The 55985-nt window shown below is 72.0% G+C and carries 47 protein-coding genes, 2 pseudogenes and 1 riboswitch (2 of these 50 cut by a window edge); of the genes and pseudogenes, 24 read left to right on the top strand and 25 right to left on the bottom strand.

Going from position 1 to position 55985, the window contains the following annotated elements:
- A protein-coding gene (locus IEJ02_RS13225; protein WP_191065016.1) for a flavin monoamine oxidase family protein crosses the window boundary here: on the bottom strand, window positions 1-1437 show its 5' portion. The gene continues 600 nt to the left of window position 1, outside the view; only the first 1437 of its 2037 coding nucleotides appear in the window; it begins with the start codon at window positions 1435-1437; the stop codon falls past the left edge of the window.
- A 679-nt stretch (window positions 1438-2116) separates the two neighbouring features.
- Here IEJ02_RS13225 and IEJ02_RS13230 point away from each other — a divergent pair.
- Both IEJ02_RS13230 and IEJ02_RS13235 read left to right on the top strand, forming a co-directional pair.
- Complete coding sequence (locus IEJ02_RS13230) at window positions 2117-3322, top strand: MFS transporter (protein WP_191065017.1); 1206 nt, start codon at window positions 2117-2119, stop codon at window positions 3320-3322.
- Between the two features lie 53 nt (window positions 3323-3375).
- Complete coding sequence (locus tag IEJ02_RS13235) at window positions 3376-3801, top strand: GlcG/HbpS family heme-binding protein (RefSeq protein ID WP_191065018.1); 426 nt, start codon at window positions 3376-3378, stop codon at window positions 3799-3801.
- Window positions 3802-3870: 69 nt separating this feature from the next.
- Here IEJ02_RS13235 and IEJ02_RS13240 read toward each other — a convergent pair whose 3' ends face one another.
- The 3 genes from IEJ02_RS13240 to IEJ02_RS13250 all read right to left on the bottom strand — a co-directional run bounded on the left by IEJ02_RS13240 (window position 3871) and on the right by IEJ02_RS13250 (window position 9314).
- Window positions 3871-4377 carry a hypothetical protein gene (locus IEJ02_RS13240; RefSeq protein WP_191065019.1) on the bottom strand — a complete coding sequence of 169 codons (507 nt, stop codon included), beginning with the start codon at window positions 4375-4377 and terminating at the stop codon, window positions 3871-3873.
- Window positions 4378-4506: 129 nt separating this feature from the next.
- Complete coding sequence (locus IEJ02_RS13245; RefSeq protein WP_191065020.1) at window positions 4507-5646, bottom strand: acyl-CoA dehydrogenase family protein; 1140 nt, start codon at window positions 5644-5646, stop codon at window positions 4507-4509.
- Between the two features lie 92 nt (window positions 5647-5738).
- On the bottom strand, window positions 5739-9314 hold the full coding sequence (locus tag IEJ02_RS13250; RefSeq protein ID WP_191065021.1) for an indolepyruvate ferredoxin oxidoreductase family protein: 3576 nt from the start codon (window positions 9312-9314) through the stop codon (window positions 5739-5741).
- Window positions 9315-9507: 193 nt separating this feature from the next.
- On the opposite strand from IEJ02_RS13250, the gene IEJ02_RS13255 reads away from it, so the two are divergent.
- On the top strand, window positions 9508-9948 hold the full coding sequence (locus IEJ02_RS13255) for an Lrp/AsnC family transcriptional regulator (RefSeq protein ID WP_191065022.1): 441 nt from the start codon (window positions 9508-9510) through the stop codon (window positions 9946-9948).
- Between the two features lie 126 nt (window positions 9949-10074).
- Here IEJ02_RS13255 and IEJ02_RS13260 read toward each other — a convergent pair whose 3' ends face one another.
- Window positions 10075-10635, bottom strand: a complete 561-nt coding sequence (locus IEJ02_RS13260) for a MarR family winged helix-turn-helix transcriptional regulator (RefSeq protein ID WP_191065023.1) — start codon at window positions 10633-10635, stop codon at window positions 10075-10077.
- 138 nt (window positions 10636-10773) lie between these two features.
- Between IEJ02_RS13260 and IEJ02_RS13265 the strand changes: the two genes are divergently transcribed.
- The gene (locus IEJ02_RS13265) at window positions 10774-11838 is read left to right on the top strand and encodes an alkene reductase (RefSeq protein WP_191065024.1); all 1065 of its coding nucleotides are present in this window, start codon (window positions 10774-10776) and stop codon (window positions 11836-11838) included.
- A 99-nt stretch (window positions 11839-11937) separates the two neighbouring features.
- On the opposite strand, the gene metE is transcribed toward IEJ02_RS13265, so the two are convergent.
- A complete protein-coding gene (gene metE, locus IEJ02_RS13270; RefSeq protein ID WP_191065025.1) occupies window positions 11938-14256 on the bottom strand; it encodes a 5-methyltetrahydropteroyltriglutamate--homocysteine S-methyltransferase in 2319 nt (772 codons plus the stop codon).
- A 167-nt stretch (window positions 14257-14423) separates the two neighbouring features.
- Window positions 14424-14645, bottom strand: a riboswitch (cobalamin riboswitch).
- A gap of 167 nt (window positions 14646-14812) precedes the next feature.
- The gene (locus tag IEJ02_RS13275; protein ID WP_137976834.1) at window positions 14813-15022 is read right to left on the bottom strand and encodes a hypothetical protein; all 210 of its coding nucleotides are present in this window, start codon (window positions 15020-15022) and stop codon (window positions 14813-14815) included.
- Window positions 15023-15447: 425 nt separating this feature from the next.
- On the opposite strand from IEJ02_RS13275, the gene IEJ02_RS13280 reads away from it, so the two are divergent.
- Window positions 15448-15930 carry a molybdopterin-dependent oxidoreductase gene (locus IEJ02_RS13280; protein ID WP_191065026.1) on the top strand — a complete coding sequence of 161 codons (483 nt, stop codon included), beginning with the start codon at window positions 15448-15450 and terminating at the stop codon, window positions 15928-15930.
- A 36-nt stretch (window positions 15931-15966) separates the two neighbouring features.
- Here the strand turns inward: IEJ02_RS13280 and IEJ02_RS13285 are convergent, their stop codons facing one another.
- Window positions 15967-16818, bottom strand: a complete 852-nt coding sequence (locus tag IEJ02_RS13285) for a putative RNA methyltransferase (protein WP_191065027.1) — start codon at window positions 16816-16818, stop codon at window positions 15967-15969.
- A 372-nt stretch (window positions 16819-17190) separates the two neighbouring features.
- Here IEJ02_RS13285 and IEJ02_RS13290 point away from each other — a divergent pair.
- Both IEJ02_RS13290 and IEJ02_RS13295 read left to right on the top strand, forming a co-directional pair.
- Window positions 17191-17391, top strand: a pseudogene (locus tag IEJ02_RS13290) (ThuA domain-containing protein); the annotation flags it as partial.
- A 29-nt stretch (window positions 17392-17420) separates the two neighbouring features.
- The gene (locus IEJ02_RS13295) at window positions 17421-19805 is read left to right on the top strand and encodes a glycoside hydrolase family 95 protein (RefSeq protein WP_223863765.1); all 2385 of its coding nucleotides are present in this window, start codon (window positions 17421-17423) and stop codon (window positions 19803-19805) included.
- A gap of 115 nt (window positions 19806-19920) precedes the next feature.
- On the opposite strand, the gene IEJ02_RS13300 is transcribed toward IEJ02_RS13295, so the two are convergent.
- The 3 genes and pseudogenes from IEJ02_RS13300 to IEJ02_RS13310 form a co-directional block, all read right to left on the bottom strand.
- Window positions 19921-21282, bottom strand: coding sequence for a pyridoxal phosphate-dependent decarboxylase family protein (locus tag IEJ02_RS13300; protein ID WP_191065029.1), 1362 nt, complete (start codon window positions 21280-21282; stop codon window positions 19921-19923).
- Between the two features lie 271 nt (window positions 21283-21553).
- The gene (locus tag IEJ02_RS13305; RefSeq protein WP_191065030.1) at window positions 21554-22285 is read right to left on the bottom strand and encodes a dienelactone hydrolase family protein; all 732 of its coding nucleotides are present in this window, start codon (window positions 22283-22285) and stop codon (window positions 21554-21556) included.
- Between the two features lie 184 nt (window positions 22286-22469).
- Window positions 22470-22983, bottom strand: a pseudogene (locus IEJ02_RS13310) (LysR family transcriptional regulator).
- Between the two features lie 98 nt (window positions 22984-23081).
- Between IEJ02_RS13310 and IEJ02_RS13315 the strand changes: the two are divergent.
- The 5 genes from IEJ02_RS13315 (at window position 23082) to IEJ02_RS13335 (ending at window position 28095) form a co-directional block, all read left to right on the top strand.
- The gene (locus tag IEJ02_RS13315; RefSeq protein WP_191065031.1) at window positions 23082-24395 is read left to right on the top strand and encodes an aspartate aminotransferase family protein; all 1314 of its coding nucleotides are present in this window, start codon (window positions 23082-23084) and stop codon (window positions 24393-24395) included.
- A 109-nt stretch (window positions 24396-24504) separates the two neighbouring features.
- Window positions 24505-25431 carry an ABC transporter ATP-binding protein gene (locus IEJ02_RS13320; protein WP_191065092.1) on the top strand — a complete coding sequence of 309 codons (927 nt, stop codon included), beginning with the start codon at window positions 24505-24507 and terminating at the stop codon, window positions 25429-25431.
- Window positions 25428-26243, top strand: a complete 816-nt coding sequence (locus tag IEJ02_RS13325; RefSeq protein ID WP_191065032.1) for an ABC transporter permease — start codon at window positions 25428-25430, stop codon at window positions 26241-26243. Before IEJ02_RS13320 ends, IEJ02_RS13325 begins: the two co-directional genes overlap by 4 nt.
- 35 nt (window positions 26244-26278) lie before the next feature.
- The gene (locus IEJ02_RS13330) at window positions 26279-27493 is read left to right on the top strand and encodes a sensor histidine kinase (protein WP_223863739.1); all 1215 of its coding nucleotides are present in this window, start codon (window positions 26279-26281) and stop codon (window positions 27491-27493) included.
- Window positions 27490-28095 carry a response regulator transcription factor gene (locus IEJ02_RS13335; protein ID WP_191065033.1) on the top strand — a complete coding sequence of 202 codons (606 nt, stop codon included), beginning with the start codon at window positions 27490-27492 and terminating at the stop codon, window positions 28093-28095. Before IEJ02_RS13330 ends, IEJ02_RS13335 begins: the two co-directional genes overlap by 4 nt.
- 59 nt (window positions 28096-28154) lie before the next feature.
- Here IEJ02_RS13335 and IEJ02_RS13340 read toward each other — a convergent pair whose 3' ends face one another.
- Window positions 28155-29171, bottom strand: coding sequence for an alpha/beta fold hydrolase (locus IEJ02_RS13340; RefSeq protein ID WP_191065034.1), 1017 nt, complete (start codon window positions 29169-29171; stop codon window positions 28155-28157).
- A gap of 224 nt (window positions 29172-29395) precedes the next feature.
- On the opposite strand from IEJ02_RS13340, the gene IEJ02_RS13345 reads away from it, so the two are divergent.
- From IEJ02_RS13345 to ppk2, 3 genes are read left to right on the top strand one after another with little or no spacing between them, the layout of a single operon-like run.
- Window positions 29396-30550 carry an inorganic phosphate transporter gene (locus tag IEJ02_RS13345; RefSeq protein WP_191065035.1) on the top strand — a complete coding sequence of 385 codons (1155 nt, stop codon included), beginning with the start codon at window positions 29396-29398 and terminating at the stop codon, window positions 30548-30550.
- A gap of 27 nt (window positions 30551-30577) precedes the next feature.
- A complete protein-coding gene (locus IEJ02_RS13350) occupies window positions 30578-30811 on the top strand; it encodes a hypothetical protein (protein ID WP_191065036.1) in 234 nt (77 codons plus the stop codon).
- Between the two features lie 50 nt (window positions 30812-30861).
- Window positions 30862-31806, top strand: a complete 945-nt coding sequence (gene ppk2, locus IEJ02_RS13355; protein WP_191065037.1) for a polyphosphate kinase 2 — start codon at window positions 30862-30864, stop codon at window positions 31804-31806.
- A gap of 177 nt (window positions 31807-31983) precedes the next feature.
- Here ppk2 and IEJ02_RS13360 read toward each other — a convergent pair whose 3' ends face one another.
- Complete coding sequence (locus tag IEJ02_RS13360) at window positions 31984-33333, bottom strand: family 43 glycosylhydrolase (RefSeq protein ID WP_191065038.1); 1350 nt, start codon at window positions 33331-33333, stop codon at window positions 31984-31986.
- 129 nt (window positions 33334-33462) lie between these two features.
- On the opposite strand from IEJ02_RS13360, the gene IEJ02_RS13365 reads away from it, so the two are divergent.
- Both IEJ02_RS13365 and IEJ02_RS13370 read left to right on the top strand, forming a co-directional pair.
- Complete coding sequence (locus IEJ02_RS13365) at window positions 33463-35439, top strand: aconitate hydratase (protein ID WP_191065039.1); 1977 nt, start codon at window positions 33463-33465, stop codon at window positions 35437-35439.
- 10 nt (window positions 35440-35449) lie between these two features.
- Window positions 35450-36010: a YceI family protein gene (locus IEJ02_RS13370; protein ID WP_191065040.1), complete on the top strand. Its 561-nt coding sequence runs from the start codon at window positions 35450-35452 to the stop codon at window positions 36008-36010.
- A gap of 37 nt (window positions 36011-36047) precedes the next feature.
- Here the strand turns inward: IEJ02_RS13370 and IEJ02_RS13375 are convergent, their stop codons facing one another.
- The gene (locus IEJ02_RS13375) at window positions 36048-37586 is read right to left on the bottom strand and encodes a sulfatase family protein (RefSeq protein WP_191065041.1); all 1539 of its coding nucleotides are present in this window, start codon (window positions 37584-37586) and stop codon (window positions 36048-36050) included.
- A gap of 78 nt (window positions 37587-37664) precedes the next feature.
- Entirely contained in the window at window positions 37665-38642 is a 978-nt protein-coding gene (locus IEJ02_RS13380) for an MsnO8 family LLM class oxidoreductase (RefSeq protein ID WP_191065042.1), read from the bottom strand.
- 119 nt (window positions 38643-38761) lie between these two features.
- Here IEJ02_RS13380 and IEJ02_RS13385 point away from each other — a divergent pair, with 119 nt between their 5' ends.
- Window positions 38762-39202, top strand: a complete 441-nt coding sequence (locus tag IEJ02_RS13385) for a PPOX class F420-dependent oxidoreductase (protein ID WP_191065043.1) — start codon at window positions 38762-38764, stop codon at window positions 39200-39202.
- A 219-nt stretch (window positions 39203-39421) separates the two neighbouring features.
- On the opposite strand, the gene IEJ02_RS13390 is transcribed toward IEJ02_RS13385, so the two are convergent.
- A complete protein-coding gene (locus tag IEJ02_RS13390; protein ID WP_191065044.1) occupies window positions 39422-40078 on the bottom strand; it encodes a maleylpyruvate isomerase N-terminal domain-containing protein in 657 nt (218 codons plus the stop codon).
- A gap of 120 nt (window positions 40079-40198) precedes the next feature.
- Complete coding sequence (locus IEJ02_RS13395) at window positions 40199-40663, bottom strand: RrF2 family transcriptional regulator (RefSeq protein WP_191065045.1); 465 nt, start codon at window positions 40661-40663, stop codon at window positions 40199-40201.
- A 214-nt stretch (window positions 40664-40877) separates the two neighbouring features.
- Between IEJ02_RS13395 and IEJ02_RS13400 the strand changes: the two genes are divergently transcribed.
- Together IEJ02_RS13400 and IEJ02_RS13405 are read left to right on the top strand one after the other, a co-directional pair.
- Window positions 40878-43637: an FAD/NAD(P)-binding protein gene (locus IEJ02_RS13400; protein WP_191065046.1), complete on the top strand. Its 2760-nt coding sequence runs from the start codon at window positions 40878-40880 to the stop codon at window positions 43635-43637.
- 351 nt (window positions 43638-43988) lie between these two features.
- The gene (locus tag IEJ02_RS13405) at window positions 43989-44507 is read left to right on the top strand and encodes a lytic polysaccharide monooxygenase auxiliary activity family 9 protein (RefSeq protein ID WP_191065047.1); all 519 of its coding nucleotides are present in this window, start codon (window positions 43989-43991) and stop codon (window positions 44505-44507) included.
- A gap of 130 nt (window positions 44508-44637) precedes the next feature.
- Here IEJ02_RS13405 and IEJ02_RS13410 read toward each other — a convergent pair whose 3' ends face one another.
- Complete coding sequence (locus tag IEJ02_RS13410; protein ID WP_191065048.1) at window positions 44638-45861, bottom strand: DUF418 domain-containing protein; 1224 nt, start codon at window positions 45859-45861, stop codon at window positions 44638-44640.
- 174 nt (window positions 45862-46035) lie between these two features.
- Here IEJ02_RS13410 and IEJ02_RS13415 point away from each other — a divergent pair, with 174 nt between their 5' ends.
- A complete protein-coding gene (locus IEJ02_RS13415; RefSeq protein WP_191065049.1) occupies window positions 46036-46842 on the top strand; it encodes a TetR/AcrR family transcriptional regulator in 807 nt (268 codons plus the stop codon).
- Between the two features lie 50 nt (window positions 46843-46892).
- On the opposite strand, the gene IEJ02_RS13420 is transcribed toward IEJ02_RS13415, so the two are convergent.
- The 5 genes from IEJ02_RS13420 to IEJ02_RS50760 form a co-directional block, all read right to left on the bottom strand.
- Window positions 46893-47354: an ATP-binding protein gene (locus tag IEJ02_RS13420; RefSeq protein ID WP_191065050.1), complete on the bottom strand. Its 462-nt coding sequence runs from the start codon at window positions 47352-47354 to the stop codon at window positions 46893-46895.
- Between the two features lie 89 nt (window positions 47355-47443).
- Window positions 47444-48478, bottom strand: coding sequence for an ABC transporter substrate-binding protein (locus IEJ02_RS13425; RefSeq protein ID WP_191065051.1), 1035 nt, complete (start codon window positions 48476-48478; stop codon window positions 47444-47446).
- 124 nt (window positions 48479-48602) lie between these two features.
- On the bottom strand, window positions 48603-49409 hold the full coding sequence (locus IEJ02_RS13430; protein ID WP_191065052.1) for an ABC transporter ATP-binding protein: 807 nt from the start codon (window positions 49407-49409) through the stop codon (window positions 48603-48605).
- Complete coding sequence (locus tag IEJ02_RS13435; protein ID WP_137976806.1) at window positions 49382-50191, bottom strand: ABC transporter permease; 810 nt, start codon at window positions 50189-50191, stop codon at window positions 49382-49384. Before IEJ02_RS13435 ends, IEJ02_RS13430 begins: the two co-directional genes overlap by 28 nt.
- A 130-nt stretch (window positions 50192-50321) precedes the next feature.
- The gene (locus IEJ02_RS50760) at window positions 50322-50405 is read right to left on the bottom strand and encodes a putative leader peptide (protein WP_350203233.1); all 84 of its coding nucleotides are present in this window, start codon (window positions 50403-50405) and stop codon (window positions 50322-50324) included.
- A 101-nt stretch (window positions 50406-50506) separates the two neighbouring features.
- On the opposite strand from IEJ02_RS50760, the gene IEJ02_RS13440 reads away from it, so the two are divergent.
- Window positions 50507-50926 carry a YjbQ family protein gene (locus IEJ02_RS13440; RefSeq protein WP_137976805.1) on the top strand — a complete coding sequence of 140 codons (420 nt, stop codon included), beginning with the start codon at window positions 50507-50509 and terminating at the stop codon, window positions 50924-50926.
- A gap of 55 nt (window positions 50927-50981) precedes the next feature.
- Here IEJ02_RS13440 and IEJ02_RS13445 read toward each other — a convergent pair whose 3' ends face one another.
- Both IEJ02_RS13445 and IEJ02_RS13450 read right to left on the bottom strand, forming a co-directional pair.
- A complete protein-coding gene (locus tag IEJ02_RS13445) occupies window positions 50982-53477 on the bottom strand; it encodes an ABC transporter permease (RefSeq protein ID WP_191065053.1) in 2496 nt (831 codons plus the stop codon).
- Entirely contained in the window at window positions 53471-54208 is a 738-nt protein-coding gene (locus tag IEJ02_RS13450) for an ABC transporter ATP-binding protein (RefSeq protein ID WP_191065094.1), read from the bottom strand. The genes IEJ02_RS13445 and IEJ02_RS13450 overlap by 7 nt, the downstream gene beginning before the upstream one ends.
- A 203-nt stretch (window positions 54209-54411) precedes the next feature.
- Here IEJ02_RS13450 and IEJ02_RS13455 point away from each other — a divergent pair, with 203 nt between their 5' ends.
- Together IEJ02_RS13455 and IEJ02_RS13460 are read left to right on the top strand one after the other, a co-directional pair.
- Window positions 54412-55674 (top strand): sensor histidine kinase, encoded by a 1263-nt coding sequence (locus IEJ02_RS13455; RefSeq protein WP_191065095.1) that lies wholly within the window; start codon window positions 54412-54414, stop codon window positions 55672-55674.
- On the top strand, window positions 55647-55985 hold the 5' portion of the coding sequence (locus tag IEJ02_RS13460) for a response regulator transcription factor (protein ID WP_191065054.1). It continues 327 nt past the right edge of the window; 339 of the gene's 666 nt are visible here — the first part of the coding sequence; its start codon is at window positions 55647-55649; the stop codon falls past the right edge of the window. The genes IEJ02_RS13455 and IEJ02_RS13460 overlap by 28 nt, the downstream gene beginning before the upstream one ends.

Below are 55985 nucleotides of genomic sequence, written 5' to 3' on the forward strand. Positions count from 1 at the left end.
GGGAACGGGATCGGTGCCGGTCCCGCCGCCGCGCTGGTAGTACTCGTAGAGGCCCGGTGTGATGCTCTCGAGCTCCTCGCGCCAGTCGTCCTCGGTGAACTCCCACCACCGGTGGCTGAACTCCAGCAGCACCTTGGTGGCCGAGTCGTAGTGGGTCTCGATGATGGCGCGACGCTTCTTGTACGACATCGAGGGGACGATCTCCACGAAGCGCAGGGTGGAGAACGGGATGGTGACGATCGCCAGGTCCGCGGTCCACAGCCGGGTCGGGCCCGCCGGGTTGTCCTCGGCCACGGTCTGCACGGCCACGCCCCATCCACCGGGCCCGATGGCGCCGGTGCCCTCGGGGGTGGAGTCGCGGCTGGGGTCGAAGTACTCGAGGCGGATCATGCGGTGACCGAACCGCACCTCGTCGCGCAGGCCCCGGTGGAGGGCGTCCGGAAGCCGCCAACTGCCGCCGGGTATCTCCCAGTAGCGCACACCGGGGCTGATGTCGGTGTGGCTCAGGAAGCTGTGGAAGAAGGAGAGATGGAGCCGCGAGGACATGTTCTCCAGCGTTCCGACGGCCTCGATGGCCTCGTCGCTGAGCCCGGCGTAGTCGCGCAGGAAGCCGCCCATCGAATAGCCGTCGAAGTCGTGGATCACCCGTGCCCAGCCCTCGACCCACTCCTCGAACGGCTTGTTGACGCGCTGCCCGTCCACGATGTCGGAGTAGTAGTCCCGCACGCTCTCCAGCGCGTCGTCGACCATCCGCACGGCGGGGGCGCGGACCTCGTCGTCGGTGAGGTGGAAACCCTCGTTGATCTTCTCAGGGACGGCGCTGTAGTCGGCGCGCCGCACTTGGACGCGGTTGGTGCGGATCCAGGTGTTGCCGCGCTTGTCGGGCGCGCGGAAGTCGGGGCTGTCGTCGCCGTAGGTCCAGGTGCGGCCGGTGAAGGAGGTGTACGTCACCGGGGGGACGGGGACGTCGGGGCCGCTGCCGGTGGCGGGGTCGATGTCCACGTTGTAGAACAGGCGGCGGCCGAGCCCGAGTTTGTCGACGAGGGCGAGGACGAGCGGGTGGAAGTCGGGCAGCCGCATGGCGCCGGCCTCGGCGTACTGGGCGGCGTCGTCGAACGGCTGGTGGTGCTTGGTGGTGCGGAAGGTCTTGATGCGCCCGCCGACACGGCCGGTGTTGGCCTCCAGGATGGTGACATCGTGACCCGCGTCCTTCAGTAGGCGGCCGGCCACCAGGCCGGTGATCCCGGCGCCGATGATGAGGATCTTCTTGCGGGGGTGGCGGGTGACGCCGAGGCTGCCCGTGTCGATGAGGGTGTGGAGATAGCCGAGTTTGAGGTCGGTGTTGTCCGGTCCGATGAGGAGGAGTTCGCGGGCCAGCTTGAAACAGGTCTGCCAGCGCGCACGGGTGGCGGAGTTATCGCGCGGAGCGTCGGTCATAGCTTGCGATCGTAGATTTGAAGAAACGATTTCCCGTTTCTTTCACAAGGTAATGTATGAGTAAAGTCCTAAAAGGGTGAGCCGTGCGACTGACGGAATTTCGACTTGCTGGACTTTCCCTGGAAGGAGCCCGAGATCCCGCTGGGGCGGGTGCTCCACCAGGGGTCGAAGGGGCGGGGAGGGTGGCGGCGCCGGCGCTTCGGCGAGCTCGGTGACCCTGGCGTCTACAGGCGCAACGGGCCCAGCTCGGCCACGCCGCAATAAGAACGGACGTCGAACTCCCGCCCGATGATGAAGAAAGGGGCGCCCCAGCAACACCTGTGGCCGCTCGGGTGCCGTTCGGAAACTCATTCCGGCGGGGTCGGCCGCCCATCCGAATTGGTTTCAGGTCGTCAAGGGTGTGGCGTACGGGAAATGGGGCGAGCGGGTTTCCGGTGCGCCGGAAACCCGCTCATCTGCCGCATGGGGGAGTGGCGACGAGGTCCGGCGTGGTCATGGACGCCCCCTGGGGCGGGGTGGCGTGGGGGCCTCGCCCGGGTGAGGCCCGGGCGGGGGCCCGCGGCGGTGATGGTGACGTGATGCACAGCACCAGCAATATAGCGCGCTTGCAATTAGTGTGTCTGCAAGTATTGTGGATGCCCGTAAGGGGCGGTAGCAATCACTTGGAGTGAACACTTTCATGCCCATCGCACTGCTGGCCCTCGCCATCGGGGCCTTTGGGATCGGAACCACCGAGTTCGTGATCATGGGGCTGCTGCCCGAGGTCGCCGGGGACTTCGATGTGTCCATCCCCACCGCCGGATTCCTGGTGACCGGCTACGCGCTCGGCGTCATGGCCGGCGCGCCGCTGATGACCGCGCTCGGTACGAAGATCTCCCGCAAGCGCATGCTGATGCTGCTGATGGCGCTGTTCGTGGTGGGCAATCTGCTCTCCGCGCTCGCCCCCGCCTTCGGCGTGATGGCCGTGGGACGGATCGTCGCCTCCTTCGCGCACGGCGCGTTCTTCGGCATCGGATCGGTCGTCGCGGCCGACCTGGTCGCGCCCGAGAGGAAGGCCGGAGCCATCTCGATGATGTTCACCGGCCTGACCGTCGCCAACGTCGTCGGTGTGCCGCTGGGCACCTCGATCGGCCAGTCGCTGGGGTGGCGGACCACGTTCTTCCTCGTCGCGGCGCTCGGCGTGATCGGCCTGGCGGGCATCGCCAAGCTCGTTCCCGACATCCCCAAGCCGGAGGGTGTGCACCTGATTCACGAGCTGGCGGCCTTCCGCAACGCCCAGGTGCTGCTGGCCATGGCGATGACCGTGCTCGGCTTCGGCGGCGTCTTCGCCGCCATCACCTACATCGCGCCGATGATGACCGAGGTCGCGGGCTTCGCGGACTCCTCCGTCACCTGGCTGCTGGTCCTCTTCGGCCTCGGCATGGTCGGCGGCAACCTCCTCGGCGGCCGGTTCGCCGACCGGGCGCTGATGCCGATGCTGTACGTGTCGCTGGGCGGCCTCGCGCTGGTCCTCGCCGCGTTCACCCTCACCGCCCACAACAAGATCGCGGCCGCCGTCTCCATCGCCCTGGTCGGCGCCCTGGGCTTCGCCACCGTGCCCCCGCTGCAGAAGCGGGTGCTGGACCACGCGGCGGGTGCCCCCACCCTCGCCTCCGCCGTCAACATCGGCGCCTTCAACCTGGGCAACGCGCTCTCGGCCTGGCTCGGCGGCCTGGTGATCTCGGCCGGACTCGGCTACACCGCGCCCAACTGGGTCGGCGCCATCCTCGCCGGATCCGCCCTGGTCCTCGCCGTCCTCTCGGCCGCCTTGGAGCGCCGCGACGCCCGCCGAGACCACGAGGTCGCCATCCCCGAACCGGCCCACGCGTTCACCGGCCGGCGCTGAGCCATCCCGTACCGCACACCGAACACCACCACCATCAAGGAGACCGACCCGCCATGAGCACCCCCGAGACCGCCGTCGCCCCGCTGACCACGAAGGACGCCGAGGCCCTCGTCCAGGCCGCCCGCGCCGCCGCCGAGGCGGCCGGGGTGGCGGCCGCCATCAGCGTCCTCGACGCCGGTGGCCATCCGCTGGCCTTCCGGCGCGACGACCGCGCCGTACTGATCGCGGGGGAGACCAGTACTCGCAAGGCGTTCACCGCGCTCCAGCTGGACGCCCCCACCGCGGACCTGGTCGACGCGGTCCAGCCCGGAGGCGCCTTCCACACCCTGCCCACCGCCCTCGACCGCCCGCTGCTGTTCATCGCCGGTGGCGTCCCGGTCCACCGCGACGGCCGGTTGATCGGCGCGCTCGGCGTGGGCGGCGGCGCCCCCGAGCAGGACCACGAGATCGCCACCACGGCGGTCGCGACGCTCGGCTGAGGCCGCGGTGCTCTCCGCCATCGAGGCCGGTCCATCGCTCCATCGACACCGCGGCCAGCTACGGCAACATCACCTGGACACGATGTGCAGGATCGCCGTGCCGTCCTCCCCGGCGGCCATAAGGATCACCACGGCGCCGGGCTGAGCGGCCGGCCGCGTGGTGCCCACCCTTCCGCAGGAGCTGCTGCTGCCGTGGTCGCGCAGCACGGTGACGCACCCCTGGCCCGGGCCGCTCGCCCCGCCCTGGGAGCGGTTGTTGCCCGACTTCACCGTGTACGTGACCTTGTTCGGGCCGATCTCGTCCACGGTCAGCGTCGCCGGGCCGGCCGGGCCCTTGAAGCGGACCGTCACCCGCTCGGACACCGCGATCTCGCAGTTGCCGTCCGCGCAGGCGCCGACGTCACGCCCGTCCGCCGCCGACGCCGACGGTTCCGCCGAGGCGCCGGGATCGCCGGAGGGGCTGCCCGAGGGCTGCGCGGAGCGGGACGCCGACGGGGTGCCACGGTGCGGGGGCACCCCGTCGGTGGTGTCCGACCCGCCGCAACCGGCCGCGGTCAGAGCGGTCAGCACCGCCATCACCGCCGCCGTACGACCTGATCCCGGCTGATGCGCTCGCGACCCGCGCGTTCCACGTACCGATGTCATGGTGGCCATCATGACCGGTGACCCCGTGCGCCCGGCCGCGACATTCCGTCATGGGGCCGGTCAGGGGGCGAGTTGGCGGCTGATGATGAGCCGCTGGATCTGGTTGGTGCCCTCGAAGATCTGCATGATCTTGGCTTCACGCATATAGCGCTCCACGGGGAAGTCGCGGGTGTAGCCGTAGCCGCCGAAGACCTGGACGGCGTCCGTGGTCACCTTCATGGCGGCGTCGGTCGCCGTCAGCTTGGCGACGCTGGCCTGACGGGTGTACGGGCGCCCGTGGTCGCGTCGGCGGGCCGCGTCCAGGTAGGTGGCGCGCGCGGAGTCGACCGCGGCGGCCATGTCGGCCAGCAGGAAGCCGAGGCCCTGATGGTCGATGATCCTGCGGCCGAAGGCGGTGCGTTCATGGGCGTAGGCCACCGCGGCGTCCAGGGCGGCTTGGGCGAGCCCGGTGGCGCAGGCGGCGACGCCCAGCCGGCCGGAGTCCAGGGCTTGGAAGGCGATGTGGAGCCCCTGGCCCTCGCCGCCGATGAGCCGGTCGGCGGCGAGCAGGGCGTCGTCCCAGAAGGCGGAGGTGGTGGGGATGGCGTGCAGGCCCATCTTCTCCTCGGGCCGGCCGAAGGTGAGGCCATCGGTGTGGCCCGGCGCGAAGAAGCAGGAGATGCCGTCGCTGCCGGGGCCGGTGCGGGCGAACAGGGCGTAGAAGTCCGCCTTGCCGCCGTGGGTGATCCACGCCTTGGCGCCGTGGATCCGGTAGCCGTCGGGGGCCTTCTCGGCACGGCAGGTCAGGGCCGCCGCGTCGGACCCGGCCTGGGGCTCGGACAGGCTGTACCCACCGATGAGCCGGCCGCCGAGGATGTCCTCCGCCCAGCGTTCGCGCTGCTCGGCGGTGCCGAACGTGAGGAGGGGGAACGCGGCGAGGGTGTGGACGCTGGTGGCGATGGCGACGGCGGCCCAGCGCGCGGCCAGCTCCTCCAGGACCTGGAGGTAGACCTCGTAGGGCTGGCCGCCACCGCCGAACTCCTCCGGGTAGGGCAGGCCCAGCAGCCCGGCGTCGCCCAGCAGGCGGAACAGGCCCTCGGGGTAGGTCTCGGTGCGTTCGTGCTCGTCCACACGGAGGGCGAACTCCTTGTCGGCGATCTCGCGGACGAGGTCGAGCAGGTCCTCGGCCTCACGGGTGGGAAGCAGACGGTCGACGGGCATGAGGGGCGCTCCTGTGGTGCGGACGGGCGAGGAGAGGGCTTAAGGGCCGGGGTAAGACGGAGACGGCGGCGGGGGCGTCGGCGGTGGCGGGGTCAGACGGAGACGGCCGCGGGTGCGTCGGCGGTGGCGGCCAGATCGTCCAGAACCGCGCGGGCCGTGGCGCGGAACTCCTCCACCCGGGCCAGCTTGATGTCCTCGTAGCCGCGGACGGCCTCGACGAGCCGCACCAGCTCCTCCACGGCGGTGGCGTTGCCGGGCGTCAGACGGGTGAGGGCGGCGCGGACCAGGCGCGGGTACTCCTCGATCAAGGCCCGCTCCTGGCGGCGGACCTCGGCGTATCCGAAGAGGTCGAGCCGGGTGCCCCGCAGCCGCCGCAGGGCGCGGAGGAGCGAGAAGAGAGCGGGTGCGGTGCGGCGGAGCCGGATCTTGCGCTTCATGCCCAGCGCGCGCAGCGCCGGAGGGTGCAACAGGACGGAGACGGCGGCATCGGCACCGAACTCGTCCGCGACCCTGGCCCGTTCCACGGTGTCCAGATGGAGCCGGGCCACCTCGTACTCGTCCTTGTAGGCCATGAGCTTGTGCAGCCCCTCGGCGTAGGCGACGGCGACGCGCTCGCCCGCCTCGTCACCGGCCCGTCGCCGGGCCACCGCGGCGACCTGCTCCACCTCGGTGGCGTACCGCTCGGCGTAGGCCCGGTCCTGATAGGCGATCAGGTCGGCGGCGCGCAGGGCGATGGTGTCCTGGAGCGTGCCGGGCCGGGCGGCCGTGGCCGTGGCCGCGATGGTGCGCGCCTCCGGTGTGACCTCCAGGACCGGCCGTTCCGGTGCGGCCAGGGCACGCCGTACGGCCTCGGGGTCGAGGGCGGCGGCGCGCCCCCAGCGGAAGGCCGCGAGGTTCTTCTCCACGGCGGCGCCGCCCAGGCGGATCGCGCCCTCGATGGCGTCTTCCGTCAGGGGGACGCAGCCGTGCTGGAAGGCGGCCCCGACCAGCAGCATGTTGGTCGGCATGTGATCGCCGAACAGGGCCTCGGCCATGCTCTGCGCGTCGAGGTAGAGGTTGTCCCCGGGGCGGGTGGCCGACTCGATGCGCTCCAGGGCGTCGTCCGGGGAGCCGGGCACGACGACCTGGTTGGTCACCATGGCCGCGGTGGGGACGATGGCGGAGTTGACGACGGCGATGGTGTGGCCGGGGCGGGCGATGCGCAGATTGGCGTCGGCGGCTGCCCCGAGCAGGTCGAAGCCGATGAGCACGTCCGCGGTCGCGCGGGAGGCGCGCACGGCACCGGTGACCGGAGTGGCCGAGATCCGTACGTCACTGACGACGGGTCCGCCCTTCTGGGCCAGCCCCGTCTGCTCCAGTCCGGCCGCGTAGCGGCCATCGAGATGGGCGGCCCGCTGCAGGATCTGTGAGACGGTCACGACACCGGTGCCGCCGATGCCGGGCATCCGCAGCAGTGTGCTCTCGCCGTCCACCGCCGGGGTGGGCGCGGTCAGGGCCACGGGCGGCTGGGGGACGGCACGGGGCCGCGCCTTCGCCTGGGTGGTCTTCGCCGTCTTCGTCGCCTTGGCCGTCTTCATCGTCTTCGCTGTCTTCGCCGTCTTCGTCGTCTTCGGCTCGACGAGGAGGAAGGAGGGGCAGTCGCCCTTCAGGCAGCTGAAGTCGGAGTTGCAGGACGCCTGGTGGATCCGGGTCTTGCGGCCGAAGGTGGTGTCCACGGGCTGCACCGACAGACACGTGGACACGTCCCCGCAGTCGCCGCAGCCCTCGCAGACCCGCTCGTTGATGACCACCTTCTCGGCGGGGGTGGGCAGCTGACCGCGCTTGCGCAGCCGGCGCTCCTCCGCGGCGCAGCGGTCGTCGTGGATGAGCACGGTCACGCCGTCGGTGGCGGCCAGCTCCTTCTCGGCCCCGGGCAGATCGTCGCGGTGGCGCACCGTGGCGATCGGGTCGAGGCGTACGCCGCGGTAGTCCGCCGGCGCCGCGGTGGTCACCACCACCTTCCGTACGCCCTCCAGGGCGAGCCAGCGGGTCAGCGCCGGGACGTCCAGCCGCCCCTCGGGCCGCTGGCCGCCCGTCATCGCGACGGCGTCGTTGTAGAGGAGCTTGTACGTCATGGTCACGCCCGCGGCCACCGCCGCGCGGATGGCGAGGGAGCCGGAGTGGTGGAAGGTGCCGTCGCCGAGGTTCTGCACGAAGTGCCGGTCGTCGGTGAACGGGGCCAGGCCGATCCACTGGGCGCCTTCGCCGCCCATCTGGGTCAGCCCGATCTGGTGGCCGCGGCCCGCGCCATCGAGGGCGATCATGGCGTGGCAGCCGATGCCCGCGCCGACGAGGGTGTCATCGGCGGTGCGGGTGGAGGTGTTGTGCGGGCAGCCGGAGCAGAAGTAGGGCGTGCGCGCCGACACGGTGGGCAGCGCGATCCGGGGCGCGGCCGGCGGTGCCAGCGAGGCCAGCCGGGCGGTCGCGGTCCGCGGCAGCCGGTCCGGGCCGATGCGCCGGGCCAGGGCCTCGGCCACGTCCTCGGCCCCGAGGGTGCCGCGGGCGGTGAGCAGCGGCCGGCCGTTCTCGCCGTGGCGGCCCACCACCACGGGCGCGTCGGCACTGCCGTACAGGGCGGCCTTGAGGTGCCGTTCAAGGAAGGGCACCTTGTCCTCGACGACCAGGACCTGGTCCAGATCGGCGGTCATGGCCACCAGGTCCTCGTCGCAGAGGGGGAACGGCATCGCCAGCCGGATCAGCCGCACACCGAGAGCCTCCATGTCCGCCTCGCCGATGCCGAGGTCGGCCAGGGCGCGCCGCACTACGGCGTACGAGGCGCCGGAGGCCATCACGCCCAAGGTGGCGTGGGTGGCGCTGAAGGTGACGCGGTTCAGCCCGGCCGCACGGGCGTAGGCGCGCGCCAGGTCCAGCCGGCGGGTGAGCATGTCGTGTTCGGCGTCCAGGGACGCGGGCCCGACGAGGGTGGGGGGCGCGGCGCGCGGGGTGGCGGGCGGGGCGGGGATGTCGGGCCGGAGCGCGTCGAGGTCGACGACCGCCGAGGCGTCCGCGATATCCGCGACGATCTTCAGCCCGGCCCAGAGGCCGGTGGCGCGGGACAGGGCCACCGCGTGCAGTCCGAACTCGAGGATCTCGGGCACGGAGCCGGGCGCGAGCAGGGGCATGGCCAGGCTCTGGCACATCGGCTCGCAGGAGCTGGGCACGGTCGAGGACTTGCTCCCGGGGTCGTCGCCGATCCAGGCCACCGCGCCGCCCAGCGCCGCCGTACCGGCCACCGTCCCGTGCCGCATCGCGTCGGCCGCGCGGTCGAGCCCGGGGTTCTTGCCGTACCAGAATCCGGTCACCGCCTCGTGGCGGCGTCCGGGCACCTGCCCCAGCAGCTGTGTCCCGGCCACGGCGGTGGCGGCCAGCTCCTCGTTGAGGCCCGGCCGGAACACCACACCGGCGGGGTCGAGGAAGCGGCGCGCCCGGGCCAGCTCCAGATCGACCCCACCCAGCGGTGAGCCCGGATAGCCGGAGACGAAGGCGCGGGTGTCCAGACCGCGCGCCTCGTCCAGCCGGCGCTGTTCGAGGGTGAGCCGGACCAGGGCCTGGATGCCGGAGATGAGCACGCGGCCGCCGCGGGCCGTGTAGGGGTCATCGAGCGAAACCGTGGCGGGGTCGGTGCTCACGTGAGCCTCCTCGACGTATCTGGGGTCCGGCCCAAGGACAGCAACACCCTCCCGGGAAGCACAAGTAACTTGCGGCCAGTCAGGGACAAGACGCAAACTGCCGGGGGAATTCGCGCGGCCGACTAAAAGAGTTTGCGTGCGCGCGTGCGCTGTGGGGGTCGCGCGGGTGCGCGCGGCGCGGAGTGGAGGGCCGATGCCCGAGTTCGACGACGTGGACCGGCAGTTGCTGCGCATGCTGCGCGAGGACGGGCGCCGCACCTTCTCCGAGATGGCGCCCGAGGTGGGACTGTCGGTGGCCGCGGTCAAGCGCCGGGTGGACCGGCTCAAGGACACCGGGGTGATCAAGGGCTTCACGGTGCAGATCGACCACACCAAGCTCGGCTGGGGCATCGAGGCGTTCGTGGAGCTGTCCTACACCGGTACGACGCCGGTCGGGGAGATCGTCCGCACCTGCTACACCGTCCCCGAGGTGCAGGCCATCTTCACCATCGCCGGTGACCCCGACGCCCTGGTGCACGTCCGGGTGCGGGACATCGAGCACCTGCAGCAGGTCATCGACGGTCTGCGCCGCGTGGGGCTGGTCACCGGCACCAAGACGCTGATGGTGCTGGGCTCGTGGACGCGCCACGCCTGACCCAAGGGGCGTCATGTCCGACGGACCGTGACGCCTGCGGCGGGCCACGTGGCTCCGCCGCGTGTGGGGCTTCGCCCCAGCCCCCCGGGTCCAGGGGCGAAGCCCCTGCCACGCGCCGGACACCCGCTAGGAGCGCTCGGGGCCTTCTTCCCCTTCTTCCGTGGCTTCTTCCGTGGCTTCTTCCGCGGCGAGGTTCTTCTCGACCTTCATGAGGATCCTGGCGAAGGCCTCGCGCTCCCCGGCGTCGAGCCCGTCCAGGATGTGCTCCTCCAGCCGCGCCCAGGCCTCCGCGACCTTGGGCCGCAGGGCGTAGCTCTGCTCCGAGGCCCGGACGAGCATGACGCGCCGGTCCAGCGGATCGCGGGCGCGGGTGACATGCCCGCCCTGCTCCAGCCGCCGCAGCATCAGGGTGACGGTCGACGGGTCCAGGTCGAGCGCCCTCGCCAGCTCCGACTGCCGGACCGATCCGGCGTCCCACAGGGTCATCATCAGGAATTCCTGGCCGGAGCAGAGGCCGGTCGGGCGCAGCAGCCTGCCCCCGGCGAGGCGGTGCAGGCGGGACACCCGCGCCAGGGTCTGACTGACGTGGCCGCCGTATCCGGCCTCCGCCGCGCCGGTGGGCCCGACCTCCGTCGCGTCGATGTGCTCGTCCTCCGTCGCGGCGGTGTGCGGGAGCTCTGTGGTCATGCTGGCAAGGCTATCGTGGCCGACCAATCATTGGCCACCCAATGAATGGGTTATGGTGGCTCCGCCGCGAGATCGTTGGTTGGCCAATGATCTCGTTGCCGACCGAACTGTCCTGCCCCATCGACCCCGGGAGCCGTTGTGACCACACCCTTCGATCCGATCGACCTGGCCGGGTTGCCGCTCCGCAACCGCCTGGTCATGCCCGCCATGGGGCGTGCCCGTGCCTTCGGGCCCGGCAACACGGCCACCGACTCCATGGCCACGTACTACGCGCAGCGGGCCACGGCCGGGCTGATCATCACGGAGGGGTCGCAGCCGTCCGTGGTCGGCCAGGGCTTCCCCCACACCCCGGGGCTGCACAGCGCCGAGCAGATCGCCGCCTGGCGCCGCGTCACCGACGCGGTGCACGCCGCGGGCGGGACGGTCTTCGCCCAGATCTCGCACGTCGGCAGGGTCGGCGACCCCGGCCTGCTGCCCGACGGGCTGGTGCAGGTCGCTCCCTCGGCCGTCGCCGCACCCGGCCGGCTGTTCACCGTCGACGGGATGAAGGACTTCACCACCCCACGCGCGCTGACCTCCCAGGAGGTGCGGGAGACGATCGCGGACTTCGCCCAGGCGGCACGCAACGCCATCGCGGCGGGGTTCGACGGGGTCGAACTGCACGCCGCCTACGGCTACTTGATCCACCAGTTCCTGGCCCCCAGCTCCAATCTGCGCACCGATGAGTGGGGTGGCTCGACCGAGGGCCGGGTCCGGTTCGCGGCCGAGGTGGTCGCGGCCGTGTCGGCGGCCATCGGAGCGCGGCGCACGGGGATACGCGTCTCGCCCGGGATCCGCTACAACGGCATCGAGGAGCCCGACGTCGAGGCCACATACGTCCAGCTGATCCGCCGCCTGAACGAGACCGGCCCCGCCTATCTGCACGTCGTCGAGGACTCCCGCGATCTGACCGGCATCCTCCGCAAGGAGTTCTCGGGGACCTTCGTCCTCAACCCCGCGACGGACGGGTTCACCAGCGCGGAGGAGCTGGCGCTCATCGAGGACGGCACGGCCGACATGCTGTCCTTCGGAGCGCTCTTCCTCGCCAACCCCGACCTTCCGGCCCGGCTGCGAGCGGGCGGACCGTACAACACACCGGACGAGACGACCTACTACGGCGGCACCGACGCGGGGTACATCGACTACCCGTACCTGGACGCCTGAGGGCCGACCCTCCTGGGCCGGCGTCGGGGCCGGAGGCCCGCATCGGGGCCGGGGCGCGTGGCGCCCCGGCCCCGGCCGGGCGTCCGGCGGGCGTCCGGGTCAGGACGCGGACAGCTCACCGCGGACCGTACGGGCCGCGGCGACCAGGTTCTCCAGCGAGGCGCGGGTCTCCGGCCAGCCGCGGGTCTTCAGACCGCAGTCGGGGTTGACCCACAGCCGCTCGGCGGGGATGGCCTTCAGGCCCGTCCGCAGCAGCTCGGCCGCCTCCTCCGCGCTGGGCACCCGCGGGGAGTGGATGTCGTACACCCCGGGCCCGGCCTCGCGCGGATAGCCGTGGGCGGCGAGCTCGCGGGCCACCTGCATATGGGAGCGGGCGGCCTCCAGGCTGATGACATCGGCGTCGAGGTCGTCGATCGCCTGGACGATGTCGCCGAACTCGGCGTAGCACATATGGGTGTGGATCTGGGTGTCGGGGCGTACGCCGCCGGTGGTGAGCCGGAAGGCCTCGGTCGCCCAGGCCAGATAGGCGGGCCGGTCGGCGGTGCGCAGGGGCAGGGTCTCGCGTAGCGCGGGCTCGTCCACCTGGATGACCGAGGTCCCGGCCGCCTCCAGGTCGTTCACCTCGTCGCGCAGGGCGAGCGCCACCTGCCGGGCCGTGTCGCCGCGGGGCTGGTCGTCGCGGACGAAGGACCAGGCCAGCATCGTCACCGGGCCGGTGAGCATGCCCTTGACCGGGCGGTCGGTGAGGGACTGGGCGTACGCCGTCCAGCGCACCGTCATCGGCTCGGGGCGCGAGATGTCACCGGCCAGGATCGGCGGGCGTACATAGCGGGTGCCGTAGGACTGGACCCAGCCGTGCTGTGTGGCGAGATAGCCGGTCAGCCGCTCGGCGAAGTACTGGACCATGTCGTTGCGCTCGGCCTCGCCGTGCACCAGTACATCCAGGCCGGTCTTCTCCTGGAAGGAGATCACCTCCCGGATCTCGGCCCTGATGCGCTCCTCGTACCCGGCCGTGTCGATCCGGCCCCCGCGCAGGTCGGCGCGGGCGGTGCGCACCTCTCCGGTCTGGGGGAAGGAGCCGATGGTGGTGGTCGGCAGCAGCGGCAGCCGGAGGTGGGCGCGCTGGGCCGCGGTGCGCTCGGCGTACGGCTGGGAGCGGTGGGCGTCGGCCTCGGTGACCGCGGCGGCGCGGGCGCGGACGGCCGGGTCGCGGGTGATGGGGGAGCCCGCACGGGAGGCGAGGTCGGCCCGGTTCGCGGCCAGCTCGGCGGTGATCGCGCCGGTGCCGCGGGCCAGGCCCTTGGCGAGGGTGACGATCTCCGCGGTCTTCTGCCGGGCGAAGGCCAGCCAGCGCAGGATCTGCGGTTCGATGTCCCGCTCGGCCGTCGTGTCGAGCGGCACGTGCAGCAGCGAGCAGGAGGCGGCCACATCGACCCGGTCCGCAAGGCCCAGCAGGGTGCCGAGCGTGGCCAGGGACTTCTCCAGGTCGTTGACCCAGATGTCGCGGCCGTTGACGACACCGGCGACCAGCCGCTTGCGGGGCAGCCCGCCGACGGCCGCCAGCGCGTCCAGATGTGCGGCGGCGGCGTCCGTGAAGTCCAGCGCCAGCCCCTCGACCGGGGCCTTGGCCAGCACCGGCAGCGCCTCGCCGAGGCGGTCGAAGTACGAGGCGACCAGCAGCTTCGGGCGGTCGGCGAGGGCGCCGAGGTCGCGATAGGCGCGACCGGCCGTGTTCAGCTCGGCCGGGGTGCGGTCCTGGACCAGGGCCGGCTCGTCGAGCTGCGCCCACTCGGCACCGGCCGCCCGCAGATCGGCCAGGACCTCGGCGTACACCGGGAGCAGACGGTCCAGGAGGGTGAGCGGCTCGAAGTCGGCGGGCGCGCCGGGGGCGGGCTTGGCGAGGAGGAGGTAGGTGACGGGGCCGACGAGGACCGGTCGCGCGGTCAGCCCGAGGGCCAGGGCCTCCTTGAGCTCCGCGACTTGCTTGGCGGAGTCGGCCGCGAACACCGTGTCCGGACCCAGCTCCGGGACCAGATAGTGGTAGTTGGTGTCGAACCACTTGGTCATCTCCAGCGGCGCCACGTCCTGGGTGCCCCGCGCCATCGCGAAGTACCCGTCGAGCGGGTCGGCGGCGACGGCGTCCCGGTGGCGGTCGGGGACGGCGCCGACCATGACGGTGGTGTCCAGCACATGGTCGTAGTACGAGAAGTCGCCCGTGGGGACTTCGTCGATGCCCGCCCCGGCCAGTTGCCGCCAGGTGGCGCGGCGCAGTTCGGCGGCGGTGGCCCTCAGCGCGCCGGCGGTGACGCGGCCCTTCCAGTAGCCCTCGATCGCCTTCTTCAGTTCCCGGTTCGGGCCCTGGCGGGGATAGCCGTACACGGTGGCCCGTGCTGCCGCGGCCGCGGACTTGGTGGTCACGGAGATCTCCTTCGCGAGATGAATCCCTGAGGTCCCGGCGACGGGAGGAGAGCGCGAAGGGTGACGGACCGGACGCCACGACCTCGCGCGGCAGGCGCGCGGTCGTCCGCCTGGTACAGGTTCGCCGACCCGCCCTCGAGGTCACCGGGATGTCCGCGCACGGGTGGTCCGTACGCGGGCAGATGGCAGGTCTTCGGACTCACGGGCGCGCCCTCCTCAGGAGGACACCTACTGGCCGTCGCTTCCCAGGCCCCTCTCACCGGGCCCAGTGCGTATGACGGCGGTCGTTCCCGCTCACCGCTGCGGGGCAGTCCCGGATTTCCACCGGGTTCCCTCTTGCGACGCGTCCCGCCTGGCGGACGGGGCGAACCAGCTGCGGCAGCCAGCCTAGGGGACCGCCCGGCGGTGTGCGGGGTCCCGTCCGGTATGCGGGATGGTGAGGTGGGACACGTGGAGGCGGTCGGTGCCGCTGCCCGCATGGCCCACTCACGGCACGGGAAACCCCCGGCCGCGCCGGCCGGGGGTTCCGCTCCTCACGGGCTCGTGGCGCAGGAGGTCAGCACGAGCTGGAGTCCGACTGGCCCACCAGATTGACCGGGACGGTGACGAAGGAGAACTGGTTGCTGGCGCACAGGCCGGGGAAGGTCGTGCTGGTGGTGTTGTTGACGGTGGTGTCGGGGCCGTCCTCCGCGACGGCACCGGTCGCGCCGACGGCGAGGGACGCGGCGGTGAGAGCGAGCGTGGACAGGGCGGTCCGCATACGCATGGGAACTCCTTGCTGAGGATGAGCGGCCGGAAATGACCGGCTTCGTATGCATGGTGCCCCTTTGTCGGGCGGATCGCGGCCCAACGTCCTCCCAATGGGGTAAGCCGATCCCCGAGGCCGTCCGGGTCGGGTCGGGGGCGCGGGTCGAGGTCGATCCGCGCGGCGCGGGAACTCCTGGTCCACCCGGGAATCGCCGGGTAATCGCGGGCCGCCTGGACGGGGGTCGGTTACGGGATCTGCGGCGTCCTGTGCCCGCGGTCCGGTGGCACCCCGAACCGCCGGTGAGTCGAACGTCACCATGCCGCAGATGCCAGGGAAATGGCGCCTTCTCCCTCGCACCAGCGCGATCTTTGGTCTATCGGCATGGCATGTGCGTTTGCCTGGCATGGGTGTTCGGGTAACGCTCCTCCAGGAGGTGGTAGCCCGTGAGTGACTCCCTCGCAGCCGCCAGTACGGCCGCCGGTCCGATGGCGGAAGTCGCCCTCACCGGCGATCTGGCCCGCCCCGCCCGGCTGACGGTGTCCGAGCTGCTCTCCTGGCCCCAGCACCGGGCGCGGGTGAGCTTCGACTGCGCCACCAGCGGCGTCCAGCACCACCGCTTCACCGGGCCGTTCCTGCACGACGTCCTGGTCGCCGCCGGCCCGGGCTTCGACCCCGCCCGGCGCAAGGACCGGCTGCGCTTCCTGATCGCCGTACGTGGCGCGGACGGCCACCGCGCGCTGCTGTCCTGGGCCGAGATCGACCCGGACTTCGGCCGTGCCCCCGTCCTGCTCGCGGTCACCATGGACGGCACCCCGCTGGACCGCGCGGGCCCCCAGCTCGTCCTGCCCCAGGACCGCTGCGGCGCCCGGTACATCAGCGGTATCGAGGCGATCCGCGTGGACGGCGGATACACCGTATGGACCTGACGGCGCCGAGCGAAGCCCTGGCGGCCGGGGCGGGCGTCAGACCAGCGGACGGTACGCGGTGAGCGTGACGGACAGCGTCACATCGCAGGGCTCGGGCAACCGCGCGATGCGCTCCTCCAGCCGCTCGGTCTGCTGATGCCAGGCGTTGGGGCCCATCCCCACCAGCTGCGGCACGGCCTTGTGGTCCAGTGTCATGGTGCTCCGCGACCGCTCCCGGGCCACCTCGGTGAAACGCGCCGAGAGCCGGTCCGCCAGCCGCTCGTCCTTCTGCTCGCCGACCCGCAGCAACCCCAGCGCGTCCACCAGCTCGCGCAGATGATCCGGCCGGGGCGTCACCACCAGCAGCACACCCTCGGGACGCAGAATCCGCCGCAGCTCGGCCGGATTGCGCGGCGCGAAGACATTGAGGACCACCGACGCGGCACCGTCGGCGAACGGCAGCCCGTCCCACGCGTCGGCCACCACCGCGCTGATCCGGGGATGCGCCCGCGCGGCCCGGCGGGCGGCGAACTTGGAGATGTCGAGCAGGATTCCCTCGGAGTCCGGGAACTCCGACATCACCCGGGCAAGGTGATAGCCCGTGCCGCCACCGATGTCCACGACACACCCGAGGTCCCCGCCCGTGGCCTCCGGTGCCGTCGCGCGCGCCAGTGCGGCCAGTGCCCCGGCGATCGGCGCGTAGTGGCCGGCGGCCAGGAACTCCGCACGGGCCGCCACCATGGCGGCGGTGTCCGCGCTGAACTTGGCGGCGCCACGCAGCAGATTGACGTACCCCTGCTTCGCCACATCGAAGCTGTGCCCCTGCGGGCACCGCAGCACGCCGTCGGTCGTCGTCATGGCGTCGGAGCAGTACGGACAGCGAAGGTACCGAACCGCCTCTTTCCGCATCGTGTCCCCCGTTACCGCCGTTGTCCTGACAGGGCCCCAGCCTATGCGCAGGTCCCCGGGGTGCCGCACACCCACCCCCTGCCTCGGTACGCGGCCCCGGTCCGCCTCACCACGCTGACCCGGCACAGGATTTTGTCAACGGGCTTTGCAAAGTGGGGCCGACTCGGTACGGTCCCCTTACGCCCACGGACCCGTGCGGCGCCCCAGGCGCGACGGCGCGCGCTGTGCCCAACCCCCTTTGAGAATCACACTTCTCCCCGGAGGTTCCCCGTGCACAGGAAACGTCCCGACCTGCCCGCCCCCGCCCCGCGCCGCTCCGTGATGAAGGCCGCGGCCGGCGCCGTGCCGATCACCGCGGCGAACGCGCCCACCGTGCGCGTGCTCGCCGCGCTGGACGAGTCCTCGTACAGCGGCGGCACCGTGAACGGCGATCAACCCATCAGCCGCTACCAGGCGTACAAGGGCGGCCGGGCCTTCTGCACCGGACTCGGCCACACCAAGGAGTCCTACGCCGAGCCCGCCTCCCGGCAGCACCTCTTCGGCGGCATCACCTACGCCACGGGCGTGGCCAAGTGACCCCCGACGTCCCGCGCCGGCAGTTCATGGCCCTCGCCGCCACGGCCACCACGGGCCTCGCGGCCACCGGTCTGCCCGCCGGGTCCGCCCACGCCGCGCGCCACGGCCACCAGGCGGCGGACCGGCCGCTGGCGCTGTGGTACCGCGCGCCCGCCGCCGACTGGCTGAGCGCCCTGCCGCTGGGCAACGGGCGGCTCGGCGCGATGGTGTTCGGGGGGACCGAGACCGAGCGGCTGCAGCTCAACGCGGACACGCTCTGGGCGGGCGGGCCGCACGAATACGACAACAACAAGGGCCTGGCCGCCCTGCCCCGCATCCGGCAGCTCGTCTTCGACGGAAAGTGGCCCGAGGCCGAGACACTGATCAACTCCGACTTCCTCGGTGTGCCCGGCGGCCAGGCCCAGTACCAGACCGTCGGCAGCCTGCTCCTGAAGCTGCCGACGGGCGGCGCGGTGTCCGGCTACCGGCGGGAGCTGGACCTGGACTCGGCGATCGCCACCACCACCTACACCCGCGACGGTGTGACGTACACCCGCGAGGCGTTCGCCAGCGCTCCCGACCGCGTCATCGTCGTCCGGCTGTCCGCGTCCAGGAAGGGCGCCCTGTCCTTCGGCGCCACGTTCGACAGCCCGCTGCACACCTCCCCGTCCTCGCCCGACCCGCTCACCGCCGCCCTCGACGGGACCGGCGACGCCACGGGCGGGGTGGCCGGCGCGGTGGGGTTCCGCGCGCTGGTGCGGGTGCTCGCCGAGGGCGGCACCACCACCAGCGCGGGCGGGACCGTCACCGTCCGGGGCGCCGACGCGGCCACCGTCCTGGTGTCCATCGGCACCACCTATGTGAACTGGGAGAACGCCCATGGCGACGCGGCGGGCCGGGCGGCGGCGGACCTCAACCCGGCGGCGAACAGCCCGTACGGCCGGCTGCGCGGTCGCCATGTCGAGGACCACCGCGCGCTGTTTCGCCGCACCTCGCTGGACGTGGGCACCAGCGACGCGGCGGCCCTGCCCACCGACGAGCGGGTCGCCCGCTTCGCCTCCGGCGGCGATCCGCAACTGATCGAGCTGCACTTCCAGTACGGCCGCTATCTGCTCATCGCGGCGTCCCGCCCCGGCACCCAGCCGGCCAACCTCCAGGGCATCTGGAACGACCTGACGAGCCCGCCCTGGGGCTCGAAGTACACCATCAACATCAATACGGAGATGAACTACTGGCCGGCCGCGCCCGCCAACCTCCTGGAGTGCTGGGAGCCGGTCTTCACCCTGCTCGACGAGCTGGCCGTCGCCGGGCGGTCCACGGCGCGCACTCAGTACGGCGCGGACGGCTGGGTCACCCACCACAACACCGACGCCTGGCGCGGCACGGCGCCCGTCGACGGCGCCTTCTGGGGCATGTGGCCGATGGGTGGCGCGTGGCTGTCCATGGCCATCTGGGAGCACTACCGCTACACCCGCGACACGGCGAAGCTGCGGGCGCGCTATCCCGTCCTCAAGGGCGCGGCCGAGTTCTTCCTCGACGCGCTGGTGACCGACCCGACCACGGGCGCGCTGGTCACCTGCCCCTCCGTCTCCCCGGAGAACGCCCACCACGACGGGGGTGGCGGCTCGCTGTGCGCCGGGCCGACGATGGACATGCAGCTGCTGCGCGACCTGTTCGGCGCCGTGGCCTCGGCCGCCGACCTCCTCGGCACCGACGCCGCCTTCCGGGACCAGGTGCTCGCCGCGCGCGGACGGCTCGCCCCCATGAAGATCGGCGCGCGGGGCCAGCTCCAGGAGTGGCAGCAGGACTGGGACGCGGGCGCCCCCGAGCAGCAGCACCGCCATGTCTCCCATCTGTACGGGCTGCATCCGAGCAACCAGATCAGCCGGACGCGCACCCCGGACCTGTTCGCCGCGGCGCGCACCACCCTCGTACAGCGCGGTGACGCGGGGACCGGGTGGTCGCTGGCCTGGAAGATCAACTTCTGGGCGCGGCTCCAGGAGGGCGATCGCTCCTACAAGCTGCTCACCGATCTGCTCACCCCCGAGCGCACCGCCCCCAACCTCTTCGACCTGCACCCGCCGTTCCAGATCGACGGCAACTTCGGCGCCTGCGCCGGAGTGACCGAATGGCTGCTGCAGAGCCAGCATGACGAGCTGCACCTGCTGCCCGCCCTCCCGCCGAACCTGCCGGACGGCAGCGTGCGGGGCCTGCTGGCGCGGGGCGGTTTCGAGGTGGACGTCAGCTGGACGGGCGGTGCGCTGAGCGAGGCGCGGCTGAGCGCCCGGGCCGGAGGCCCGACACGCCTGCGTACGGCGAAGGACGTGCGGGTGACCTCCGGGGACGCACCCGTCGCCACCACCCGGCCGGAGCCGGGGGTCACGGCCTTCACCGCGAACGCGGGCGCCACGTATGTGGTCCGTCCCGCCTGAGCGGGGGCTCAGTCGCCGGTTCCCCGCAACAGGGCGGGCAGGTCGGCCACCGAGTCCAGCACATGGGTCGCCCCGGCCGCGCGGAACGCCTCGTCACCGTGGGCCCCGGCGGCCGTCACGCACGCGCGAGCCGCTCCAGACGCTCGTGGAGATGGTCGACATAGCCCTCGGACTCCGGCTTCATCAGCACACTCCGCAGGATGCGGGCCCCGTCGGCGTCCCGGACGAGCTGGGGATGGAGAGCCGTGAGGCGATCGGCGCCGACGCGGAGCGTGCTCACGAAGACGGGGTCGCTGTCCGCCATCCCCTCCTGGAGGACGCGGTTGCTCGCCGCGTCGATCCGCGACAGCGTGGCGGCCTCGGTCACCGGGAAGTAGCTCACGATGTCCAGCTCCGGGGCCTGGTACAGCTCCAGGTGCGCCGAATCCTCGATCAGTTCGGCCCAGCGCAGCGCCGCCCGCCGGCCCGCCGCGAGCGACTGCCCCAGCCCCTCCCGCGTGGGCGGTATCAGCTGGAAGGTGAGCCACAGCGCGGCGGCCGCCGCGCCCGCGCGGGAGCACTCCAGGCTGATCTCGCCGAGGTGCAGCTCCTCGGAGGTGAAGTACGTGTACGGCGAGTCGTGCAGATAGAACCGGCCCACCGAGGGATCGCGGAACAGGACGGCGCCGCAGCCGTACGGCTGGAGGCCGTGCTTGTGCGGGTCCACGACGATGGAATCGGCCTCGGCGATGGCCCGCCACGGCTCCTCGGGCAGCCCCTCCGGGCCCGGCGCCCCGGCCAGCAGGGTGAAGAAACCGCCGTAGGCGGCGTCGACGTGGATACGGACGTCGTAGCGCTCGCGCAGCGCCGACGCCTCGTGGATCGGCTCGACGGCTCCGAGCCCGGTGGTGCCCGCGGTGAGCACGACGGTGCCGACGCGGCCGGTCCGCAGGACCCGCTCCAGCGCGTCGAGATCGATCCGGCCGAGGTCGTCCACCGGGACCGGATGGCCCTCCACTCCGAGGACACCGCACATCCGGCCATGGGTGTAGTGGGCCTCGGTGCTGTACGCGACACCCTTGCCGGGGTGCAGTTCGCGCGCCACGAAGAGCGCTTCGAGGTTGGCGATGGTGCCGCTGGTGGTCAGGTGGCCGAGGTGGGTGTCGTAGCCGAACATCGTGGCGAGCTGCTGGACGGCCTCCCGCTCCATCTCGGCGGTGGCCGGGCCGCCGTCCAGGGCGTGGTTGTTGGGATTGATCAGCATCGCCGTGAGGTAGCCCACGACGGCCGCCGGATGCGGTGGCTTGAGCATCTGGCCCGCGTAACGGGGGTGGAAGAAGGGGTAGTTGTCCTTCAGCCGCTCGGTGAAGGCCTCGAACGCGGTGGCGAACCGGGCGTCGTCGACCGCCAGCGCCGGATGGGCCTGGTAGGGGCCGAAGCTCTTCATCCAGTCGGCGTTGGACGCCACGGCCGTGGCGAGCCAGGCATTCAGATCCATGTGGTCCACTCCTTGGTCGGCTGGGGATCCGGTTCGGGGCCGGTGGTTCGGTTCAGGGTCGCTCGCGGGCGGATGCCGCGGAAGCCGATGTCGGTGGCCTCCTCGCGCGGATCGCCCTGTATCAGCCGGGTGGCACACGAAGCCGGTCCAGGTCAGATCGTGCGGGCGCGGCGCGGAGTTCTCCAGGTGCTGGCGGACGGCCGCGGCGGCGCGGTGGACGTTGGCGACGGCGGCCATCTGCTCGCGCTGGTCCCCCAAGGTGCCGGAGGGTTCAGACCAGGTGCCGGGAGAAGAACCTCAGCGTGCTGTCCAGCTCGAAGGCCGGGATCTCCGCGTGGGTGCCGGGGTTGGCGTGCAGCGTCTTCTCGGCCGAGGCCAAGGCGTCGAAGAGCGCCAGGCTCTGGTCACGCGGCACCCGCTCATCGTCCCACTGCACCAGGAACTCCACCGGGACGGTGATCCGCGCGGCGGCCTCGGCCGAGGCCAACGCCCCGCCCAGGCCCAGCACCGCCGCGCGGACCCGGGGCTCGGCGGCGACGAACGGAACGCCGAGGCCACAGCCCAGCGAGATCCCCCAGTAGCCCACCGGACCGGTGCCGACGTGATCGAGCTGCCGCACCGCGTCCAGCACCGCCCGCCATTCCGGGACGGTCTGGCGGGCCACCAGTGCCTGGAACTCGGCGATGAGCGGGGCCAGTTCGGCTCCGGCCTCCACCCGAGCCTGGTTCTCGGTGGCGATCCGGTTGTACTCCTCGTCCAGCGGCCGGTCGCCGTGCCCGGGCACATCGACCGCCACCGCCGCGAAACCGCACTCGGCCACGGAGCGGTGTGCGCGGGCCAGGATGTCCGGGGCCTTCTTGTGCTGACCGCCGCCGTGTCCCAGCAGGATCAGGGGACGGGCACCGGCGGCGCCTTCCGGCGTCCACAGCGCGCCGGGAACCTCACCGAGGGTGAAGAGCTGTTCGCGGACACCGTCGGACGATGTCTCAGAGGTGAAGCGCATTGCGTCGCAAGCCTTTCGGGAGGCCTTCCGCGGGCACTCCCCAGGCCATGCGGGAGAAGGGGGCCCGACCTGTCACAGCGTTGATCGGTCTCACCTCCTCGGTTCGCGGCGGCGCACGGCGGCACCGAAAGTATCACGACGGGCTCGAGCGGCAACGTCACCCCCTTCCCGAGCGGCCCGGCCGTCAGCGGTCCCGGGCAGGGTGCTGGTTGCGCTGGTGCGGGGCGGACAGGGCCGGGATCTCGGGGTGGTCGCGCAGGGCCGCCACGACCGCGTTCACCGCGGCGCGCCGCGTCGTGCCGCGCCGCACCGCGATGGTGATGTTGCGGTGCACCGGCGTGCTGAGCTCGCGGGTGGCGACGGCGTGGTCCGGGGTGATGGCGAGGGCGGGCAGCAGGGTGATCGACCGGGCCGACTCGACGTGTCGCAGCAGCATCAGACAGGGCGTGCAGCTCGGCCTCGGCCTCCGCCATCTGGTCCAGGATCTCCCGGCCCCGCCGGGCCAGCAGCAGCCCGGCCGGGGTCAGCCGCACCTTCCGCCCGGTCCGCTCGATCAGCCGGCACCGGGTCTCGGTCTCCAGGACCGCCAGTTGCTGGGACACCGTCGACGCGCTCAGGTGCAGCGTCTCGGCCACCGCGCGCACGGTGCCCAGCGTTTCCAGCAGGCTGAGCAGCCGCAGCCGACCCGAGTTGAGCATGGGGGCGATTCTACGGTTCCCCTGTCCGGTTTCACCGAACAGAACGGTCGGATCTGTGCGATGGACGCGCGCAGCGGCGCATCCCTACCGTCGTTCGCATGGATCCCGAGACAGCCGGTGGCGCCGTGGAGCGCCACCTCATCCGCTATTCCGGCCGAGCCGCGTTCACCCCCGAGGTCATCGCCCGCGCCGCGGGCACCTCGGTGTTCACCGAGAGCGGCCGCGAGCTGCTCGACTTCACCTCCGGCCAGATGAGTGCGATCCTCGGCCACTCCCATCCGGAGATCGTCGCCACGGTGCGTGAGCAGGTCGCCCACCTCGACCATCTGCACAGCGGCATGCTCAGCCGACCGGTCATCGACCTCACCCGGCGGCTCGCCGAGACCCTGCCCGACCCCCTCGAGAAGGCGTTGCTCCTGACCACCGGCGCGGAGGCGAACGAGGCCGCGGTGCGGATGGCGAAACTCGTCACCGGCCGCCATGAGATCGTCTCGTTCGCCCGGTCCTGGCACGGCATGACCCAGGCCGCCGCGAACGCCACCTACAGCGCCGGGCGCAAGGGCTACGGACCCGCCGCGCCGGGCAACTTCGCGCTGCCGGTGCCCGACCGCTTGCACCCCGACATCGTCGACGCCGAGGGCTCGCTCGACTGGCGCCGCCAGCTCGACCTGGGCTTCGACCTCATCGACGCCCAGTCGGTCGGCAGCCTCGCCGCCTGCCTGGTCGAGCCGATCCTCAGCTCCGGCGGCGTCATCGAGCTCCCGCCGGGCTATCTCGCCGCCCTCGCCCAGAAGTGCCGGGAGCGGGACATGCTGCTGATCCTCGACGAGGCGCAGACCGGGCTGTGCCGCACCGGCGACTGGTACGCACATCAACACGAGGGCGTCGTCCCGGACATCCTCACGCTGTCCAAGACGCTCGGCGCGGGGCTGCCGCTGGCCGCCGTGCTGACCAGCCCGGAGATCGAGCAGCAGGCGTACGACCGGGGGTTCCTGTTCTTCACCACCCACGTCAGCGACCCGCTGCCGGCGGCCGTCGGCAACACCGTCCTCGACGTCCTGGTCCGCGACCACCTCGACAAGCGTGCGCGCGAACTCGGCACGGCACTGCGCGGTCAGCTCGATGAGCTCGCCACCCGCCACGACGTCGTCGGGGACATCCGCGGCCGCGGGCTGCTGCTGGGCATGGAGCTGGTCGGTGACCAGGCGCTGGGCGCCGGTGGCGCCGACCGGCTCGGCGCGTCCGTCACCCGGCGCTGCTTCGAGCTCGGGCTGCACATGAACATCGTCCAGTTGCCCGGCATGGGCGGCACCTTCCGGATCGCGCCGCCGCTGACCGCGAGCGACGACGAGATCGCCCGCGGTGCCGCCATCCTCGACCAGGCGCTCACCGACGCCGTCCGCGACCTCTGACGCCGTGTCATGAGTGCGCAGAGTCTCATGAGTCCGCATGACATCTGTCATGCGGACTCATGACACACCGCACTCCTCCCGGCCCCGCCGCGCCGGAAACCTGGAAGGCATGGACACCGTTATCGAAACCGCCGACTTGCGGCGGCACTACAAGGGCTTCGAGGCCGTGCGCGGCGTCGACCTCACGGTCGCCCGTGGTGAGCTCTTCGCGCTCCTGGGCACCAACGGGGCCGGTAAGACCTCCACCCTCGAAGTCCTGGAGGGGCAGGCCACCCCCACCTCCGGGACGGTTCGGGTGCTCGGCCGCGACCCGTACCGCGACCGCGCCGCCGTACGCCCCCGTATCGGGGTCATGCTCCAGGAGGGCGGCTTCCCGACCGAGCTGACCGTCACGGAGACCGCGCGCATGTGGGCGGGGTGCACCAGCGGCGCCCGCCCCGTGGCCGAGGCCCTGGAGCTGACCCGGCTGACCCAGCGGCGGGCGGTGCGGGTCAAGCAGCTCTCCGGTGGCGAGCGCCGCCGCCTCGATCTCGCCCTGGCCCTGCTGGGGCGGCCGGAGGTGCTGTTCCTCGACGAGCCGACGACCGGCCTGGACGCGCAATCCCGCCACGAGACCTGGGAGCTGATCCGGGAGCTCAAGGAACAGGGCACGACGGTGCTGCTCACCACCCACTACCTGGAGGAGGCGGAGCAGTTGGCCGACCGGCTGGCGATCATGCACGCCGGGCGGATCGCCACCTCGGGGCGGGTCGCCGACGTGGTGGCCGAACGGCCCTCGCGGATGAGCTTCGAGCTGCCCCTGGACCACTTCCTCGGCGATCTGCCACCGCTGGCACCGCTGGGGGTGACCAGGCAGGAGAACACCGGGCGGACGGTCCGGCTGGAGACCGCCGATCTCCAGCGCACGGCGACGGCGCTGCTGCTGTGGGCCCGGGACAAGGACGTGGCGCTGCGCGGGTTCGACGCCCGGTCGGCCACGCTGGAGGAGGCGTTCATGGAGATCGCGAAGGGTCTGGAGAGCGAGGGTTCACGATGACGACGTCAGCAGCCCCTACGGGACGGACGCACACGGCCACGCCCACCCGGGTCACCGCCATGGACCGCCTGGCCGCCCTCGGCCGCGCCGAGTTGACGCTGCTGGTGCGCAGCAAGGCGTCCCTGGTCACCGCGGTGGTCCTGCCGAGCGTGATGGCCTTCGCGATGCGCGGCGTGGTCGAGGAGCTTGACCTGGGCGGCACCGGCCTGTCGGTGGCCACCGTCATGCTGCCCGCCGCGCTGGCGATGGCGCTGTTCTTCTCCGTCTACACGAATCTGGTCGGCGTGTACGTGCTGCGCCGCGAGACCCTCGTACTGAAGCGGCTGCGCACCGGAGAGGTGCGCGACTGGGAGATCCTCGTCGGCAACGCCCTCCCGGCGTTCCTGCTGGCGGCCGTGCAGTCCGTGCTGCTGGCGATCGGGATGACCGTGTTCCTGGACGCGGACGCGCCGGCCGCCCCGCACCTGGCGGTGTTCGGGCTGCTCGTCGGCGTGGCGATGCTGGTGGCCGCGGGAGCGCTGACGGCGGCGTTCACCCGCACCGCGGAGAGCGCACAGCTGACGTTCCTGCCCTTCCTGCTGGTGACCATGGTCGCCTCCGGCGTCTACGCGCCGCGTGAGGTGATGCCGGACACGCTGGCCGACATCGCCGCCTGGCTGCCGTTCTCGCCGGTGATGGACCTGCTGAGGGGCGGCTGGACGGGCGATCTGGACGGTGCGGACCAACTCCGGGCGGCGCTCCTCGCGCTGGCCTGGACGGGCCTGGCAGTCTTCGGTGTGCGCCGGTGGTTCCGCTGGGGACCGCGGGGTTGAGGACGGGGGAGCCCGAAGCGATGGAGACGATGAGCATGAGCGTGGAGACCTGGGTGGAGCGGTTCGGGGGCCCGGACGGCCCCGAGCGCTACCGCCGCTACACCCTCGCCACCGTCGTCTTCCTCGCCGCCACCGAGGCGGCGCTGTGGGCGTTCTGGATCGCGACGACGGAGGCCGGCACGCTCGGGTCGGTCCTGGTGGCGGGCGTGGGCACGGTGCACGTCGCGGTCCAGGGGCTGCTCTCCCGCGCCGCCCTGCTCCACTACCTCGGCGCCGGTCCGCGCCCGGTCTGGCTGGTCGCGCTGTACGTCGCCGTCACCGTGGCCATGGCCGCCCTGGGCTGTGCGCTGCTGGCCGTCGGCCGCATCCGTGGAGGGGACCTGGCGGCGTATCTGGTCTGGCTGCTGATGTACTACGCGGGTCCGCCGATGCTGGCGCTGCCGCGCCGCCCCGGGGCGGCGCTGGTCGCGGCGGTGCCGGTGGTCGCGCTCGGCGCGGCGGCGGCGAGCGGGCTGTCGGACGAGCCGCTGGCCCTCGCGATCGGCGCCAGCCTGCTCATGGTTCCGTTCATGGCCGTCGCGATACGGGTCTCCGGGTGGAGCGTGCGGCTGATCGAGGAGCTGGCCAGGGCGCGTGCGACGCAGGCACGGCTGGCCGTGGCGGAGGAGCGGCTGCGGTTCGGCCGCGATCTGCACGATGTGCTGGGCCGCAACCTCGCGGTGGTGGCGCTGAAGAGCGAACTCGCGGTGGAGCTGGCGCGGCGGGGCCGGGAGGAAGCGGTGGCCCAGATGGAGGAGGTGCAGCGGATCGCGCAGGAGTCCCAGCGGGAGATCCGCGCGGTGGTACGCGGCTACCGCACCGCCGATCTGCACGCCGAACTGGCCGGGGCCCGGTCCGTCCTCGAAGCGGCCGGGATCGACTGCCGGATCGAGAACGGCCCGGCGGCGCGGCTGCCCGCGCAGACGCAGGCGGCGCTCGGCTGGGTGGTCCGCGAGGGAACGACGAACGTGCTCCGCCACGCACAGGGCGCGTCCCGCTGCGAGGTGTCGGTGCGCGCCACGGTCGCGGGCTCGGTGGCACTGCTGATGGAGAACGACGGGGCGGACGGGGACCCCCGACCGGGCACCGGCAGCGGTCTGCCGGGGCTGCGCGAGCGCCTGGCCGAGGTGGACGGCACCCTGGCCACCGAGCGGTGCGCGGACGGGATCTTCCGCCTGACCGCGAGGATTCCGTGGGAGGCGGCCGAATGATCAGGGTTCTGCTGGCGGACGACGAACACCTCATCCGGGGCGCGCTCGCCTCCCTCCTCGCGCTGGAGGACGACATCACCGTGGTGGCGGAGGCCGGATCGGGCGACGAGGCGCTGGCCATGGCCCGGGCACACCGCCCCGACGTGGCCGTCCTTGACATGCGGATGCCCGGGCGTGACGGGGTGTCGGTGGCGGCGCTGCTGCGCGACGAGGTGCCGGAGTGCGCCTCGATGATCGTCACCAGCCACGCCGGGGCCGGGGCGCTGAAGCAGGCGCTGGCGGCGGGTGTGCGCGGCTTCGTGCCGAAGACGGTGTCCGCGCGGCGACTGGCGGAGATCATCCGTACGGTGCACACGGACGGCCGCTACGTGGACCACGAACTGGCGGCGGACGCGATCGCCGCGGGCGAGTCGCCCCTCACCCCCCGCGAGGCGGAGATGCTGTCGCTGGCCGAGGACGGGGCACCGGTGGCGGAGATCGCCTCCCGCGCCGCGCTGTCGCCCGGGACGGTGCGCAACTACCTGTCCGCGGCCGCGGCCAAACTCGGCGCGGAGAACCGCCATGTGGCGGCGCGGATCGCCCGCGAGCGCGGTTGGCTGTAGTGGGGGTTCGCGCCGACAACAGTCCTCGCCAGTCGGTCAGCGCGGGCGCCGCCAGTCGGTCAGCGCGGACGCCGGCGTCGGCGGCGACCGACGAGGACGGCGCCACCGCCCAGGAGCAGCGCCGCCGCGCCCGCGGTCACCCACGCGGCGGCCGTGTCGGCGGGCCGGGACTCCGCCCTGGCGCGGGAGTCGGCCCTGGCGCGGGAGTCGGAGGGGTTGGCCGCGGGCGACGGCCGGGCCGAACCGGTGGCCGTGGCGGCCTTGACGATGAGGTCGGTGACCGCCTGGGGGTGGGCGATCATGGCCACGTGGGAGGAGTTGATCTCCACGGTGTGCGCGTGGGCGCGCTTGGCCTCGAACCGCTCCTGCCGGGGGTTGATGGTCTTGTCCTGCCGGGCGACGAGGAACCAGGACGGGATCTGCCGCCACGCCGCCACCTTGGCCTTCTCCGAGAACGCGGCCGTACTGGCGGGCCGTTGGGTCGCCGCCAGCAACTTCGCCGTACTGGCGGGCAGGTCGGCGGCGAAGACCCGGTGGAGCTTGTCCCGCTTGAGGTACAGATCCGTGCCCCGCACACCGCCACCGGCCCGGTACGGGACCGCCTTGATGGCGGTGGCGAGCTCGCTGGGGTACCGGGCGGCCAGCGACTGCCCGCTCTCCCCCTTGTCGAGCATCTGAGCGGACACGTACACCAGCGACTTCACCCGGGAGTTCCCCGCCGCGGCCACGCTGATGACCGCGCCGCCGTAGGAGTGGCCCACCAGCACGATCGGGCCCTTGACGCTGTCCAGGACGGAGGCGATGTAGGCGGAGTCGGTGGTGAGGCCGCGCAGCGGGTTGGCGGGGGCGATGACGGGGTAACCGCGGCGCTCCAGCCGTTGGATGACACCGTTCCAGCTGGAGCCGTCCGCGAACGCGCCGTGGATCAGGACCACCGTGGGTTTACCGGCCGCCGCGTCGTCCTCCGCGGCGGCCGGGGCCACCAGCGCCGTGCACACCGCCAGAGCGCATCCGGCCGCCGCGACACGTGCGCGGATCCGTCCGCGTCCGGAGCCGAGAGCCGGAGAGGCCGCCATGGTGTCCTCGCTTCCCTGGAGGTCTTCGCGTGAGGGCTGTGGCTCCTCAACGTTCGCCGGACCCGCGGCGCGGGGCCGCACGGCGGCGTCCGACCGGGTGAAGTAGGCGATCCACCAGGGTTACGCCACGCCGACAACGATTCCCACGACCTGCGCGCGTCGCCCTTGTACTGCCTTTGCCTCGAGTTCGCCGAGCATTGGCCTGAGCTTGTTTGCATGCAGGAATGGACCACATCACCTTCTTGGTGGCGGTCGTCATCGTCACGGCGCTCGCCTTCGACTTCACCAACGGATTCCATGACACGGCCAACGCGATGGCCACCTCCATCGCCACCGGCGCGCTCACCCCCAGAACGGCGGTTCTGGTGAGCGGGATCCTCAATATCGTCGGTGCCTTCCTGTCCACCGAGGTCGCCAAGACCATCTCCGGTGGCATCGTCGACGACACCCTGGTCACCCCGGGCATGATCTTCGCGGGGCTGGTCGGGGCGATCCTCTGGAATCTGCTGACCTGGCTGGTCGGGCTGCCGTCGAGCTCGTCGCACGCCCTGTTCGGCGGGCTGATCGGGGCCGTGTGGGTCGGTGCGGGCTCGCACGGCGTGCACTTCGACAAGGTTGTCGAGAAGGTGCTGATACCGGCGGTGGCCTCGCCGCTCGTGGCCGGTGTCGCCGCGCTGCTGGCCACCTACCTCGCGTACCGGCTCACCGACCGCGCCCGAAAGAAGTCCGTGACCAAGGGCTTCCGGGCCGGTCAGATCGCCTCGGCCTCGCTCGTCTCGCTCGCCCACGGCACCAACGACGCGCAGAAGACCATGGGCGTCATCACGCTGACCCTGATCTCGACGGGTGCCCTCGGCCACGACGCCGGTCCGCCGCTGTGGGTGATCGCCTCCGCGGGTCTCGCCATCGGTCTCGGCACCTACCTGGGCGGCTGGCGGATCATCCGCACCATGGGCAAGGGGCTGACCGAGATCCAGTCCCCGCAGGGCTTCGCCGCCGAGACCGCCTCCACGACCGTCATCCTCACCTCCGCCCACCTCGGCTTCGCCCTGTCCACCACCCAGGTGGCCTCCGGCAGCATCCTCGGCGCCGGTCTCGGCCGCCGGCTGGCGGAGGTGCGCTGGGGCGTCGCGGGCCGCATGGTGATCGCCTGGATGGTCACCCTGCCCGCGGCCGCGCTGGTCGGCGGCGTCTCCGCGAGCGTGGTCACGAACGGCGGAAACGTGGGCGCGGCGGTCGTCGCGCTGGTCGGCGCGGCCCTCGCCGCGGGCATCGTGCTCCTCTCCCGCCGTAACCCCGTGGACGCGAAGAACGTCAACGACACCCACGAGGTCACCATCCGCAACGAGCCGCCGTCCACGGTCGGCACGGCCGCATAAGTCCTCGACTTCCGGAGAGTTGAAACGATGCATCTCGATTGGACCGCACTCGGCCAGGTCACCGCGGTGAGCATCGGCGTCACCATTGCCGTGGTCACCGTCTTCGCCCTCGGCGTCCTGGGCCTCGCCCGCGTGGAGGCGGCCCGTGAGGAGAACGGCGCCGGCTCGACCCTGGGCCTCACCCAGGCCGGGCTGTGCTTCGTGGCGTGCGCGGCGGTGGTGGCCTACGGGATCTATCTGATCGTGCCGCAGTTCCACTGAGAACGGATCCACTGTGAACGGATCCACTGGGAACGGAAAGGAAGGACCGCATGACGACGCCGCCCTTGCTGTCCGAGCTGGCCGACCTGACGGTCGACTACAGCGACCACGACGACCCCGTGCTCATCCGGCCGGACGGAAGCCCGGTCGACACCTGGCGGGAGAACTATCCCTACGCGCACCGCATGGAGCGCAAGGAGTACGAGTGGCACAAGCGGCTCCAGCAGATAGAACTGCTGAAGCTGCAGAGCTGGATCAAGGAGACCGGACGCCGGCTCGTCATCGTCTTCGAGGGCCGGGACGCGGCCGGCAAGGGCGGCACCATCAAGCGCTTCACCGAACACCTCAACCCGCGTGGCGCGCGGGTCGTGGCGCTGGAGAAGCCGACCGAGCGCGAACGTGGCCAGTGGTACTTCCAGCGCTATGTGGAGCATCTGCCGACCGCGGGTGAGATCGTGCTCTTCGACCGGTCCTGGTACAACCGGGCCGGGGTCGAGCGGGTCATGGGCTTCTGCTCCAGGGACGAGTACCGGCGCTTCATGCGCCAGGCGCCGCTCTTCGAGCGGATGCTCGTGGACGACGGCGTGGACCTGGTGAAGTTCTGGTTCTCGGTGTCCCAGAGCGAGCAGCGCACCCGCTTCACGATCCGTCAGGTGGATCCCGTACGGCAGTGGAAGCTCAGCCCGATGGACCTCGCCTCGCTGGCCCGCTGGGACGACTACACCGCCGCGAAGGTCGCCATGTTCCGCGAGACGGACACGGAGTACGCGCCCTGGACGGTGGTCAAGAGCAACGACAAAAAGCGGGCGCGCGTGGAGGCCATGCGCAGTGTGCTCGCCCGCTTCGACTACGCGGACAAGGACGAGGAGGTCGTCGGCACCCCCGACCCGCGCGTCGTGGGCGCGGCGGCGGGCCTGCTGGAGGAGGGCGAGGACGACACGAACGACGCCACCGACGGCGCCACGAGCGAAACCGACGACGGCGACGGGCGCTGACGAGCACACCGAAGCCGGGCACACCGAAGCCGAGCGCCAGGGCCGCCCCGGGTTGTCCGGTCAAGCCGCCCGTTGTCTCCCGCATCGTTCGGCCCGCCGTAACCGACGGCGCGGGGTGTGCACACCTGTTCGACGACCCGGCCGCCACCCCCTGACCACCCCGCCACCTTCGCCCGGTCAGCCGCGGTCCGCGTGCCCCCGCTTCCGGCGCTGGACGTACAGGCGACGACCCTCCGGCCCGGTCCACTCCAGCCGTACGACACCGGGCACGGCGGCGTCGGCGATGCGCGACGGATCGGACCAGTAGCCGAAGTTCGGATTGCGGAAGAACGTGGCCCACAGGTGGCCGCCGTGGTCCACGAAGACGTTGTTGTGTCCGGCGCCGACACCCGCGGTCCACCGCTCGGAGTACGGCCCCTCGAAGCTGTCCGAGACGGCGATGACGGCGTCGTAGTGGTATTGCACACGGCCCGGCCCGGGCGGGTCGTAGGCGTAGCGGGTGCTGCCGTCGGGATTGACCGACGTCCGGTTCCACGCGGCCTGGAGGAGGTAGTACGCGCCCTCGTACGGGAACACGTACGCGCCCTCGAGGTACGGCTCGGGGGAGTAGGGCCGCTGCCGGAACGCCGGGAGGCCGCTCGTCGGGACGATGTCCTCCATGTCGTCCCGGAACGTCGCGTACAGGTTGTTGTGCAGCACGAGCCGCGCGGCGTCGCCCTCGGTGAAGAGGCTGCCGTCGATGTGGTGGTACGCGCCGGGCTCGATGAACTCCGGCCCGCCGATGAACGGTTCGCCGAAGGGCTTGTCGAGGTTGCCCTCGATGAGCCGGTACGGGCCCTCGATACCGCCCTCGCTCACCAGCAGGAACGAACCGACCTTCCGGGAGTGGTCGCCCATGCACGCGACGATGTACCAGGTGTCGCGGAAGCGGTGCAGCTCCGGGGCCCAGACCTGGCCGCGCTTGCCGAACCGCTCGTCGTACCAGTACTCCTGCCACGGGGCGACGACGGTGCGTCCGGGCCGGTTCTCGCCGACGAACTCGGGCGACCACACCTTGCCCCGCTCGGCGCCGGGCCGGATGCCGGTCGTGTCCACCAGCCTCCAGGGCCCGCGCAGGGACGGGGCCACCCACACGAAGATGCCGTCGTTCCACGGGCCGGCGGCAGTGAGCCCGGGCACGCGGGTGGTGCCCGTGGCCACGTAGACCGGACGGCCGTCCACGACGAAGCAGTTGACGTAGGTGTCCCGCATCCAGACCAGGCCGCGCTCCCGGTCGCGGGGGCGTGGCTCGAGCGGGAGGATGAAGGAGTTGTCCTCGCGCGGCCACAGGTCCGGGCGGGTGTCCGCGAGGCCGTAGGGGGCGGGTTCGGGCCAGTTCGACGGGTACCGCCGCGTCGCGGCGGCCTCCGGGGGCGATGCCTGGGCGGCGGCCGCGGGCAGTCCCGCCGCCACGCCCAGGGAACCCGCTACTCCGGCCAGCAATGTGCGTCTGTGGATGGGCGACCTGTTCTCCGAGCTGGTTGGCATGCACACAGCATGCGAACCCCCATCGATTTTCGTCAAGAGCCAGGAAAAAAAGATGACGCGGCGCGGACCGGGTACCCGATGCGGGGCGCCCGGAGGGTCCGGACGCCCCGCCCGGAAAGGCGGTGACTCATGGATCTGCCCCGTGCCCGTGCGCACGGCACCGTGACCCAGCGGCTCATCGATGATCATCTGTTGTCCGGCCGGATGGAGCCGGGGGAGGAGATCGCGCTGCGGGTGGACCAGACGCTGACGCAGGACGCCACCGGCACGCTGGTGATGCAGGAGCTGGAGGCGCTGGCCCTGGACCGGGTCCGTACGGAGGCCAGCGTCCAGTACGTCGACCACAACATCCTCCAGGCCGACGAGCGCAATGCCGAGGACCATCTCTTCCTGCGCTCGGCCGCGCGCCGCTTCGGCCTGTGGTTCTCCAAACCCGGCAACGGCGTCTCCCACCCGACCCATATGCACCACTTCGGCGCCCCCGGTAAAACGCTGGCCGGTTCCGACTCGCACACCTGCGCGGCCGGTTCCCTGGGCATGCTGGCGATCGGCACCGGCGGCCTGGAAGTGGCGCTCGCCATGGCCGGACGGCCGCTCCACCTCACCATGCCGAAGGTCTGGGGCATCCGGCTGACCGGCGAGCTGCCCCCGTGGGTCAGCGCCAAGGACGTGATCCTGGAGCTGCTGCGCCGCCACGGGGTGCAGGGAGGCGTCCATCGTGTCCTGGAGTACCACGGCCCCGGTCTGGCCTCCCTCACCGCGATGGACCGCCACGTCATCGCCAACATGGGGGCGGAACTCGGCGCCACCACCACCGTCTTCCCCTCGGACGGGGCGGTGCGCGGCTTCCTCGACGGGGTGGGGCGCGGCGATGACTTCGTCGAGATCACCGCGGAGGAGGACGCGTCCTACGACCTCGACGAGGAGATCGACCTGTCGTCGCTGGAGCCGCTCATCGCACGGCCCACCTCCCCGGGAAACGTCGTGCCGGTCCGGGAGGCCGCCGGGGAGCCCATCGCCCAGGCCGTCATCGGCTCCTCCGCCAACCCCGGGTTCCGCGACTTCGCCGTTCCGGCCGCCATGGTGGCCGGGCGGCAGGTCCCGGCCGGGGTGAGCTTCGACATCAACCCGACATCCCGCGAGATCCTCCAGGACCTGACGCGCCGCGGTGCCACGTTCGACCTGATCGCCGCCGGTGCCCGCATCCACCAGTCGGGCTGTCTGGGCTGCATCGGCATGGGGCAGGCCCCGGCCTCGGGAAGCAACTCCCTGCGCACCTTCCCGCGCAACTTCCCCGGTCGCTCCGGCACCGCGGACGACGCGGTGTGGCTGTGCTCACCGGAGACCGCCACGGCCTCCGCACTGACCGGCGCCATCGCGGATCCGCGCGACTGGGCCGACCGCGTCTCGGCGGCCCCTCCCACGCCGGAGGCGCCCGACCCGCCCTCGAACAACGACGCCATGCTGGAACCACCGCTGCCACCGGACGAGGCCGCACGCGTCCAACTGGTACGCGGCCCCAACATCTCCGCACTGCCGGAGCTGGATCCGCTGCCGGACAGCATCCACGGCCCCGTACTCCTCAAGGCCGGTGACGACGTCTCGACCGACGAGATCTCCCCGGCCGGGGCGGACGCCCTGCCCTACCGCTCCAACATCCCCAAGCTGGCGGGATTCACCCTCACCCGGCTGGACCCCGACTATCCGCGGCGCGCCGAGGCGGTCCGGGAGGACACCGGGCATCTCATCGTCGCCGGTGCGAACTACGGACAGGGCTCGTCCCGCGAACACGCCGCCATCGCCCCGCGCTACCTCGGGCTGCGAGCCGTCATCGCCAAGTCCTACGCCCGCATCCACTGGCAGAACCTGGTCAACTTCGGTGTGCTGCCGCTCGAATTCGAGGACCCCGCCGACTACGACCGGATCGGCCCCGACGACCGGCTGCATGTGCCCGGTCTGCGCGACGCCCTCGCACCGGGCGGCGAACCGACCCTCCGCGTCCGCAACGCGACCCGGGACGAGGAGTACACCGTCCGCCACCGCCTCTCGCCCCGGCAGCGGGAGGCGGTGCTCGCGGGCGGTATCATCCCGGCTCTCGCACACTGAGGTGAGTGCAATGACCCTGAGCGACGGAACGTATCGGATAGGCCCGCCGGACGCCCGGCTGCTGATCAAGACCAGCCGTACCGGGCTCGGCCGGAGGGCCGGGCACGATCTGACGCTGGAGGCCACCCGATGGTCCGGGGACCTGGCGGTTGCCGCGAGCGCCCCTGAGCGGTCGTCGGTGAGCGTGACGATCGAGACGGACTCGCTCGACGTCCGGGAGGGGGTCGGCGGGCTGAAACCACTCACCGACGGCGACCGGGCCGACATCAAACGGACGCTGGAGGGCAAGGGGCAGCTGCACACCGTGGAGCACCCCACGATCACCTTCCGCTCCACCCACATCACCGGAACGCCCGAGTCCTTCGAGGTCACGGGCGACCTCACCATCAAGGGCCGGACCCACCCGGTGACGGTGCACGGGAGCGCCGATCCGGACGGGACGCTGCGCGGCTCGGCGTCCTTCGCCCAGTCCACCTGGGGGATCAAGCCGTACACCGCGTTCCTGGGCGCGTTGAAGCTGGCCGACGAGGTCCGGGTGGAGTTCGTGTGCCCCGGCGTGGCGGGCCGTTGAGGGGCCGCCACGCCGGGGGTGCATCCAGGGGGTGCCGCTAGCTGTCGCTGTCGCTGTTGCTCTCGGTCCGGGACGCGTCCTGGCAGCTCTCCGCGCCCTTGCACCGCTGGAGCGCGGTGAGGGTGCGGTGCAGGGCGGCCCGTTGCCCGGCCGACAGGGACGCCGCCCGGTTGTTCAGCTGCTCGGGGTCGGAGTCCAGATCGTAGAACTCGCGCTCCCCATCGGTGTATTCGACATAGAGGGAGTCATCGGTGCGCATCGCCGCGTAGGTCGGCGGATCGCCCGCGTTCGCGGGCGCCGCGTCGGGATCGCCCTTCTTGGACGCCGCGCGATGGTGCTCGACCAGGACGGCCTCGCGCCACTCCTCCTCCGTGCGTCCGTGCATCAGGTCGTTCAGGCTGTGCCCGTCCACGGTCGACGGCGGGTCCACGCCCGCGAGGTCCAGGAAGGTCGGGTTGAGGTCGACGTTCTCCGCGAGCTGCGACACCTTCTCACCGGCCGGAACATCGGGTCCGGTGACCATCAGCGGCACGTTGACATCGGTGTCGTAGGCGGTCTGCTTTCCGGTGCGGAGCCGGTGTTCGCCCATGTGGAAGCCGTTGTCCGACCCGAACACGATATAGGTGTCGTCCGCCAGGCCCTTGTCCTCGAGTGTCTTCTCCAGCTGACCGATCATGTCGTCGACCGCCTGGACCGAACGCACTCGCTTGGCGAAATTCCGGTCGATCCTCTTCTTCTCCTTCGACGTCAGCGGTGACAGGGAGCGCTGCCACTGCGGCGCGTTGAGGGTCGCCTTGTCATAGGCATCGGTCTGCGGAGCCTTGAGCCCCGGGAACGTGCCCTTGTCGCGCGGCGCGGGTACGTAGGGGCCGTGCGGTGCGAACGTGGCCACCTCCAACATGAACGGCTTCTTCTCTTCCGCCGAGGCGCCGATGAACGAGGTGGCCTTCTTCGACAGGACATCCGTCAGATAGTCCTGGGGGGCCTTCCCATAGGGCACGACCTTGCCGTTCTCGTTCAGGTCGTAGTTGTACTCGTTGTAGCCCTTCCCGGCGACATCCCACTCGTCCCAGCCGGATGGCACATAGGGCTTGTCGGTGCCGTTCTTGTCGCCCGGCTGGTATCCGTTGAGGTACTTGCCCATGAATCCGGTGCGATAGCCGGCGCGTTGCAGCGCGGGCCCGAAGGTCTTCTTTTCGTTGCCGTTCTTCAGAAAGGCGTGGTAGCCGCCGTCGTCGCCGCTGTTGGTGAAGACACCGGTGTTGTGCGGGTATTGACCGGTGAGGATGGATGTACGCGACGGGCAGCACAGCGAGTCGGTGGCGAAGAAGTTGGTGAAGGTCGTCCCCTTCTTCTGCATCTCCTGTACGTGCGGCATGTACTTCACGAGATTCCATGCCAGGTCGTCAGTGAGGACGTACACGATGTTGGGCTTCGTGCCGGAACGCGAGGCGGGGGTGTCGGAGGAGCCGCTTTCGGCCGCCGCGTTCCCCCCTCTGTCGCACGAGGCCAACATCGCGACGGCCAGGGCCGCACACAAGGCGGCGAGGACACGTGGACGGCGACTGTCGAACATGGCGCAACCTCCTACGAGTTGGGCGTCTTCGTCGCCGGGAACCGTAGGAGGCGGCTTTGTGTGATTCTTGTGAGTCGCCTACGGCATGGCGGCGTGCTGTTTGACGAGTTCGTAACTGCGCAGGCGCGCGGCCAGCGCGTAGACCGGTGTGACCAGCATCAGCTCCTCCGCGCCGGTCGCCTTCGCCACCTCCGCCAGCCGCCGCAGGACCGTCTCGGGCGTGCCGTACGCCTGATGGGCCCCGAACGCCGCGACCCCCGCCCGCTCCTCCGCGGTGAACGGATGCGCCGACGCCTCCTCGGGCGAGGGGAACGGGACCTCGCTGTGCCCCTTGAGGAGCCCGGCCTTGACGACGTTCATCGGGCCCGCCAGCCATCTGGCCTCGTCCTCGGTCTCGGCGCACACGGTTTCCACGCACACCAGCACACGGGGGTCCTCGCACCACGGGGAGGGGGAGAAGCGGGCACGGTAGTGGTCGAGCGCGGCGACGGTGTTGTCGGGGCGGATGTGATGGGCGAAGGCGAGCGGCAGGCCGAGCTCGGCGGCGAGCGCCGCACCGGCGTCGCTGGAGGCCAGCAGCCACGGCTCCGGGAGCGTGCCGAGCGCGACCTCCTCGACCAGGAACCGCAGCGTCGCCGCCACATCGTCCCGGTACGCGTCGTCCGTCGTCGGACCGGCGCCACGCCGCAGCGCCCGGGCCGTGGCCTCGTCGAAGGTGCCGGGGCCGCGGCCGATGCCCAGGTCGATCCGGTCGGGGTGCAGCGCGGCGAGGGTGCCGAACTGCTCCGCCAGCATGATGGGGGCGTGGTTGGGGGCCAGTACGCCCCCGGAGCCCAGGCGGATGGCCGACGTCGACGCGGCCGCGTGGGCGGTCAGGACCACGGGCGGGAAGGCGCCGATGGCGGGGGAGTGGTGGTGCTCGGCGTACCAGAGTCGGCGGTAGCCGAGGGCGTCGAGACGCTGGGCGAAGGCGGTGGTGTCACGCAGTGTGTCCACGGCTCGCGTACCAGCTTGGACCATGGCGACTTCCAGCGCGGAGAGCGGCACATCGATCATGCTGTGAGCATACGGAGTGCCGGCGGTGTGCGGCAGCGGTTCCCCGACCCCGGGGTTCGGAACCTCGGTGGTCGGGGTATGCGTTGACGGTTTGGCCCACGAAAGAGGAGCGAGACCGCATGGCTGCCACGCTGGACGACATCACCCGCACCTGGCTTCGGGAACCCCGGTTCTGGCAGGTGGCCACGTTGAACCCGGACGGTTCGCCGCAGTTGACGCCGATGTGGGCCGATCTGGAGGACGGCCTGGTGGTGATCAACACCTCGGCGGGCCGGGTCAAGGAGGAGAACCTGCGGCGTGATCCCCGCGTGTCGCTGTGCTGTATGGACACCGAGGACCCGTATCACCGGGTGGAGATCCGGGGCAGCGCCGTCCGCTTCGTCTCGGGCGATCCGGCCGTACGGGTGATGGACCGTCTCGCGCAGAAGTACCTGGGCACGGAGACGTTCCCGTGGCTGGCCCCCGGTGAGGTGCTGGTGGCGGTCTACATCGAGCCGCACCATGTCCACCGCGTCGTGGGTGTGGAGAAGTTCCGGCCGGGAGTGCTGCCGGACGCGTGAGGACGCCGTTCCGGTAAGGGGGACGGGGCACGGGGGACCGGACACGGGCGCAGGGCACGGGGGAGGAGCGCGGGGTGGACGAGGAACGACGCCACGGCGGTGGCGATGGCCATGTGGGCGCCCCGCTCGCCGACGCCGTCCGGGGCGTGCTGGGTTGGGCCACGGATGACATACCGCGCTTCACGGAGCTCCGGCGGGCGCGGTGCGGGGGCCGGAGGGCTATCCGAGGACGAGCGGGAGCTTCGCGGCGAGGTCGCCCAGGTCGGCCTGCTCCTCGGCGGTCGGGACCCGTCGCCCGGTGCCGACCAGCAGCGCGTCCTTGTCGGACCACGACGCGGGGAACGCCGCCCCGGCGATCCGCTCCAGCATCTCGCGCGCCCCGGCCAGGCTTTCGGCGGGAGGCTCCGCCACGCCCGGGAGGTGGGCGATCAGGTCGAGATGGTGCAGGCTCCACTCCATGACGTACGCGGAGAGGTAGTCGCCCGCGGTGAGCACCACATCGCGGGTGCTGACCCGGAGGGCCGGGTCGGCGCGCCCGGCCGCGCGCCCGGCGGCGGAACCCACGTCGTCGAGGTGGAACTTCAGCAGCCACGGGTCCTCGTACGCGGCGGCCAGCCGGACGATCAGCGCGTCGAGCGGGTCGTCACCGGTCGGCGGCGTGTCGGCCACCTCCCAGTAGGTCACCGCGTCGCGCGTCGGTTCCGCGTCGGTGGGGGTCGCCAGGGTGATCAGGACGTCCTGGGCGTCGATGACCAGGTGGCACACCAGGTCCCGTACGAGCCAGCCGGCACAGCCGGAGGGCCGTGCGAAGTCCTCGTCCGGGAGTTCGGCGACCGCCGTGCGCAAGGCCGTCCATGAGCGTGAGAAGAGATCCACAGCCGCAAGCTAGCAGCGCGCGGCCCGCCGGGCGACCGATTTCTTCCCCGCCCCGCGAACGCTCGACTCCAGCCCGTGAAAGGGGATTCGCGAGGCCTTAATGCCGTCGTCCCCGGCCGGTCATGTGTCGTAGTGGCGGACGTCGTCGAGGTATTCGCGCGCCCGCTCCTGGACCAGCGGGGGCAGTTTCCCGGCGGCCAGATCGGCGAAGGTGGTCTTCTCCAGCACCTGCCGCAGACTCGCCCGCACCGCGCGCCACACATCGGGCAGCACCGCCGCCGCTCCGGGGTACTCCAGACCGCTGAGGCCCACGTCCCGCACGTTGGCCAGCGGGCCGTCGATGGCGCGGATCGCGTCGGCGAGGGTGATCTCCTTCGCCGGGCGCGCCAGCAGATATCCGCCTTCCGGGCCCCGCACACTGCGCACCAGATGGGCCAGGCGCAGCTCGCGCAGGATGCCGAAGAGGAAACGCAGGGGAATGTCCTGCCGGGTCGCCACCTGCTCGGCGGTCAGGGGTGAGCCCTCCGCGGCCGCCAGTTCGGCCATCGCCCGGACGGCATAGTCCGACTTGGCTGTGATCCGCACCAGGGCAAGTTATCACGCACGTCCGTTTTCATGGGGCCGGGCCCCATACCACCGGCTTGGGTATCCACCCTGGTGGCGCCAGGGGTGCCTCGTTGTTCCGCCATGAGTTCACCAAGTTCATTGAATTGGTGAACTTAGATGGCTACGGTACCGGTTGGGTGAGCGGGGCATCTGTTCCGCTCCGCCGCAGGTTCCGGGGAAGCGGGAGGTTCACATGGCATCGCCAGAGCCGTGTAGCACATCAGGGCCGGGTACGAGGACCGTCGCCGTCGTGGGGGCGGGGGCCGCCGGCGCGCTGGTGGCGATCCAGCTCTGCGAGACCGCGGCACGCCGCCGTGTCCCGTTCGAACTCCTGCTGATCGACCCCGCCCCGGAGGCCGGTCGCGGCATCGCCTACTCCACCCTCGACCCGCGCCACCGCCTCAATGTGCCTGCGGGCAAGATGAGTTGCTACCCCGACGATCCCGGACACTTCGTGCGATGGCTGTGCCACCACGGCGAACCGGGCGTGCGCAGCGGCGACTTCGCGGAGCGCTACCGCTACGGCGCCTACCTCGCCGACACCCTCGGCCGAGCCATCATGGCGGCCCAGGGTGTCGTCGCCGTCCGCCGACTGCGCACCCGGGCCACCGGCTGCCACTGGACCACGCCCCCCGGCGGGGACCCGCGGGCCCGGCTGGAGCTCGCCGACGGCCGTACCGTCGAGGCGCACCGCGTGGTGCTGGCCACCGGGCCGTCCCGCGCCACCGCCGCCTGGGCCTCCGAGAGCCTGCGTGGCAACGACCGCTTCATCGCCGACCCCTGGGCGCCGGGCGCCCTGGACGCCGCCCTCCAGGACGGGCGGAAGGAGGACGTACTCCTCGTCGGCACCGGGCTGACCTCGGTGGACATCGCCATGACGCTCGACCGCCCCGGCCGCACGGTGCACACCGTCTCCCGTGGCGGAAGACTGCCCCAGGCGCATGCGGTGGACCCGCTGCCCGCCGCCACGTGTGCCACCCCACTGCACGGTCTTTCCCTGGCCGCGCTGCGGGCCGCGGTGCGTCAGCACATCGGCCGTGTGATGCGCACCCACGGCGACTGGCGGCCCGCGGTGGACGGGCTGCGCCCGGTCACGGCCGAGATCTGGGCGTCGATGTCCACGGCGGAACGGGCCGAGTTCGTGGAGCGGGACGGCTCGTTGTGGAACACCCACCGCCACCGCATGCCCCCGGCCACCGCCGAGGCGGTCGCGCGCATGCGCCGCACCCGGCGGATGCGGACGTACCAGGGGCGGCTCGGCTCCGCCGCGACCCGGCCCGACGGCTCCCTGACCGTGTCCCTCACCACCGCCGACGGTCCGCGCACGCTGCCCGTGGGCTGGGTGGTGGACTGTACGGGGCCGGGCCTGCGGCTCTCCGACACGGCCGACCCGCTGTGGCGGAGCCTGCTCGACCAGGGCGCCGCGCTGCCCGGCCCGCTCGGCATGGGCGTCGCCACCGACCACGGGCGGCTGCGCGGCGCCGACGGCGGTACGGCACGCCCCCTGTGGACCCTCGGTGCGCCCCGTCGTGGCGAGTTGTGGGAAACCACCGCCATCCCGGAGATCCGGGCGCAGGCCGCCACCATCGCCGAGGCCGTCCTCGATCCGTGGACGGCCCCCGCGCCCCCCGCCACCGGTGGCCCCGCCCGGCGCCGGACACGCCGGCCCACGGACACCTCGGGCTTCCCCCTCAGCACCCACGCGGCCGCCGCCACCGCCTACCGCCTCGGCGTGGACCGGCTGTTGAAGGTCCGTACCGGGGCCGCACAGGCGCTCCGCCGCTCCGTGGCGCTCGACCCCGGATTCGCCCTCGGCCACGCCGTGCTCGCCCTCATCGGCCATGAGTGCGGGGCCGACGTGGACGTCTCGCGCGCCCTGGCCGACGCCCGGCGCGCGGTGCGCGAGCGCGCCGACACTTTCGAACGCTCCTTCGTAGACGTCGTCTCCCGCCGCGTCCTGCACCCGCCCGCGGACGGCGACGCCGCCCTCCTCCGCCACCTGGAGGAGTACCCCGGTGACGCGCTGGCGCTCGCCGTCGCCGTGCCCACCATCGCCTTCTCCGGTCTGCGCGATCTCGACGGCACCACCGCGCTCCGCGTGGTCGAGCGCACCGCCCCGGCGCACGGGGGAAGCTGGTTCCACACCTCCCTGCTCGCCTTCATGCGCCAGGAGCAGGGCCGTTACGACGAGGCCGGAGCCCTGGCCGAGCGGGCCCTGGCCGCCGAACCCGCCTCCGGCCACGCCATGCACGCCCTCGCCCATGTGCACTACGAGTCCGGCGACCACCAGGCGGGCCGTGAGCGACTTCAGCGGTGGCTGGCCCACCAGGGCCGGGGCGGAACACACCGCGCCCACTTCTCCTGGCACGCCGCCCTGCACGAACTCGCCCTCGAGGACACGGCGGCGGTCCGCCGCCGGTGGGCGGAGCAGCTGTCGCCGGGGAAGGTGTACGGGGTCCGCGCCCTGGTCGACTCCGGCTCCCTGCTGTGGCGCGCCCGGCTGGCGGGCGCGTGGCAGGGCCCGCTCCCGATCGGCGACGTCCTGGACACGGCGCCCGCCGACGTCCTGGAGCGTCCGGCCACCGCGTTCGTCGCCCTGCACTCCGCCATCGCCCTCACCGCCGCCGAGGACCTGCCGGGGCTGCGACGGCTGCGGGTCCACGCCCTGCGCGCCGACGAGGTGCAGCGAAGTGTCATCGCCCCGCTGTGCGCGGCGTTCGAGGACATCCTGGAAGAGCGCTGGACGGACGCGGCGCGCGGATTGGAACGCCTCCTGCCACGGCTCCCCGGCGTGGGCGGCAGCGCCGCGCAGCGCGAGGTCGTGGAGGAGGCGTTGCTGTACGCGCTGGTGTCCGCGGGGCGGTGCGAGGCGGCCCGGGAGCGCCTGGAGGAGCGGCTGGACCGCCGTGCCTCTCCCCACGACCGGCGACGGCTGACGGCCCTCTCCTCCTGACCGCACTGTGACGCCTGCGGCGGGGTGGTCCCCTCCCTGCCACGTGGCGGGGCTCCGCCCCTGGATCCCGGCCCCTGGAAGTGGGAAGGGGCGGGGAGGGAACGGCTCCGCCGACTCCCGGACCGGGGCGGTGACATGTGTGGGGGATGACAGTGGACCAGACCACTTCCGTCACATGTCTTGACCGTGAACGGACAGAGGGTATGGTCTAGACCTAGTGCGGCGCTGATTCACGGCCGCCCCTCGCGGCCCGTGAAGCGCTCCGTGCAGCCACCCCCCACATCCCCCCACATCACCACCTTCGGCAAGGACTTCCCGTCTGGCGTGGGGCCTCGCCGTGAAGGAGTTGGCATGAACATGAAGCGAAAAGTGGCGGTTGTCGTCGGCGCGGGGATAGCCCCCATGATCGCACTGAGCCTCCCCGCGAGCGAGGCCAGCGCGCACGGCTACATCTCCACCCCGCCCAGCCGTCAGGCCCAGTGTGCGGCCGGGACCGTGGCCTGCGGCGACATCAAGTACGAGCCGCAGAGCGTGGAAGGCCCCAAGGGGCTGACGAGCTGCAGCGGCGGCAATGCGAAGTTCTCCGAACTCGACGACGACAGCAAGGGCTGGGCGGTCACGCCCATCCCGTCCAAGGCCGACTTCACCTGGAAACTGACCGCGCGTCACGCGACCAACACCTGGCAGTACTTCGTCGGTGGCCAGAAGGTCGCGGAGGTCGACGACGGCGGTGCGCAGCCGGGCGAGACCGTCACCCATCAGGTGGACTTCGGCAGCCTGAAGGGCAAGCAGAAGGTTCTCGCGGTCTGGAACATCGCGGACACCGCCAACGCCTTCTACGCCTGCATCGATGTGAACATCGGCGGCTGAACGCGAGCGGCTGAACGCGAGCGGGCGAACGCGGGCGTTTTGAACGCAGGCGGTTGAACACCGAAGGCCGGTCGCCTCTGAGGCGGCCGGCCTTCGGCGTCGCCGCGTGCGCGATGTGCGTGGCGCCCGGCTATCGGGGGCCGTACGTCAGCCTGCGCAGCAGCTTCTCGGCGGGCCCCGGAAGCGAGCGGCGCTGGAGGAGATAGGCCCCGGCCACCGTGGCGAGCCAGACCAGGACGGCGCTCAGACCCGCGGTGAGCGTCGGGCTGCCGGTCCGCTCGCCGAGCGCGAGGGCGAAGGGGGAGAGCAGCACCACCCACGCGAGGGACTGGAACAGATAGCCGCTCAGCGACCGCTGGCCCAGGGCCGCCAGCGCCTCCACGGGAAGCTTCCGCCGCCGGGCGGAGCGGGCCTTCGACAGGCGCAGGGCGAGGAGCCCGAAGAGTGCCACATATCCCGGGCCGCCGAACTGGCCACTCACTTCGTACAGGCTCAGGAACGCGTCCGCTGTGGCGTCGTCGACCTGCACGAATCCGCCGCTGACCAGGCCGATCGGCACTCCGCCCGCGAAGGCGATGCCGAGTGCGACCACGGCGGTGCGGACCAGCAGCCGCCGGTGGCGGGCCGGGTCCTCCAGGACGCCACGTCGCGCGGCCCACGCCCCCAGCCAGACGATCACGATGAACGGCAGCACGGTCAGCGTGTGGATCGGCCACTCGCCGAGCCGGTCGGCCACGGACGTGAGGTAGTCGGGGGCCGAGAGGGAATCGACGCCGTCCGTCGGCACGGCGGCGGACCCCGAGTCGCTGTGCGTGGCGCGGTACACGGCCACGGCCGCCAGTGCGGCGGCGTACACCGCCGTGCACCCCCACAGCCACAGCACGACGCGCTGCACACGTTCGCCGCGGCGCAGGAGCAGCAGGGTGAAGAGGATGCCGACGATGCCGTAAGCCCCCAGGAAATCACCGAAGTTGAGCAGCGCGGCATGGACGAGACCGAAGGCGACGAGCCATGCGTTGCGCCTGAGCAGCACCGAGCGGGCCGCGCCCGGCCCGGACCCCTCCGCGTCCTGTCTGCGGGCGAGCTGCACCAGCCCGTAGCCGAACATCACGGCGAACATCGGATAGGCGCGGGCGTGCACGAAGACGAACATGGCGAGGTTGAACGGGCGCTCCCAGCCGTGTGGCGACGCCTCGGCGCCCGGCTGGTTGCCGAAGGCGGCCACAGCGGCGTTCGCGAGCGCGATGAACAGCAGCATGGAGCCTCGCGCCAGATCGGGGGCCAGGGCCCGTTCGGTCCGGCGGACAGGGCCCCGTGCGGGGCCCGGGGCATGGGACTGCGTTATGGCTGTCACCTGGATCTCTCTCCGTCCTGACATGAGGGCCCAGCGGGCAAGGGGCATGGACGCGCCCTCGGCACCCGGGCTTGGCACGGCTTAGTATAAGCAATAATCTATATGAGAGATACTAAGTAGCCGTAGGCCATGATGTACCTGGTGAGCAACCGAGGTACGAGAAGGAGAAGCGCCATGTCGGCCGAGCAGGAGGAGGCGCCCGCCGGGCTGGCCCGACTGTGGAGGCTCCCGGTCCCGGCCTCGGGCCTCGGCCGGCCCGCAGCGCTCGACACCGAGCGCGTGGTGCGGACGGGAGTGGAACTGGCGGACCGCGACGGACTGGCGGGCGCGACGCTGCCGAAGATCGCGAAGGAGCTGGGCGTCTCCCCGATGTCCCTCTACCGCCATGTGGGATCCAAGGACGAGCTGCTGGTCCTCATGCGGGACCTGGCGCTCGGCTCTCCGCCCGAGGTCGAGACCGCGCCGGACCGGTGGCGCGAGGGGCTACGGCAGTGGACCGTCGCCCAGCGGCTGGTCCACCACGACCGCCCCTGGCTCCCCCGCCTGCCCCTCGCGGGGCCGCCGATGGGGCCTCATGAGATCGCCTGGATGGAAGCGGGTCTGAGCGCGCTGAGCGGCACCGAGCTGGACTGGGCCGCGAAGGTCGGCAGTCTGACCCTGCTCAGCGGCTATGTGCGCCACGCCTCCCTGCTGTCCCAGGAACACGCGCAGGGCAGGAGCGAAACGGGACTGAGTCAGGAGGAGACCGAGCGGGCCTACGGCAGGACCCTGGCGCGGCTCATCACCCCGGACCGCTTTCCGCAGGTGGCGCTGCTGTTCTCCTCGGGTCTGTTCGAGGCGGCGCCCGACGGCGCGTACGACGATCCGGCGACCGACCACGACTTCGTCTTCGGCCTCGAACGCGTCCTCGACGGGATCGCCGTGGCCGTGGACCGCGCGCGGGCGGGGTCGGGGCCGGGGCCGGGGACGGAGGCGGGCTAGAACGGGACGGGGCAGGTGGGCGATGACGTCACACGAGGGCACGGAGAGGGTCAACTCGGTGTCGGCGCGGTGGCACGCCCCGACACCCGACCTCTTCGGGCGATGATCGCGGTCACGGTCTTGCCCCCCGGCTCCTCGCTGACGGTCGTGGCCGTGGCCATGCCGCTGATCATCGGCCAGCCGAAACCGCCGCTCTCGCCGCGGACGTCCGGGGTGCGCCGGCGGGGCGATACGCGGCTGGCATCGCCGACGGCGACGGTGATGGCGTCGGGGTCGGCCGATACGCGCAGCGAGCAGAACCGGCCGCCCGAGTGCCGTACGGCGTTGGTGACCAGCTCCGAGACGACCAGCATCACGGCGTCGGCGGCGCCCCGATCGGGCGCCGGACGCAAGGCTTCCAGAAAGGCGCTGGTGAGATGTCGTGCGCGCGCGGCCGCCTCGGGGCGGCATTCGAGGGTCTCCCGCACCGCGGACGGCGACGCGGCCGTCCGCTGGGCCGTGGCGGTGTGCATGACGCTCACCTCGTTTCATCGGGTACGTATCGCGCGGCTGACGGTTTCCACGCGCTTACCCGATGCGGCGCTCCCGAAAAGGGGCGGGTTCAGGATCCCTTTCCGTAGGTGCGCGGTGCGGAGGTGGAGGGCGGCAGATCGCCGTTGAAGCGGGTGTCGACATAGTCGGCGAACTGGAAGCGGCGCGGGGTGAGCTTCAGCTTCGCGAAGGTGTCCGCGATCTCCTGCTCCGAGGCGACGGCGGGCTTGTCGACGGCGACGTACACCCGGGTGCCATTGGTCCGCTTCACCGAGTCCAGCGCCACCTGGTACGGCAGCCCGGTCTCCTTGCCCCACACCTTGGCCCACTCCTCGGGGTGCTTGTAGACCCAGTCCTGGGCCGTGCGCAGCCGCCCGAGATAGTCCTTGATGGCCTTGACCTTCTTCTTGTCACCGAGGGAGGAGGGGTTGGCCACCTGGAAGTTGAGACCGTTGACCACGCCCCGGCCCGTGGTGAGGATCCGCGCGTCCGACTGGCGCAGCGCCTGGGAGGTGTATGGGTCCCAGACGGCCCAGGCGTCCACCTTGCCGCGGCTGAAGGCGGCCAGGGCATCGGCGGGCTGCAGGAAGGTGACCTTGACGTCCTTGATCGAGAGCCCGGCCTTGGCGAGCGAGGCGACCAGTTGGTAGTGGGCCGAGCTGCCCTGTGCGACCGCCACCGACTTGCCCTTGAGATCGGCCGTCCGCTTCAGCGGCGACCCCTTCTTGACCACGATCGCCTCCCCGTCGGACGTGCCGTGCTTGGCGGCCACGACCTTGATGTGGGACTTGGCGGCCGCGGCGAAGACCGGCGGGGTGTTGCCGACCCCGCCGATGTCCACGGCCTTGGCGCTCACGGCCTCCAGGATCGGCGGGCCGGAGGTGAACGTCGACCACTTGATCTTGTAGGGGAGGTTCTTGAGCTGCCCGGCGGCGCGCAGCACCGCCTCGTCATTGCCCTTCTGGTCACCCACGTTGAGGGTCACATCGCCCTTGCCGTCGGTGTTGCCGGAGGAGCCGGAGTTGTTCTGCGCGTGCGAGCTGACGCAGGCGGACAGCAGCAGGGCGAGGGGGAGGGACAGGGCGGGGACGATACGCCGTCTCATGTCAGCAGGGTCCGTTCGGGAGGTACGGGAGGTACGGGAGTTCTGGAGCGGGCTGGACCTGGCGGTCCGGCTGTTGGGGAGGGAGCAGGCGGCGAGGCGGTTCCGGAGGGGACCCAGGCGGCCGTCAGGCGACCTTGTGGACGGCCGGTTCGGGCGCCTTGACACCCAGCCGGTCCAGCAGCTCGGTGCGCAGCTCGGCGAGGAGCGGATCGGCGATGTCGCGCGGCCGGTCCCGGTCCACCCGGACCTCATGCGCGATCACGCCCCCGTCCATCACCAGGACGCGGTCGGCGAGCAACAGCGCCTCCTCCACGTCATGCGTGACCAGCAGCACCGCGCAGCCGCGCCGCTGCCACAGCTCGGCCACCAGCTGCTGGGCGGTGATCCGGGTGAGCGCGTCCAGCGCGCCGAACGGCTCGTCCAGCAGCAGCAGATCGGGCTCGCGCACCAGCGCGCGGGCGAGCGAGGCGCGCTGGGCCTCACCGCCGGAGAGGGTCTTGGGCCAGGCGTCGATGCGGTGGCCGAGACCGACCTCCTTCAGCGCCCGCTCCGCCACGGCCCGTCCGGGACGGCCGGGCAGCCCGAGCAGCACATTGCGCCACACCCGCTTCCAGGGCATCAGCCGGGGCGCCTGGAAGGCGACGGCCTTGCGGCGCGGCACCAGCACCTCGCCCTCGATCTCCCGGTCCAGCCCGGCGAGCACCCGCAGCAGCGTGGACTTGCCGCAGCCGCTGCGGCCGAGCAGCGCCACGAACTCGCCCGCCGGTACGTCGAGGTGGAGGTTGTCGATGACCGCGCGGCCGTCGAACGAGCGGGTCAGCGAGCGCACCCGCACCGCGGCATCGCCGCTCCCGTCGCCCGTCTCCCGCGCCAGCTCCTTCTCCAACTCCTTCCCCGGGGAGTTCACTTGCCGGTGAAGTTCGGTCGCCATTGCAGCAGCAGCCTCTCCAGAGTGCGGACGATGAAATCGGCGAGCAGGCCGAGGGCGGCGTAGACGATCAGGCAGACCACGATCACATCGGTCTGGAAGAACTCCCGCGCGCGGTTGAGCAGAAAGCCGATCCCGTCGTCGGCGTTGATGGTCTCGCCGAAGACCAGCGCCAGCCAGGCGGTGGCGAGGGAGTAGCGCAGCCCGGTCATGGCGCCGGGGAGCGCCCCGGGCAGCACCACATGGCGGATCAGCCCCCAGCGGCCGAGCCCGAGCGCGTTCCCGGCCTCGATGAGCTGGGCGTCCACGCCGCGGATGCCCGCGTAGACGTTCAGATAGAGGTGGAAGGTGACGCCCAGCGCGATGAGCGCGATCTTCGGTGCCTCGCCGATGCCCATCCAGATGATGAACAGCGGGATCATGCCGACCCAGGGAATGCTGCGCAGCATCTGCACACTCGCGTCGACGAGGTCCTCGCCGAGCCGGGAGAGCCCGGAGACCAGCGCGAGCGCGACGCCGATGACACCGCCGAGCGCCAGCCCGATCAGCACCCGCTGTACGGACACCAGCATGGCGTGCGGGAGGGTGCCGTCCGCCAGCAGGTCGGAGGCGGTACCGGCGATGGTGCCGGGGGAGGCCAGGGTGTCGGAGGGCAGCACACCGGTGGCGCTGGACACCTGCCAGAGCACCAGCAGCAGAAGGGGCCCGGTCGTACGGCGCAGCCATCGCGGCACGCTGCGGCGGCGCGCGGAGAGCGGCACGACCGGTTCGAGAACCGGGGACATGGGGGCTCCACAAAGGGGTACGCCTCGACGCCCGTACGGGCCCGTACCCTGGTACGACACGACGGTCAGCACGGTACGGCGGAATGGGACCGAGGCGAGGGGGAGGAGAGGCGGGGAAGGGGGAGAAGGGTCAGCGGAGGCCGGGACACGCGGCGGACGCCACCCGCAGCAGGTCGATATGACCGCGCGTGGTGAGCAGGGCTGACGTAGACATGCCCTCGAAGCTAGCGAGGACGTCCGGAACCGGTCAACGGTGTCTTGCCCTTCGGACCTTTGTTGCGGGAGTTTTACGGGACGGCGTATCAGGATGGTTCCATGAGCACATTCCGTACCCACACCATCAGCGTCACCACCGGATCCACCGAGACCGTCGCCGACCTCACCGCCGACTGCGAGGCGTATCTGCGCGAGGTGGCGGACGGCGGCGACGGCCTGCTCAACGTCTTCGTCCCGCATGCCACGGCCGGGATCGCGATCCTGGAGACGGGCGCCGGCAGCGACACCGATCTGCTCTCCGCCCTCCGCGACCTCCTCCCCGCCGACGACCGCTGGCGCCACCGCCACGGCAGCCCCGGCCACGGCCGCGACCACGTCCTCCCCGCCTTCGTACCCCCGCACGCCACCATCCCGGTCATCGGCGGCAGGCTGGGCTTGGGCACCTGGCAGTCGGTGTGCCTGGTCGACACCAACCGGGACAATCCCGACCGCCAGGTGCGGCTGAGCTTCCTGGGCTGACATGGGCTGGCGCGGGCTGACATGGGCTGACGTCGGCTGACGCGAGCCGACGTGGTCACTCCCGCAAGCCCGCCAGTGCCACCGCCCGGCGGCGCAGGGCGAACGCGGCGGGGGCGACCGACGAGACCACGGCGAGTACCGCGCAGGCGGCCACGGCCACGCCGATGGCCGCCCAGGGGACGTCGACCGTGGTCCGCACCGACAGCAGGGCCAGGGCACTCCACATGCCCGCCAGGTTGAGCCCGGTGACCAGGAGGCCCAGGGCCGCGCCGACCGCGACCACCGTCAGCGCCTCGGCGGCCACCAGCCGCAGCACCTGCCAGGTGGTGGCTCCGGCCAGGCGGAGGACGGCCAGGTCGCGGACGCGGTCGGAGGTGGCCATGACCATGGTGTTGGCCACGGAGATGCCCGTGTAGAAGAGGGCGATGCCGAGGACGAGCAGGAAGCCGAGCCGGGTCGTGCGGTTGGTCTCGGGGTAACTCGCCTTCACCCACTGGTCCTTGGTGAAGACGTGGCCGCCGGTGGTGCGCACCGCCGCACGCAGCCCGGTGGCCGCGGCGTCCGCGTCGGCGCCGTGCGCGAGGGCGATGTCGACCCGGTCCACGGTCGCGCCCGGGGCGTTGCGCGGGGTGACGTAGACGCCGTTGTCGCCGGTGCCGGTGGCCATCACCGCGGCGATCCGCAGCGACCTCTCGGTGCCGTCGCCGAGCCACACCCGCACCCGCTCGCCCACGGTGTGCCGCTGCCACTCGCCATTGACGATGATCGAGCCGTCATCGAGATCGCTCGCCGTCCCGGCCTCGATCGGCAACCGGGACGTGGCGGCGAGCGGGCCCGGGTCGGCGGCGCGGGCTTCGGACTTCACCAGCGACACGCCGTCCTCCAGGACATACACGGCGCTCGTCGAGGTCGCGGACACCTCGACCCCGGGCACCTCGCGCAGCCCGCGCAGCGTCGCCGGGTCGAAGCCCGCGTCCCCGGCCGGGGTGATGACGAAGTCGGCGGCCGTCTGCTGACGGGTCTCGGTGGCCCGTGCCCGGTTCAGCGTCGCGGTGGCGCCCAGGAGCGAACCGGCGAGGGCGACGGTGACCAGTACGGGCGCGGCGATCGCGGCGGTGCGGCGCACACCGGCGGCCGCGTTCTCCCGCACCAGCATGCCGCCGGCACCGGGCAGCCGGGCCGGGAGCCAGGCGATCAGCCGGGTCAGCGGGCGCACCGCCGCCGGTGCGAGCAGCGCGACCGCGCTGATCAGCGGCATCGGCCGGCTCACATAGGTCTTCCGGTGCAGCAGGTCGCCCGGGTCCGTGAGCAGGCTCAGGCACAGCGTCGCGGCGGCGGTCAGCAGCAGGGCCAGGCCGGACAGCCATCGGCCCCAGGTCATCGTCCTGCCCGGCCCGCTGTCCGCGGACGCCTCCCGCAGCGCCTGGGCGGGGCGGGTGCGGCCCGCCCGCCAGGACGCGGCCGCCGCACCGCACAGCGCGACGGACAGCCCCGTCCAGAAGGCCAGGTGGTACGGCCAGATGTGGTCGCCGATGGTGAACCAGCGCGGCGCGAGACCACCGTCGACCACCCGGTCGGCCAGCCGTGGCGCGCCGTACGCGCCGAGCAGACAGCCGGTGGCCGAGGCGAACACCCCGACCACGAGCGCTTCGGCGAACACCATCCGGCGGATCTGGCCCGGAGTCGCCCCCGCCACGCGCAGCAGCCCGAACTCCCGGCGCCGCTGGGCGACCGCGAACGCGAAGGTGGAGGCCACCACGAACACCGACACGAAGGCGGCGACACCGCCCGCCGTGCCGAACATCGCGTTCATCGCCGCGAGGGCGTCGCGGTCCCGGTCCGGGTCGGGGTCGGCGTGGCGGCGTCCTTGCCCGGTGAGGACCTGGACGCCGTCGCCGTCGCCGTCGCCGTCGCCGTCGCTGCCGCTGCCGCGCACCGCCTCGCGGACAGCCGCCGGATCGGCGTCCACGACGAGTTGGACGCTGTGCGGTGACAGTCGGGCGGCGCGTGCGTCGGTATAGAAGACGGCGTTCTCGAAGCCGCGCCCCGCGACGGTTCCGACGACCCGCACGGTGCCGCGGTCGGTCCGTACGCGTTTCCCCGGCCCCGCCCAGTCCCCGCTGACCACGACCTCGTCGGCCGCGCGGGGCGGGCGTCCCGCGTCGATCCGGTACGGGGCGAAGGCGGCGGTGGACCAGGGGTGCCCCACCAGGTCGTCCGGCCCGCCCCGCGCCCGTACGGCGAACGTCCGGTCCGCGACGACGGGGCCGAGCCTCCGCAGCTTCGCGACGGTCCCGACGGGCACGGCGCGCGGGTGTGCGAGCTTGCGGACCTGGACGCCGGTCGAGGTGTCCACCCGCAGGGTGTCGGCTCCCCTGACCACGACCGGCGCGGCGGCGAACCGCTCCGGTCCGCGGCCGGGCGCGTCCAGGGACGAGGCGAGCGCCAGTCCCATCACCGCGGTCAGCGCGACGCCCAGCGCGAGGGCGACGAAGCTGCCGGTGAAGGTGGTCCAGCGGGTGCGCAGGGTGCGCAGGGCGACGCTCAGCACGGCACGGCCTCCAACGTGGCCATGTGCGCGGCGATGGTGTCGGCACCGGCCCCGGCCAACTCGCCGCTCACCCGCCCGTCGACGAGGAAGAGCACACGGTCGGCGCAGGACGCGGCCACCGGGTCGTGCGTGACCATGACGATCGTCCGGCCCTCGCCGTCGACCATGCCGCGCAGCAACGTCAGCACCTCACGGCCGGCCCGCGAGTCGAGGGCACCGGTCGGTTCGTCGCCGAAGAGCACATCGGGCCGGGTGATCAGGGCGCGGGCCAGGGCGACGCGCTGCTGCTGGCCACCGGACAGCTCCGCCGGCCGGTGCCGCGCCCGCTCGGCGAGCCCGACCTGCTGGAGCACCTCGCGCACCCGGGCCTTGGCGGGGCGGTGGCCGGCGAGGCGCAGGGGCAGTGTCACGTTCTGCTCCGTGGTCAGGGACGGCAGCAGGTTGAACGCCTGGAACACGAACCCGACGCGCCGGCGGCGCAGCAGGGTCAGCCTGGTCTCGCTCAGCCCCGTCAGCTCGGTCCCGGCCACGGTGACCGAACCCGACGTGGGGCGGTCCAGCCCCGCGGCGCACTGCAACAGCGTCGACTTGCCGGACCCCGAGGGGCCCATGACGGCCGTGAACGTTCCCCGGGGGAACGACAGCGAGACCTCGTCGAGCGCCGTCACCGCGCCATCGTCGGAACCATAGCGTCTGCTGACCGAACGCAACCGGATCACGTCGTTGTTCATCTGTCCCCACTCCGCGGTGTCGCCGTGGCTCTTGTCTTCGGTGACCTCACGAAACCGCGCGGGGGCGCCGCGCCGCAGTACGGCGGGGGCGAGACCTGGGGTAGGGCCAGGCATACCCCCGAAGGTCTCCCTGGCCCGATGGCACCGGCGGAGCGGGGCCTTCTACGGTGATCACCATGCACCCGCGGAACGTGTGGCACGCCATGTCCAGGCCGGGCTTCCTGCTGTCGCCGTGGCCGTGGCGCTCCGCCGGATACCTGCTCACCGGAGCGGTGACCGGTGCCGTCGCGCTCGTGGTGATCGTGGCCACGGCGGTGGCCGGTGCCGTTCTCGCCCTCGTGCTGGTCGGACTCCCGCTGCTCGTGCTCGCGGCTCTCGCCGGGATCCCGGTGGCCTGGGTGGAACGGCACCGGATGCGCCTGATCGACGCGGACCCCGCTCCGGACCCGCACCGGGCGCCCCTCGCCCATGGCCTGTGGTCCTGGCTGACCACGCGCGTGAGGGAGCGGGCCACGTGGCGGGAACTCGGCCACGCCCTGCTGTTCGCGGTGCTGCTGTGGCCGGTCGACGCGCTCGTCGTCGCCGTCGCCCTGCTGTGCCCGCTGTCCGTGGTCGCGACCCCGCTGCTGATGGCCACGGTCGGCGGGGGCCAGGAGACGAAGGTGCTCAAGCAGTGGACGGTCACCACCTGGCCGACGGCCTTCGGTATCGCCGCCCTCGGTGTGGTGCTCCTGCTGCTGGGTGCCTATGCCCAGGGGGTGGTGGCGGGTGCCCGGGCCGGGCTGACACGTCTGCTGATCGCTCCGCGCGAGGACGAACTGGGCTCGCGGATCGTCGAGTTGACCCGTTCCCGCCTCCGGCTGGTGGACGCCTTCGAGGCGGAACGGCGGCGCATCGAACGCGATCTGCACGACGGGGCGCAGCAGCGGCTGGTGGGACTGACGATGACCCTCGGCCTGGCCCGCCTGGACGCACCTCCCGGGCCGGTCGCCGATCAGCTCGCGAAGGCCCAGGAGGAGGCGGACCAGGTCCTCGCGGAGCTGCGCGAACTCATCCGCGGCATCCACCCCAAGGTGCTGTCGGACCACGGCCTCCCCGCGGCGGTCGCCGACGCCGCGGACCGCTCCGCGATCCCCGTGGACGTGGATCTGGCCCTGTCCGGACGGCTGCCCCAAGCGGTCGAGGCCGCCGCGTACTTCGTCGTCCGCGAGGCCCTGGCCAACATCGCCAGGCACAGTGCGGCGAGCCGCGCCGAGGTGAGCGGAAGACACCGGGAGGGGTGGCTGTTCCTCCAGGTGCGCGACAACGGCCGGGGCGGTGCGGACGCCGGTGCCGGGACCGGGCTGACCGGACTCGCGGACCGGGTTTCGGCGCTGGGTGGCAGAATCTCCCTGTCCAGTCCGCCGGGCGGACCGACCCTGTTGCGTGTGGAGATTCCTTGCGTACGGACCGACCGCTCCGCGTAGTACTGGCCGAGGACAGCGTGCTGCTGCGGGAGGGGCTCATCGGCCTGCTCGGCCGCTGCGGCCACGACGTCGTCGCGGCCGTCGGCGACGCTCCCGCACTGCTCGCCGCGGTCGAGGAACACACGCCCGACATCGTTCTGACGGATGTGCGCATGCCCCCGGGGTTCAGGGACGAGGGACTGCACGCGGCGGTGCGGCTGCGCGAGAAGCGGCCCACGCTGCCCGTCCTGGTCCTCAGCCAGTACGTCCAGCGGACGTACGTCTCGGAGCTGCTGGACTCCGGGGACGGAACGGGCGTCGGCTACCTGCTG

This window comes from Streptomyces sp. 5-10 (assembly GCF_014712245.1).
Classification (GTDB): Bacteria; Actinomycetota; Actinomycetes; order Streptomycetales; family Streptomycetaceae; genus Streptomyces; species Streptomyces violaceusniger.

What these genes read in the sequence shown, in the direction of transcription:
- IEJ02_RS13230 (WP_191065017.1), top strand. Translation starts at nt 2,117, where the DNA reads ATGCCCATCGCACTGCTGGCCCTCGCCATCGGGGCCTTTGGGATCGGA.
- IEJ02_RS13235 (WP_191065018.1), top strand. Translation starts at nt 3,376, where the DNA reads ATGAGCACCCCCGAGACCGCCGTCGCCCCGCTGACCACGAAGGACGCC.
- IEJ02_RS13240 (WP_191065019.1), bottom strand. Translation starts at nt 4,377, where the DNA reads ATGGCGGTGCTGACCGCTCTGACCGCGGCCGGTTGCGGCGGGTCGGAC.
- IEJ02_RS13245 (WP_191065020.1), bottom strand. Translation starts at nt 5,646, where the DNA reads ATGCCCGTCGACCGTCTGCTTCCCACCCGTGAGGCCGAGGACCTGCTC.
- IEJ02_RS13255 (WP_191065022.1), top strand. Translation starts at nt 9,508, where the DNA reads ATGCCCGAGTTCGACGACGTGGACCGGCAGTTGCTGCGCATGCTGCGC.
- IEJ02_RS13260 (WP_191065023.1), bottom strand. Translation starts at nt 10,635, where the DNA reads ATGACCACAGAGCTCCCGCACACCGCCGCGACGGAGGACGAGCACATC.
- IEJ02_RS13275 (WP_137976834.1), bottom strand. Translation starts at nt 15,022, where the DNA reads ATGCGTATGCGGACCGCCCTGTCCACGCTCGCTCTCACCGCCGCGTCC.
- IEJ02_RS13285 (WP_191065027.1), bottom strand. Translation starts at nt 16,818, where the DNA reads ATGCGGAAAGAGGCGGTTCGGTACCTTCGCTGTCCGTACTGCTCCGAC.
- IEJ02_RS13295 (WP_223863765.1), top strand. Translation starts at nt 17,421, where the DNA reads ATGGCCCTCGCCGCCACGGCCACCACGGGCCTCGCGGCCACCGGTCTG.
- IEJ02_RS13300 (WP_191065029.1), bottom strand. Translation starts at nt 21,282, where the DNA reads ATGGATCTGAATGCCTGGCTCGCCACGGCCGTGGCGTCCAACGCCGAC.
- IEJ02_RS13305 (WP_191065030.1), bottom strand. Translation starts at nt 22,285, where the DNA reads ATGCGCTTCACCTCTGAGACATCGTCCGACGGTGTCCGCGAACAGCTC.
- IEJ02_RS13315 (WP_191065031.1), top strand. Translation starts at nt 23,082, where the DNA reads ATGGATCCCGAGACAGCCGGTGGCGCCGTGGAGCGCCACCTCATCCGC.
- IEJ02_RS13320 (WP_191065092.1), top strand. Translation starts at nt 24,505, where the DNA reads ATGGACACCGTTATCGAAACCGCCGACTTGCGGCGGCACTACAAGGGC.
- IEJ02_RS13325 (WP_191065032.1), top strand. Translation starts at nt 25,428, where the DNA reads ATGACGACGTCAGCAGCCCCTACGGGACGGACGCACACGGCCACGCCC.
- IEJ02_RS13330 (WP_223863739.1), top strand. Translation starts at nt 26,279, where the DNA reads ATGAGCGTGGAGACCTGGGTGGAGCGGTTCGGGGGCCCGGACGGCCCC.
- IEJ02_RS13335 (WP_191065033.1), top strand. Translation starts at nt 27,490, where the DNA reads ATGATCAGGGTTCTGCTGGCGGACGACGAACACCTCATCCGGGGCGCG.
- IEJ02_RS13340 (WP_191065034.1), bottom strand. Translation starts at nt 29,171, where the DNA reads ATGGCGGCCTCTCCGGCTCTCGGCTCCGGACGCGGACGGATCCGCGCA.
- IEJ02_RS13345 (WP_191065035.1), top strand. Translation starts at nt 29,396, where the DNA reads ATGGACCACATCACCTTCTTGGTGGCGGTCGTCATCGTCACGGCGCTC.
- IEJ02_RS13350 (WP_191065036.1), top strand. Translation starts at nt 30,578, where the DNA reads ATGCATCTCGATTGGACCGCACTCGGCCAGGTCACCGCGGTGAGCATC.
- ppk2 (WP_191065037.1), top strand. Translation starts at nt 30,862, where the DNA reads ATGACGACGCCGCCCTTGCTGTCCGAGCTGGCCGACCTGACGGTCGAC.
- IEJ02_RS13360 (WP_191065038.1), bottom strand. Translation starts at nt 33,333, where the DNA reads ATGCCAACCAGCTCGGAGAACAGGTCGCCCATCCACAGACGCACATTG.
- IEJ02_RS13365 (WP_191065039.1), top strand. Translation starts at nt 33,463, where the DNA reads ATGGATCTGCCCCGTGCCCGTGCGCACGGCACCGTGACCCAGCGGCTC.
- IEJ02_RS13370 (WP_191065040.1), top strand. Translation starts at nt 35,450, where the DNA reads ATGACCCTGAGCGACGGAACGTATCGGATAGGCCCGCCGGACGCCCGG.
- IEJ02_RS13375 (WP_191065041.1), bottom strand. Translation starts at nt 37,586, where the DNA reads ATGTTCGACAGTCGCCGTCCACGTGTCCTCGCCGCCTTGTGTGCGGCC.
- IEJ02_RS13380 (WP_191065042.1), bottom strand. Translation starts at nt 38,642, where the DNA reads ATGATCGATGTGCCGCTCTCCGCGCTGGAAGTCGCCATGGTCCAAGCT.
- IEJ02_RS13385 (WP_191065043.1), top strand. Translation starts at nt 38,762, where the DNA reads ATGGCTGCCACGCTGGACGACATCACCCGCACCTGGCTTCGGGAACCC.
- IEJ02_RS13400 (WP_191065046.1), top strand. Translation starts at nt 40,878, where the DNA reads ATGGCATCGCCAGAGCCGTGTAGCACATCAGGGCCGGGTACGAGGACC.
- IEJ02_RS13405 (WP_191065047.1), top strand. Translation starts at nt 43,989, where the DNA reads ATGAACATGAAGCGAAAAGTGGCGGTTGTCGTCGGCGCGGGGATAGCC.
- IEJ02_RS13415 (WP_191065049.1), top strand. Translation starts at nt 46,036, where the DNA reads ATGTCGGCCGAGCAGGAGGAGGCGCCCGCCGGGCTGGCCCGACTGTGG.
- IEJ02_RS13420 (WP_191065050.1), bottom strand. Translation starts at nt 47,354, where the DNA reads ATGCACACCGCCACGGCCCAGCGGACGGCCGCGTCGCCGTCCGCGGTG.
- IEJ02_RS13425 (WP_191065051.1), bottom strand. Translation starts at nt 48,478, where the DNA reads ATGAGACGGCGTATCGTCCCCGCCCTGTCCCTCCCCCTCGCCCTGCTG.
- IEJ02_RS13430 (WP_191065052.1), bottom strand. Translation starts at nt 49,409, where the DNA reads ATGGCGACCGAACTTCACCGGCAAGTGAACTCCCCGGGGAAGGAGTTG.
- IEJ02_RS13435 (WP_137976806.1), bottom strand. Translation starts at nt 50,191, where the DNA reads ATGTCCCCGGTTCTCGAACCGGTCGTGCCGCTCTCCGCGCGCCGCCGC.
- IEJ02_RS50760 (WP_350203233.1), bottom strand. Translation starts at nt 50,405, where the DNA reads ATGTCTACGTCAGCCCTGCTCACCACGCGCGGTCATATCGACCTGCTG.
- IEJ02_RS13440 (WP_137976805.1), top strand. Translation starts at nt 50,507, where the DNA reads ATGAGCACATTCCGTACCCACACCATCAGCGTCACCACCGGATCCACC.
- IEJ02_RS13450 (WP_191065094.1), bottom strand. Translation starts at nt 54,208, where the DNA reads ATGAACAACGACGTGATCCGGTTGCGTTCGGTCAGCAGACGCTATGGT.
- IEJ02_RS13455 (WP_191065095.1), top strand. Translation starts at nt 54,412, where the DNA reads ATGTCCAGGCCGGGCTTCCTGCTGTCGCCGTGGCCGTGGCGCTCCGCC.